The organism is Streptomyces jeddahensis (genome assembly GCF_001642995.1).
Lineage (GTDB): Bacteria > Actinomycetota > Actinomycetes > Streptomycetales > Streptomycetaceae > Streptomyces > Streptomyces jeddahensis.
Window position 1 is genome coordinate 1 of record NZ_LOHS01000101.1, and the last position, 57671, is coordinate 57671.

51 protein-coding genes (1 of these 51 running past the window's edge) are annotated in these 57671 nt (G+C 68.2%); 27 read left to right on the forward strand and 24 right to left on the reverse strand.

Annotated elements, in window-relative coordinates; all coding sequences use genetic code 11:
- Positions 1-342 precede the first annotated feature (342 nt).
- Together STSP_RS23510 and STSP_RS23515 are read left to right on the forward strand one after the other, a co-directional pair.
- The gene (locus tag STSP_RS23510) at positions 343-1425 is read left to right on the forward strand and encodes a metallophosphoesterase (RefSeq protein WP_067281667.1); all 1083 of its coding nucleotides are present in this window, start codon (positions 343-345) and stop codon (positions 1423-1425) included.
- A 181-nt stretch (positions 1426-1606) separates the two neighbouring features.
- Entirely contained in the window at positions 1607-2485 is an 879-nt protein-coding gene (locus STSP_RS23515) for a hypothetical protein (RefSeq protein ID WP_067281669.1), read from the forward strand.
- A gap of 123 nt (positions 2486-2608) precedes the next feature.
- Here the strand turns inward: STSP_RS23515 and thiC are convergent, their stop codons facing one another.
- The gene (thiC, locus tag STSP_RS23520; RefSeq protein WP_067281672.1) at positions 2609-4408 is read right to left on the reverse strand and encodes a phosphomethylpyrimidine synthase ThiC; all 1800 of its coding nucleotides are present in this window, start codon (positions 4406-4408) and stop codon (positions 2609-2611) included.
- 229 nt (positions 4409-4637) lie between these two features.
- On the opposite strand from thiC, the gene STSP_RS23525 reads away from it, so the two are divergent.
- A complete protein-coding gene (locus STSP_RS23525; protein WP_408646350.1) occupies positions 4638-6080 on the forward strand; it encodes a YibE/F family protein in 1443 nt (480 codons plus the stop codon).
- A 78-nt stretch (positions 6081-6158) separates the two neighbouring features.
- Here the strand turns inward: STSP_RS23525 and STSP_RS23530 are convergent, their stop codons facing one another.
- From STSP_RS23530 to STSP_RS23545, 4 genes are all read right to left on the reverse strand, one after another.
- Positions 6159-6596, reverse strand: a complete 438-nt coding sequence (locus STSP_RS23530) for an SsgA family sporulation/cell division regulator (RefSeq protein ID WP_067281677.1) — start codon at positions 6594-6596, stop codon at positions 6159-6161.
- A gap of 84 nt (positions 6597-6680) precedes the next feature.
- Positions 6681-7532: an IclR family transcriptional regulator gene (locus STSP_RS23535; RefSeq protein ID WP_408646349.1), complete on the reverse strand. Its 852-nt coding sequence runs from the start codon at positions 7530-7532 to the stop codon at positions 6681-6683.
- Between the two features lie 301 nt (positions 7533-7833).
- Complete coding sequence (locus tag STSP_RS23540; protein WP_067281679.1) at positions 7834-8049, reverse strand: DUF5326 family protein; 216 nt, start codon at positions 8047-8049, stop codon at positions 7834-7836.
- A 195-nt stretch (positions 8050-8244) separates the two neighbouring features.
- On the reverse strand, positions 8245-8562 hold the full coding sequence (locus STSP_RS23545) for a cupin domain-containing protein (protein WP_067281682.1): 318 nt from the start codon (positions 8560-8562) through the stop codon (positions 8245-8247).
- 59 nt (positions 8563-8621) lie between these two features.
- Between STSP_RS23545 and STSP_RS23550 the strand changes: the two genes are divergently transcribed.
- From STSP_RS23550 to STSP_RS23570, 5 genes are all read left to right on the forward strand, one after another.
- Positions 8622-8999, forward strand: coding sequence for a phage holin family protein (locus STSP_RS23550; protein WP_067281685.1), 378 nt, complete (start codon positions 8622-8624; stop codon positions 8997-8999).
- A 45-nt stretch (positions 9000-9044) separates the two neighbouring features.
- Positions 9045-9536: a low molecular weight protein-tyrosine-phosphatase gene (locus STSP_RS23555; RefSeq protein ID WP_067281847.1), complete on the forward strand. Its 492-nt coding sequence runs from the start codon at positions 9045-9047 to the stop codon at positions 9534-9536.
- Positions 9533-10738: a cystathionine gamma-lyase gene (locus tag STSP_RS23560; protein ID WP_078067439.1), complete on the forward strand. Its 1206-nt coding sequence runs from the start codon at positions 9533-9535 to the stop codon at positions 10736-10738. The genes STSP_RS23555 and STSP_RS23560 overlap by 4 nt, the downstream gene beginning before the upstream one ends.
- 260 nt (positions 10739-10998) lie before the next feature.
- A complete protein-coding gene (locus STSP_RS23565) occupies positions 10999-11904 on the forward strand; it encodes a LysR family transcriptional regulator (RefSeq protein WP_067281688.1) in 906 nt (301 codons plus the stop codon).
- Positions 11905-11996: 92 nt separating this feature from the next.
- Positions 11997-12479, forward strand: a complete 483-nt coding sequence (locus STSP_RS23570) for an NUDIX domain-containing protein (RefSeq protein ID WP_067281691.1) — start codon at positions 11997-11999, stop codon at positions 12477-12479.
- Positions 12480-12539: 60 nt separating this feature from the next.
- Here the strand turns inward: STSP_RS23570 and STSP_RS23575 are convergent, their stop codons facing one another.
- The gene (locus STSP_RS23575) at positions 12540-14144 is read right to left on the reverse strand and encodes a globin domain-containing protein (protein WP_107441379.1); all 1605 of its coding nucleotides are present in this window, start codon (positions 14142-14144) and stop codon (positions 12540-12542) included.
- A 646-nt stretch (positions 14145-14790) separates the two neighbouring features.
- Between STSP_RS23575 and STSP_RS23580 the strand changes: the two genes are divergently transcribed.
- Together STSP_RS23580 and STSP_RS23585 are read left to right on the forward strand one after the other, a co-directional pair.
- On the forward strand, positions 14791-15657 hold the full coding sequence (locus STSP_RS23580; protein WP_067281696.1) for a GNAT family N-acetyltransferase: 867 nt from the start codon (positions 14791-14793) through the stop codon (positions 15655-15657).
- A 48-nt stretch (positions 15658-15705) separates the two neighbouring features.
- On the forward strand, positions 15706-16158 hold the full coding sequence (locus tag STSP_RS23585; RefSeq protein WP_067281700.1) for a GNAT family N-acetyltransferase: 453 nt from the start codon (positions 15706-15708) through the stop codon (positions 16156-16158).
- Between the two features lie 142 nt (positions 16159-16300).
- Here the strand turns inward: STSP_RS23585 and STSP_RS23590 are convergent, their stop codons facing one another.
- The gene (locus STSP_RS23590; protein ID WP_067281701.1) at positions 16301-17689 is read right to left on the reverse strand and encodes a serine hydrolase domain-containing protein; all 1389 of its coding nucleotides are present in this window, start codon (positions 17687-17689) and stop codon (positions 16301-16303) included.
- Between the two features lie 152 nt (positions 17690-17841).
- The gene (gene dnaB, locus STSP_RS23595) at positions 17842-19320 is read right to left on the reverse strand and encodes a replicative DNA helicase (RefSeq protein WP_067281704.1); all 1479 of its coding nucleotides are present in this window, start codon (positions 19318-19320) and stop codon (positions 17842-17844) included.
- 459 nt (positions 19321-19779) lie between these two features.
- Here dnaB and STSP_RS23600 point away from each other — a divergent pair, with 459 nt between their 5' ends.
- Positions 19780-21117 (forward strand): MATE family efflux transporter, encoded by a 1338-nt coding sequence (locus STSP_RS23600; protein WP_067281707.1) that lies wholly within the window; start codon positions 19780-19782, stop codon positions 21115-21117.
- A gap of 182 nt (positions 21118-21299) precedes the next feature.
- Here STSP_RS23600 and rplI read toward each other — a convergent pair whose 3' ends face one another.
- The 4 genes from rplI to rpsF form a co-directional block, all read right to left on the reverse strand.
- A complete protein-coding gene (gene rplI / locus STSP_RS23605) occupies positions 21300-21746 on the reverse strand; it encodes a 50S ribosomal protein L9 (RefSeq protein ID WP_067281711.1) in 447 nt (148 codons plus the stop codon).
- 18 nt (positions 21747-21764) lie between these two features.
- Positions 21765-22001 carry a 30S ribosomal protein S18 gene (gene rpsR / locus STSP_RS23610; protein WP_003949403.1) on the reverse strand — a complete coding sequence of 79 codons (237 nt, stop codon included), beginning with the start codon at positions 21999-22001 and terminating at the stop codon, positions 21765-21767.
- A 57-nt stretch (positions 22002-22058) separates the two neighbouring features.
- Entirely contained in the window at positions 22059-22634 is a 576-nt protein-coding gene (locus STSP_RS23615) for a single-stranded DNA-binding protein (RefSeq protein WP_067281713.1), read from the reverse strand.
- Between the two features lie 77 nt (positions 22635-22711).
- Positions 22712-23002 (reverse strand): 30S ribosomal protein S6, encoded by a 291-nt coding sequence (gene rpsF / locus STSP_RS23620; RefSeq protein ID WP_009189556.1) that lies wholly within the window; start codon positions 23000-23002, stop codon positions 22712-22714.
- A gap of 316 nt (positions 23003-23318) precedes the next feature.
- Here rpsF and STSP_RS23625 point away from each other — a divergent pair, with 316 nt between their 5' ends.
- The 3 genes from STSP_RS23625 to STSP_RS23635 all read left to right on the forward strand — a co-directional run bounded on the left by STSP_RS23625 (position 23319) and on the right by STSP_RS23635 (position 26200).
- On the forward strand, positions 23319-23633 hold the full coding sequence (locus STSP_RS23625; RefSeq protein WP_067281717.1) for a hypothetical protein: 315 nt from the start codon (positions 23319-23321) through the stop codon (positions 23631-23633).
- A 325-nt stretch (positions 23634-23958) separates the two neighbouring features.
- The gene (gene femX / locus STSP_RS23630; protein WP_067281720.1) at positions 23959-25080 is read left to right on the forward strand and encodes a peptidoglycan bridge formation glycyltransferase FemX; all 1122 of its coding nucleotides are present in this window, start codon (positions 23959-23961) and stop codon (positions 25078-25080) included.
- 88 nt (positions 25081-25168) lie between these two features.
- Positions 25169-26200 (forward strand): alanine racemase, encoded by a 1032-nt coding sequence (locus tag STSP_RS23635; RefSeq protein WP_067281723.1) that lies wholly within the window; start codon positions 25169-25171, stop codon positions 26198-26200.
- Positions 26201-26336: 136 nt separating this feature from the next.
- Here STSP_RS23635 and STSP_RS23640 read toward each other — a convergent pair whose 3' ends face one another.
- Positions 26337-27857 carry a glycosyltransferase family 87 protein gene (locus STSP_RS23640; protein WP_067281852.1) on the reverse strand — a complete coding sequence of 507 codons (1521 nt, stop codon included), beginning with the start codon at positions 27855-27857 and terminating at the stop codon, positions 26337-26339.
- 99 nt (positions 27858-27956) lie between these two features.
- Complete coding sequence (locus STSP_RS23645; protein WP_067281726.1) at positions 27957-30638, reverse strand: transglycosylase domain-containing protein; 2682 nt, start codon at positions 30636-30638, stop codon at positions 27957-27959.
- 371 nt (positions 30639-31009) lie between these two features.
- On the opposite strand from STSP_RS23645, the gene STSP_RS23650 reads away from it, so the two are divergent.
- The 4 genes from STSP_RS23650 to STSP_RS23665 all read left to right on the forward strand — a co-directional run bounded on the left by STSP_RS23650 (position 31010) and on the right by STSP_RS23665 (position 34904).
- The gene (locus STSP_RS23650; RefSeq protein WP_067281729.1) at positions 31010-31705 is read left to right on the forward strand and encodes a PadR family transcriptional regulator; all 696 of its coding nucleotides are present in this window, start codon (positions 31010-31012) and stop codon (positions 31703-31705) included.
- Positions 31706-31761: 56 nt separating this feature from the next.
- Positions 31762-32844 carry an inositol-3-phosphate synthase gene (locus tag STSP_RS23655; RefSeq protein WP_067281731.1) on the forward strand — a complete coding sequence of 361 codons (1083 nt, stop codon included), beginning with the start codon at positions 31762-31764 and terminating at the stop codon, positions 32842-32844.
- A gap of 119 nt (positions 32845-32963) precedes the next feature.
- A complete protein-coding gene (locus STSP_RS23660) occupies positions 32964-34256 on the forward strand; it encodes an MFS transporter (protein WP_067281734.1) in 1293 nt (430 codons plus the stop codon).
- Positions 34257-34394: 138 nt separating this feature from the next.
- Positions 34395-34904 (forward strand): LppU/SCO3897 family protein, encoded by a 510-nt coding sequence (locus STSP_RS23665; RefSeq protein WP_067281736.1) that lies wholly within the window; start codon positions 34395-34397, stop codon positions 34902-34904.
- A 149-nt stretch (positions 34905-35053) separates the two neighbouring features.
- On the opposite strand, the gene STSP_RS23670 is transcribed toward STSP_RS23665, so the two are convergent.
- Positions 35054-36526 (reverse strand): CCA tRNA nucleotidyltransferase, encoded by a 1473-nt coding sequence (locus STSP_RS23670; RefSeq protein WP_067281739.1) that lies wholly within the window; start codon positions 36524-36526, stop codon positions 35054-35056.
- A 223-nt stretch (positions 36527-36749) separates the two neighbouring features.
- Between STSP_RS23670 and STSP_RS23675 the strand changes: the two genes are divergently transcribed.
- The 7 genes from STSP_RS23675 (at position 36750) to trxA (ending at position 46441) form a co-directional block, all read left to right on the forward strand.
- A complete protein-coding gene (locus STSP_RS23675; protein ID WP_067281742.1) occupies positions 36750-39104 on the forward strand; it encodes a DUF6049 family protein in 2355 nt (784 codons plus the stop codon).
- Between the two features lie 47 nt (positions 39105-39151).
- On the forward strand, positions 39152-41410 hold the full coding sequence (gene murJ, locus STSP_RS23680; RefSeq protein ID WP_067281745.1) for a murein biosynthesis integral membrane protein MurJ: 2259 nt from the start codon (positions 39152-39154) through the stop codon (positions 41408-41410).
- Between the two features lie 119 nt (positions 41411-41529).
- A complete protein-coding gene (locus tag STSP_RS23685) occupies positions 41530-43266 on the forward strand; it encodes a protein kinase family protein (protein WP_067281748.1) in 1737 nt (578 codons plus the stop codon).
- 30 nt (positions 43267-43296) lie between these two features.
- On the forward strand, positions 43297-44010 hold the full coding sequence (gene sigM, locus STSP_RS23690; protein WP_067281751.1) for an RNA polymerase sigma factor SigM: 714 nt from the start codon (positions 43297-43299) through the stop codon (positions 44008-44010).
- Complete coding sequence (locus STSP_RS23695; protein ID WP_067281754.1) at positions 44007-44936, forward strand: anti-sigma factor family protein; 930 nt, start codon at positions 44007-44009, stop codon at positions 44934-44936. Before sigM ends, STSP_RS23695 begins: the two co-directional genes overlap by 4 nt.
- Before the next feature lie 173 nt (positions 44937-45109).
- Positions 45110-46069: a thioredoxin-disulfide reductase gene (gene trxB / locus STSP_RS23700; RefSeq protein ID WP_067281757.1), complete on the forward strand. Its 960-nt coding sequence runs from the start codon at positions 45110-45112 to the stop codon at positions 46067-46069.
- 39 nt (positions 46070-46108) lie between these two features.
- Positions 46109-46441: a thioredoxin gene (trxA, locus tag STSP_RS23705; RefSeq protein ID WP_067281759.1), complete on the forward strand. Its 333-nt coding sequence runs from the start codon at positions 46109-46111 to the stop codon at positions 46439-46441.
- Between the two features lie 103 nt (positions 46442-46544).
- Here trxA and STSP_RS23710 read toward each other — a convergent pair whose 3' ends face one another.
- The 9 genes from STSP_RS23710 to rpmH all read right to left on the reverse strand — a co-directional run bounded on the left by STSP_RS23710 (position 46545) and on the right by rpmH (position 53455).
- Positions 46545-47162 carry a GNAT family N-acetyltransferase gene (locus STSP_RS23710; protein WP_067281762.1) on the reverse strand — a complete coding sequence of 206 codons (618 nt, stop codon included), beginning with the start codon at positions 47160-47162 and terminating at the stop codon, positions 46545-46547.
- A gap of 342 nt (positions 47163-47504) precedes the next feature.
- Positions 47505-48605 (reverse strand): ParB/RepB/Spo0J family partition protein, encoded by a 1101-nt coding sequence (locus STSP_RS23715; protein ID WP_067281765.1) that lies wholly within the window; start codon positions 48603-48605, stop codon positions 47505-47507.
- Positions 48602-49678 carry a ParA family protein gene (locus STSP_RS23720; protein ID WP_078067446.1) on the reverse strand — a complete coding sequence of 359 codons (1077 nt, stop codon included), beginning with the start codon at positions 49676-49678 and terminating at the stop codon, positions 48602-48604. Before STSP_RS23720 ends, STSP_RS23715 begins: the two co-directional genes overlap by 4 nt.
- Before the next feature lie 266 nt (positions 49679-49944).
- Positions 49945-50661, reverse strand: coding sequence for a 16S rRNA (guanine(527)-N(7))-methyltransferase RsmG (gene rsmG / locus STSP_RS23725; protein WP_067281770.1), 717 nt, complete (start codon positions 50659-50661; stop codon positions 49945-49947).
- 106 nt (positions 50662-50767) lie between these two features.
- The gene (locus tag STSP_RS23730) at positions 50768-51280 is read right to left on the reverse strand and encodes a Jag family protein (RefSeq protein ID WP_067281771.1); all 513 of its coding nucleotides are present in this window, start codon (positions 51278-51280) and stop codon (positions 50768-50770) included.
- 12 nt (positions 51281-51292) lie between these two features.
- Complete coding sequence (gene yidC / locus STSP_RS23735) at positions 51293-52567, reverse strand: membrane protein insertase YidC (RefSeq protein WP_067281773.1); 1275 nt, start codon at positions 52565-52567, stop codon at positions 51293-51295.
- A 3-nt stretch (positions 52568-52570) separates the two neighbouring features.
- Complete coding sequence (gene yidD / locus STSP_RS23740; RefSeq protein ID WP_067281776.1) at positions 52571-52930, reverse strand: membrane protein insertion efficiency factor YidD; 360 nt, start codon at positions 52928-52930, stop codon at positions 52571-52573.
- A complete protein-coding gene (gene rnpA, locus STSP_RS37390) occupies positions 52927-53298 on the reverse strand; it encodes a ribonuclease P protein component (RefSeq protein WP_078067441.1) in 372 nt (123 codons plus the stop codon). Before rnpA ends, yidD begins: the two co-directional genes overlap by 4 nt.
- A 19-nt stretch (positions 53299-53317) precedes the next feature.
- Positions 53318-53455: a 50S ribosomal protein L34 gene (gene rpmH, locus STSP_RS23745; protein WP_003956500.1), complete on the reverse strand. Its 138-nt coding sequence runs from the start codon at positions 53453-53455 to the stop codon at positions 53318-53320.
- A gap of 376 nt (positions 53456-53831) precedes the next feature.
- Here rpmH and dnaA point away from each other — a divergent pair, with 376 nt between their 5' ends.
- Both dnaA and dnaN read left to right on the forward strand, forming a co-directional pair.
- Positions 53832-55868, forward strand: a complete 2037-nt coding sequence (dnaA, locus tag STSP_RS23750; protein ID WP_078067442.1) for a chromosomal replication initiator protein DnaA — start codon at positions 53832-53834, stop codon at positions 55866-55868.
- 888 nt (positions 55869-56756) lie between these two features.
- Positions 56757-57671, forward strand: partial view of a DNA polymerase III subunit beta gene (gene dnaN / locus STSP_RS23755; protein ID WP_067281780.1) — the 5' portion only. Its footprint extends 216 nt past the window's final position; only the first 915 of its 1131 coding nucleotides appear in the window; it begins with the start codon at positions 56757-56759; its stop codon lies beyond the right edge, outside the window.

Sequence of the window (57671 nt, forward strand, 5' to 3'; positions counted from 1 at the left end):
CCTCCTCCCAGCGGCGGCAGCCGCGCCCCCTGGTCAGCCCGCCCCGCTCCCCCGGTCCGGGATAGATCACCGGTCCGGGACAGACCACCGGTCCGGGACGGAGCAGGCCGCGACGGCGCAGGCGGGGAGAGCGAAAGACGCCCAGCTGCCATGGCCTGCAGGGAATCCCCTGCCCAATTCGGGAGAAAACTTCGGTGAACCGGGGTACGAAGCCGATTCACCACCCCTGGGTCATCACACAGAACGAGCCGCATTCCTATGATGGGCGGACGACACCGCGGGCCGCTGCGACCAGGCAGTCCGATCCGGTGCAGATGCGGCGCAATGGTGGTGGAGGGGTCGATGACTCAGGGGGCCGGTCAGGGACCCGAGGTGCGGACGGCGACGCTGCGCGACTTCCGCGTTCCGGCATACGTCCACGAGACCGGTCCCTACGCGCACAGTGCCGTCTCCGTAGGGCAGAACACCGGCATGCCCGAGGACGCGGCGGAGCCCAAGGGCTACACACCGACCCAGCGCGACCTCCCGGTCGTCAACCGCGGAGACACCCTCCAGGTGCCGCTCTCGCCCGAGCTTGCGCCGGACCCCGGCACCCCCGAAGGCCTCGGCCCCCTCTACGTCGTGGGCGACGTCCACGGCTACCTCGACCAGCTGGTCGCGGCGCTCCAGGAGAAGGGCCTCATCGACGCCGAGGGCAACTGGTCCGCGGGCAACGCGCGGCTGTGGTTCCTCGGCGACTTCACCGACCGCGGGCCCGACGGTGTCGGCGTCATCGACCTCGTGATGCGGCTGTCCGCCGAGGCCGCGGCCGCCGGCGGCTACTGCAAGGCCCTTATGGGCAACCACGAACTGCTGCTGCTCGGCGCCAAGCGCTTCGGCGACACACCGGTCAACTCCGGTGCAGGAACGGCCACTTTCCAGGCCGCCTGGCTGCTCAACGGCGGCCAGAAGACCGACATGGAGCGCCTCGAGGACCACCATCTGCAGTGGATGGCACGCCTCGACGCGATGGTGGAAGCGGACGGCCATCTCCTGGTGCACTCCGACACCACCGCCTACCTCGAGTACGGCGACTCCATCGAAGCGGTCAACGACACGGTCCGCGAGACCCTCACCCGCAACGACGCCGACGAATGCTGGGACCTCTTCCGCAAGTTCACCAAGCGCTTCGCCTTCCGCGACGAGGAAGCAGGCTCCAGCGCCGTGCGTGAGCTCCTCACCACGTACGGCGGCACCCGCATCGTGCACGGCCACAGCCCCATCCCGTACCTCCTCGGCGAGGTCGGCTCCGAGGACGGCGAGAACGGCGCCGGACCCGTCGTCGAGGGCCCGCACATCTACGCCGGCGGTCTGGCCATCGCCATGGACGGCGGTGTGACCATGGCCGGAAAACTGCTGGTCTGCCAACTCCCCCTGAATAAGTGACCGTTCGCCGGGCAGGCGCCCGGCGACGTCGGCAGCTCTGGCCACGGGCCCAATTTCCGGAAACCCCCTGTCACCACCAGCCGTGGCCGCTCTACCATCGGTTTATCCGTAGCAGGCTCCCCTCCGTTTCTGCCACGGCTCGCAAGCCTGCGAGCTCCCAAGCCCTACGGAGCATCGGGGGATGCACATGAACAGCGCTCCGCACCTGCCGAATGAGGACCGCCAGGAGTACGAGCGGGTCCTCGATGAGGCGCTGCGCTCCGCACCACACCGCCCTGATCTGGCCGCGATAGGCCGACAGCTCAACGCCGAGCAGCTGCGTACCATGGCGCTCGATGCCACGGCAGTGATCACGGCAGCCGCCGCAACCGAGTACCAGCACTATGTGAAGGTCCGTGACGAGTTCCGCGAACCGGCACGGCCCGGCATGTCCGTACGCGACGGGGCAGGCCGCACGGAGTCCGGCTCGGGCGCCGTGGGGCTCGCCGCCACCACCACGAGTGAGGTCACCCAGCCCGTCGGCGCCGGCGTGATCGCCGTCGTCGCGGTGCTCACCCCCGTCCTCGCCGGCACCGCAGCAGCGATCTTCCTGCTCGTCGGCTACGTCCTGAAGGCGCTCGATCCCCGCGAGGCGTTCGCACACACCCTCCTGACGACCGGCTGGGTGTTCACGGCGATCACGGCCGCGGCCATCCTGGTCGCCGCCGTGGGTCTGCTGCTCACCGCCCTGCGCAACGGCTCCACGTCACTCCAGGCCGACGAGTACAACGAGCACAGCGAGGCGGTGGACCAGGCCAGGGAAGCCTGGCACCAGGCACTCCTGGAGCGCGGCATACTGCCCTTCCTCAGGGAGGCCCTGGCCGATCCCGACCCGGCACCACCGAGCCGCACCACGCCGACCGCCCCGACCGCGCCGACCAGCCGTATTCCTCAACTCGGGTACGACAGGCCGGGCTTCAGCAGTCCGGACGGCGGCTCAACCGCCGGCCCGCGCCCGAGCTTCTCCAGCCCGGACTTCACAAGCCCGGACTTCGGAGGGCCGGACCACAAGCCGGAGTGAGCCTGATCCGGGCTGGACCGGCCAGGGCAGGAAGCCGGGCCCACACGCCCGGCGGGGCCCGGCCCGCGGCGGCCGAGCCGCATGGGCCTCTCGATGCGCGGCTGAGACCCATGCGGCGACCGCTCAGTCGGCGATCGGCAGATACACCCGATTGCCCGCCGCCGCGAACTCCTTGGACTTCTGCTCCATGCCCGCCTCGATCTCGCTCTTCGTAGAGCCGTGTTCGCGACGGATGTCCTGCGAGATCTTCATCGAGCAGAACTTCGGGCCGCACATCGAGCAGAAGTGCGCGGTCTTCGCCGGCTCGGCCGGGAGTGTCTCGTCGTGGAACTCCCTTGCCGTGTCCGGGTCGAGGGCCAGGTTGAACTGGTCCTCCCAGCGGAACTCGAAGCGGGCGTCCGACAGTGCGTCGTCCCACTCCTGGGCGCCCGGGTGCCCCTTGGCGAGGTCGGCCGCGTGGGCGGCGATCTTGTAGGTGATGACGCCCGTCTTGACGTCGTCACGGTTGGGCAGGCCCAGGTGCTCCTTGGGCGTGACGTAGCAGAGCATCGCCGTGCCCCACCAGGCGATCATCGCGGCACCGATGCCGGAGGTGATGTGGTCGTACGCCGGCGCGACGTCCGTCGTCAGCGGACCGAGCGTATAGAAGGGGGCCTCCTCGCAGATCTCCTGCTGAAGGTCGATGTTCTCCTTGATCTTGTGCATCGGGACGTGTCCCGGGCCCTCGATCATGGTCTGGACGTCGAAACGCTTCGCGATCCGGTTGAGCTCCCCGAGCGTCTTGAGCTCGGCGAACTGGGCCTCGTCGTTGGCGTCGGCGATCGAGCCGGGCCGCAGGCCGTCGCCGAGGGAGTACGTCACGTCGTAGGCCGCGAGGATCTCGCAGAGCTCCTCGAAGTTCTCGTAGAGGAAGCTCTCCTTGTGGTGCGCCAGGCACCACGCGGCCATGATCGAGCCGCCGCGGGAGACGATGCCGGTCTTGCGGTTGGCCGTCAGTGGTACGAAGGGCAGGCGCACGCCTGCGTGGACGGTCATGTAGTCCACGCCCTGCTCGGCCTGTTCGATGACCGTGTCCTTGTAGATCTCCCAGGTCAGTTCCTCGGCCTTGCCGTCGACCTTCTCGAGGGCCTGGTAGAGGGGCACGGTGCCGATCGGGACGGGGGAGTTGCGGAGCACCCACTCGCGCGTGGTGTGGATGTTGCGGCCGGTGGAGAGGTCCATGACCGTGTCCGCGCCCCAGCGGGTCGCCCAGGTCATCTTCTCCACCTCCTCCTCGATGGAGGAGGTCACAGCGGAGTTGCCGATGTTGGCGTTGACCTTCACCAGGAAACGCTTGCCGATGATCATCGGCTCGATCTCCGGGTGGTTGACGTTGGCGGGCAGCACCGCGCGTCCGCCGGCGATCTCCTCGCGTACGACCTCGGGGTCGACGTTCTCGCGGATCGCCACGAACTCCATCTCGGGCGTGATCTCGCCCCGTCGTGCGTACGCGAGTTGTGTCACGGACTGCCCGGTGCGGCCCCTGCGGGGCTGGCGCGGCCGCCCGGGGAAGACGGCGTCCAGGTTGCGCAGTCCGCCGCGGGGAGAGGTGTGCTTGATTCCGTCGTCCTCGGGGCGGACGGGACGGCCCGCGTACTCCTCCGTGTCGCCGCGGGCGGTGATCCAGTTCTCGCGGAGGGGCGGGAGGCCCCTGCGGACGTCGGTGGTGGTGGACGGGTCGGTGTACGGCCCGGACGTGTCGTACAGCGTGACGGACTGGCCGTTGGTGAGGTGCACCTGACGGACCGGCACGCGCAGGTCGGGGCGTGAACCCTCGACGTACGCCTTGTGCCAGCCGATGGACTTCCCGGCCTCCCCATTGCCGGAGTTCTCCTTGCTGGAGTTCTCCGTGGAGGCAGGCGTGCGTGCGTCCTTGATGGTCATGAGACCTACTCCCTACGCCGGCATTACCCGGTAACAGGTTCAGCGGTCGACGCAGCGGTTTCCGTCTGCCGATGTTTCATGTGAAACATCGCGATGACGGAGGTCAGCGCCCTCTCAGCCCGGTGCTCCGAGCTCCCGCGATTACAAAAGTGCCTCCACGCTAGCGTCATGTCTGGCGAGCTGAACAGAGGACCCCCGTCGTTCTTGCGATGATCTGGCTGTGAGCCCCATGCATCAGCCCCCGCAGCCGCCCTCCGAACCGCCGCACGGCCAGGGCCCGGCCGGCCCCCCGTACGGGGGTGGCAACAACCATGGCCCTGGCCCCGGGCATGGCCACGCGCACGCCCATGCCCACGGTCCCGCCGCGCCCGTCTCGAAGCATCTGCGCAAGGTGATCGCCGCGGTGCTGATCCCCTTCGCGGCCGCCGTCGTCGTGGGTCTCGCCGTCCTCTGGCCCGGCGGCGCGCCGCCGCACGAGCGCACCGGAGTCGGCTTCGACCGGCAGACCGAGCAGGCCAGGGTCGTCAAGGTCGAGAAGGTGGACTGCAAGGACGTGAACGCATCGGGGGACACCCCGACGGGCGACACGTCGACCGCCGAGGGCCAGTCCGCCCAGCAGCAGGCGAACGGAATCTGCGGGAAGGCGACGGTCGAGGTCACGACCGGCGAGAACAAGGGCCGTCAGTTCACGGAGATCGTGCAGCCGGACGCGCCGCGGCAGCTGCGGCAGGGCCAGGACGTGGTGGTCGCGTACGCGCCCGACGCCCCCAGGGAGCTGCAGTACTCGGTCACCGACGTGAACCGCAGGTTCCCCATGGCGCTGCTCGCCGCGGTCTTCGCGCTCGCCGTGGTCGTGGTGGGGCGGATGCGCGGTCTCATGGCGCTGATCGCGCTGACGATCAGTTTCCTGGTGCTGACGCTGTTCATCCTGCCCGCGATTCTTCAGGGATCGAATCCGCTGGTCGTCGCGGTGGTCGGGGCGAGCGCCATCATGCTGATCGCGCTCTATCTCTGCCACGGACTCACGGCCCGTACGTCGGTCGCGGTGCTGGGCACACTCGTGTCGCTGCTGCTGATCGGCCTGCTGGGATCGCTGTTCATCGACTGGGCCTCGCTGACCGGCAACACGGACGACAACACCGGCCTGATCCACGGCCTGTACCCGGACATCGACATGAGCGGTCTACTGCTCGCGGGGGTGATCATCGGTTCGCTCGGTGTGCTCGACGACGTGACGGTGACGCAGACTTCGGCGGTCTGGGAGCTGCACGCGGCTGATCCGACCATGGGTTGGCGGAAGCTGTACCGAGCGGGCATCAGGATCGGCCGCGACCACATCGCATCGGTCGTGAACACTCTGGTCCTGGCGTACGCGGGCGCGGCCCTGCCGCTGCTGCTGCTCTTCTCGATCGCCCAGAGCAGTGTGGGCGCGGTGGCCAACAGTGAGCTGGTGGCGGAGGAGATTGTGCGGACCCTGGTGGGCTCGATCGGGCTCGTCGCGTCGGTGCCGGTGACGACCGCTCTCGCCGCGCTGGTGGTCGCCGCCGACAGGCCCGGCCAGGCTCCGCGCGGGCCGGCCCCGAGTGCGACGGGGGCGGCGGATGCCCGGTCGGCAACGGGCACCCGGCCGCCGACGCCACGCGGCGGACGAGGACGGCGCCGCAAGCGCTGATGCCGGAACGATGCGCTGGAGATGCCGCAACAGAGGAAGCGTTACGGCAACTGCAGGTGCATGTGCGGTTCCGTTCCGTCAGCCGGCGCTCTGTTCCTCGGCGAGGATCCGGTCCAGGGTCTCGTCGAGGCTGGCGTCAAAGTCGGCGAGGGCACGTTCCTGCCCCAGCGGCACCAGCTTGTCGGTGCGGTCCAGGAAGGCCACCAGGGGTGCGACCCCGGCCCTGAACATCGCCTGGTCCGTGCTCACCTGAAGGGTGATCAGCACTTCGTCGAACATCTTGTCCCCGGTGGGAGCGATACGCACATCGCCGTCGCCGCACGGCGCGACCACTCCATCGACCAGCAGCTCCCGCCCAAATGCCCAGGTCACGGGAGCATCGCCTGGTAGATGGAAGGTCAACCGCACGGCATAGGGATCCCGGGTCTCATAACTCAGCTCCACCGGAATGCGGAAGGAGAGCTCCTCGGAAACGAGGAAGCTCATCATGACCTCAGCCTGTACGGACTCGCGCATCGCCGCCCCGTCAAATTCGCCGTCGTCTGGCCAGGGATGGGCCCCTGGCACGCATGTGGAATCTTGCTCAACGTACACAACAGATCACAAGGAGTGATTTTTCAGATGCTGATAGAGACCGAGAGTCCCTGACAGCCTGCCTATCTCGCTCTGCAACCGCCGAGCCACGGGAAGCAGCCGTTCCTCCTGGTGGGCCGGGAGGGAGACGGCGATCGCGGCGGCCGTGGTACCGAAGGTGAGGGGGATCGCGGCGCACACGGTTCCGAGCGCGTACTCCTGACGCTCGGTGACCGGCTGCATGCGGCGCATCGTCTCCAGTCGACGCAGGAAGGTTCTTTCATCGCGGACGGAGTACGGGGTGAGCGACTGCACCGGATAGCGGTCCAGATGGTCCCGGCGTGCTTCGTCATCCAGTTGGGACAGCAGGCACTGGCCGATCGCATGGGTGTGCGCGGTCTCACGGAAGTCCGCCCATTCCGGCACGGCGGGGGTGGCCGGGCTGTCAGCCACGGCCAGGACGTCGATCTCGCCGTCCCGGTACACCGCGTAGTACACGGGTACGCCGAGGGAGTCGCGCCAGTGCGCCAGCGCGTCGCCCATACTGCTGCGACGTTTCTGCTGAACGCCCTTGCTGCTCAGCCGTTCGATGGCGTCGCCCAGGACGAACCGGCCGTCCTCCCGATGGAGATAACCCTCGTGCGCCAGCGTGCGCAGCAGGTGATACGCGGTGGGAAGCGCGAGCCCGGTCTCACGGGCCAGCTGCTTGGCAGGCGCGCCATGGTCGTGAGCGGCGACGGCCTCCAGCAGGCGTATGGCCCGCTGGACCGATCCGATGAGGGTGGGCGCCTGGGCCTGGGCACCGCTGGGGCGAGGACCGGGCTGGACCGGGAGACAGTGGGAAGGTTTGTCGGCGGGTGTGGTGTCAACCTTGGCCAAGGGTCGCTCCCGAAGCGCGTGGGTTCCGCCCGTGCCGGGGGACACGGGGAAGGGGCTCAGAGCCCGCCCGCGGGGGGCCACCCCGCGTCGGATTACCGGACTCTAGCCCTTGGCCGCCGGCTGCCGGCGGCCTCGCCGGGAAACTTCCCCCTGGCGAGGGAACCGCGCCGGAATCCGCGCACTGCCACGCTGATTTCGGGTCACCCTGGGACCTGTCGGTCGTTACTGCGCGATCTGTCGGCCACTGGTACTGGGCTGGCGGCCGGTGCCGCGCGATCGACCCGGCCCGCCGCTGCGCCACCTACCAGTCGCTGTGACGCGAGGACGAGGTCGACATGAACTTCCGTACGACGTAGATGAGTCCACCGACGAGCGCGACGAACAGCAGCACCTTGAAGAGCAGGCCGATCACGAAGCCGACCACGCTCGCGATCATCCCGCCGAACACCACCAGGGCGATGACGGGCACCGCGATCCACTTCACCCACCAGGGCATACCCGCGAAGATCTCTCGCACAGCCATCGTCCTTACCTCTTTCCACACGCCTGAGTCCGTGTCCTCGATGCTAGGGGCGCGCTGGGGGGCTGTGGGGCCGCCGGGCCCCCTGTCCTTCCCTGATCGTCCCCCTAGGGAACCCCGAGACGGCTCCCCGGCCGGAGCGGATCACTGAGGCGGTCCCGGGCCGCTCAGCACTCGGGCGAGGGAAACTGCTCAGCCCTCGGGCGGGGAGAAGACCACAAGAACCCGCAGGTCCTCCGAGATGTGGTGGAACTTGTGCGCGACTCCGGCCGGCACATAGACGACGCTGCCCCGGGCGACCTGTGTGGTCTCCATGCCGACCGTGATCGACGCGCGCCCACTGACGACGAAGTACACCTCGTCCTGGTTGTGCGGCTTCTGCGGGTCGTGCTCGCCCGCGTTGAGCGCATACAGGCCGACCGACATGTTCCGCTCGCGCAGAAACTGCAGATACGCACCGTCATGGGCGGCGCGCTCCGCCTCCAGTTCGTCCAGCCGGAATGCCTTCATCGCTTCTTCCGCCCCTTGGCCGTACTCGTGATCCGATCGGGTCTGCCACGATCAGACACATGATGAATTTCCTAGTCAAGACAATCGCCAACGCCGGAGCCCTGGCCGTGGCCGTATGGCTGCTCGACAAGATCACCCTGACCGGTGACAGCACCGGCAAGAAGATCGGCACCCTGCTCCTCGTCGCGCTGATCTTCGGCCTGGTGAACTTCGTCGTCAAGCCGATCGTGAAGCTCCTGAGCCTCCCCCTGCTCATCCTGACGCTCGGCCTGTTCACCCTGGTCGTCAACGCACTGATGCTGCTGCTGACCTCGTGGCTCGCCGACAAGCTCGACCTGAGCTTCCACGTCGAGGGGTTCTGGACCGCCGTGCTGGGCGGCCTGATCATTTCGATCGTGTCCTGGGCCCTGAACGTCGTCCTCCCGGACAAGGACTGAACGCATCAGATGTCTTCCCTCCCTTCCCGGTCGTCGGCGCCGTCCGTGCCGTATCGCGTGTGCTTCGTCTGCACCGGCAACATCTGCCGCTCGCCCATGGCCCAGTCCGTCTTCAGGGAGCGCGTCCGTGAGGCGGGTCTCGGCGATCTCATCGAGGTCGACAGCGCGGGCACGGGCGGATGGCACGAAGGGGACTGCGCCGACCCCCGCACCGTCTCCGTGCTCGAGGCGAACGGATACGCGAGCGAACACGTGGCCCGGGAGTTCCAGTCCTCCTGGTTCTCCCGGCTCGACCTGGTGATCGCGCTGGACTCCGGCCATGTGCGGGCTCTGCGACGGCTGGCGCCGACCCTGGAGGACGCGGACAAGGTCCGGCTGCTGCGTTCCTTCGACCCCTCCGCCTCCGGCGATCTCGACGTGCCCGATCCTTATTACGGGGGCCTGGACGGGTTCGAAGAGTGCCTGGACATGGTGGAGGCGGCGAGCGAAGGTCTGCTCGCCGCTGTGCGCAAGGCAGTGGAAGGACAGGCGGCATGACGGACACCCCGGAGAAGGCGGACACCCCCGAGGAGGCAGGGCACGCGGAAGAGGCGTGGGCTGGGCCGGGCACGCGCGCGTCGGAGGCCGGCGACGGCACGCGCGCGGTGCGGGCCGGTCTGCCGGAGCCCGTGAAGTACGAGCCGAGCCTGCCGGGTCCGGTGTTCGCGGCGCACTTCCACCTGCCCGGCGACCCCACGGGTCCGTACACCTACGCCCGTGACGAGAACCCGACCTGGACGCATCTGGAGCGGGCCATCGGCGAGCTTGAGGCGCCGGAGCAGGACGTGGAGACGCTCGTCTTCGCGTCCGGCATGGCCGCGATCTCGGCCGTGCTGTTCTCGCAGCTGCGGGCGGGCGACGCGGTGGTCCTGCCGAGCGACGGCTACCAGGTCCTGCCGCTGGTCCGCGAACAGCTGACCGCGTACGGCATCGAAGTACGCACCGCGCCGACGGGCGGTGATGCCCAGCTCGACGTCCTGGACGGGGCCCGTCTGCTGTGGATCGAGACGCCGTCGAACCCGGGTCTCGACGTGTGCGACGTACGGCGGCTCGTCGAGGCGGCACACGCGCGTGGCACTCTGGTCGCCGTCGACAACACCCTCGCCACCCCGCTCGGCCAGCGCCCGCTGGAACTCGGCGCCGACTTCGCCGTGGCCAGCGGCACCAAGCAGCTGACCGGCCACGGAGACATCCTGCTGGGGTACGTCGCCTGCCGCGACGCCGAGCTCGCGGCTTCCGTCCGGCGCTGGCGCAAGATCGTCGGGGCCATTCTGGGTCCGATGGAGGCCTGGCTCGCCCATCGCGCCATCGCCACGCTTCAGTTGCGGGCCGACCGGCAGAACGCCAACGCGCTGGCAGTCGCCGAGGCGCTGCGCGGCCGGGAAGAGGTGACCGGGCTGCGCTACCCGGGCCTGCCGGACGATCCCTCGCACAAGATCGCTTCCCAGCAGATGCGCCGTTTCGGGTGCGTGGTCTCGTTCACTCTGCCCACGCGCGCGCGTGCCGATCGTTTTCTGGAGGCGCTGCGGCTCGTGGACGATGCGACGAGCTTCGGCGGTGTCCGTTCGACGGCCGAGCGGCGTGGCCGGTGGGGCGGGGACGCGGTTCCCGAAGGGTTCATCCGCTTCTCGGCCGGGGCGGAGGACACCGATGATCTGGTGTCGGATGTGCTGCGGGCGCTCGACGCGTCGGCTGACTGACGACGTCCGGAACGCCAGGGCGCATGTCCGGCACAGCGCGGCCGCGGGCGCCAGGTGCCCGCGGCTCATACCGTTGCGTACGGCGGACGGTCCGAGCCTCCCCCCTCGTGGCTCGGACCGTCCCGGTTCTGCGCGCGAAGAACCGCAGGAACAAGGCTAGTTGACTCTCTGTCAGTGTCCAATCACAGTAGCGACAGAGACCTATCGACTTATTTATAGTTGGGCGCGGCTGGGGGGCTTGGGGAGGGGAGGCGCTACCGATGGATCTGGCCCTGCTGCGCACTTTTGTGACCGTGCACCGGGCCGGCTCCTTCACCAGGGCCGCCGCTCTGCTCGGTCTCTCGCAGCCTGCCGTGACCTCCCAGATCCGCACCCTGGAGCGGCAGCTGGGTCGCCCGCTCTTTCTCCGTCAGGCGCGAGGTGTGACTCCGACGACGATCGGCGACGAGCTGGCCCACAAGGCCGCTCCGCATCTCGACGCCCTGGTGGAGATCGCCGAGGCCGGGCTCGACGAGGACTCCTCCTTACGCACGCTGCATCTCGCGGGTCCCCCGGAGTTCACCGCCGAGCGCGCTCTGCCGGCCCTTGCCGGACTGACCCGCGAGGACGGCCAGGCCTTCGCCCTGCGTGCCTCGTTCGGCAATGCCGAGGAGACACTCGAAGGCCTGGCCGCCGGGCATCATGATCTGGCCATTACGACGGCCCGTCCGCGGGGTGCTCTGCTCACCGCGACTGCGCTCTGCGACGAAGAGCACGTCCTCGTCGCGGCTCCCCGCTGGGCCGCCCATATCGGCTCCGACAAACTGCACCGCAATGACCCGCCGGCCCTCGAGAACCTGCCGGTGGTGGAGGTGCATGAGTCACTGCCGCTCATGGCCCGCTACTGGGCCGCCGTCTTCGACTGCCGGCCGGCGATCTCCGGCACGGTCATCGTTCCCGATCTCCGCGCGGTGTTGGCCTGCGCCATCGCGGGGGCCGGGCTCGCTGTGCTGCCTCGCTATCTGTGCGCTCCGGCCCTGGAGCGCGGAGCCCTCGTCGCGCTCCTCGATCCGGCGGTGCCGCCGCTGCGGACGTACTTCCTGGCGGTGCGCACCGGCACACTCGCCATGCCGCACATCGCGCGTGCACACGAGTGGCTACTACGGGCTGCAGCCGACTGGGCGTGATCTGACCACCAGGAAGTCCGCCAGATGCACCCGGGACATACCGACGGCATTCGCGAGGTTTCACGTGGAACCGACCGGGCCACATTTCTCCCATGACCGTCCGACCCGTGGTCAAGCGCACCGCACGTGCCGTCCTGCTGGATGGCGATGACCTGATCCTGATCAAGCGGACCAAGCCTGGCGTCGACCCTTACTGGGTCACCCCCGGTGGCGGGGTCGAGCCCGAGGACGCGACCGTCGTCGACGCGCTCCATCGCGAAGTGCATGAGGAACTCGGCGCCAAGATCGTCGATGTGGTGCCCTGCTTTGTGGACACCGTGGAGCACATCGGCGAGGACGGCGGCGCGACCGGTGTGAAAGTGCAGCACTTCTTCGTCTGCCGGCTGGAATCCATGGACGAGGCCCATCGCCACGGCCCGGAGGTGGAGGAGCCGTCCGGAGAGTACGAGATCGTGCGCGTGCCCTTCACGCGTGTGGGCATCGCGTCCGTCCATCTCGTGCCGCTGTCGCTGCGGCACTACCTCGACGGCAATATCGAGGGCGTACGGGCGATGCACGCGCCTGACCTCGGCTGACGGGCACCGTTGACCTGGACCGACGGGCACGTTGACCTCGGCCGACGGAAACCGGTCACATCAGTCGCCGATCGTGACGAGCTCCTCGATGGCGTCGTGGCGAATCCGGTCCGAAGGAAGTCCGATGTCCCTCAGGGCGTCCACGCCACGGCGGATCATGCCCGGAGGCCCCGACAGATAGGCGTCGTACTCGTCCCAGGGGCCGTATGCGCGTATGGCGTCAGGGAGCTGGAGATGGGCCTGCTGATCGACGACCGGCCGCACCTCCAGCCAGGGGTGGGACTGCTGGAGACGCAGCATCGTGTCGATGTCGTACAGGTCGTGATCGGTACGCGCGCCGTAGAAGACCTCGACCGGGCGTCGCTCACCGTGTTCGGCGACATCCTCTATGAGCGCCTTGATGGGCGCGATGCCGGTGCCTCCGCCGAGGCAGAGAAGACCGGTGTCGGTGCCGTGGTCGACGGTCATCGACCCTGCCGGCGGGCCGAGCCGGATCACGTCCCCCGGGCGGGCGCGGTGCACCAGCGCGTTGGAGACCCAGCCGGCCGGCACCGCCTTGACATGGAAGGACAGCAGCCCGTCGGAGCGTGGCGCGGAAGCGAACGAGTAGTGCCGCCATACCCTCGGCCACCACGGCGTCTCCAGACTGGTGTACTGACCGGCCAGGAACGGATACGGCTGGTCCGGGCGGACCGTGATGACGGCGATGTCGGGTGTCCTGAGATCATGCGAGACGACCTCGGCGTACCACCATGCGGGGGCCCGTAGCTCGTCCTCCGCCGCGGCATCGATCATGACCTGGGAGATCGTCGTGTAGGTGCGGACCCAGGCAGCCTCGGTCTCGTCGTCCCAAGTGTTCGTGGCGTACCTGGTCAGCGCCGCGATGAGGCACTCACCGACGGCCGGATAGTGCTCGGGCCGGGTGCCGTACTTGCGGTGGCCGCGGCCGAGATTCTGCAGGTAGGCGACGAGGACGTCGGTGTTGTCGATGTGCTCGGCGGCGGTCAGCAGCGCCTTGAGGAGACGGTCGCGCTGAGTGTCCATGGCCGCGGGGAACAGGGACCGCAGCTCGGGGTGGCGGACGAAGAGCAGCGCATAGAAGTAGGACGTCACCTTGTCGGCGACAGGCCCGACCTCGGCCATGGTGCGCCTGACGAGCACGGCGTCCGGGGATGCGCCGTCCGCTGCGTGGTGGCGCGCGGGTTCGGGGTCGCGGGTGGGCACGTGTGGGGACGCGTGAGCGGGAGCATTCTCCGGCGCGAGAGCGGGAGCCTGGGCCGTCGCAGAAGCGGTGGCTTCGGGAGTGCGGGAGTCACGGTGCGTCGGGTGAGAGGCTGCTGGTCCAGCAGCGGGCTCCGGTCGAGTCAGAAGCGTTCCTGCGCGTGCGGGGGCCGTCCTTGCGTCCGGTCCCGGGCTCGGCTCCGACGGATCGGCCGTGTGGATAGTTGATGATTTCGGCGCGGATGATGGTTCCGATGGGGGCACAGGGCCTGATCCGGGCCTGCCGACAGGGTGTATGGGCGATATGCGACGGCCTTCAACCGCCTCCGGCTCCTCGCCGGCGGGCCTCGGTGGCTGCTTGCGCGGCGTGAACCAGCCGCCCCCGCCGCCGCTGTTGTCGCCGGAAGTGCCGTTGTCGGCCGACTGCGTGGTCGGAGCGTCCATGCTGTGCCTCGCCTCGAACATCTTTCGGTCGGTCTGCGCACTTCCCGTGTCGGAAGTTTGCTTGATTCCCCCGCTGCCACTTGCTCTCTTCGCTGTGCACCGCCCGGATGCAATGCCGTCCACATTGAACCTTGGGCTCCCGCCCTCCAAGGACAAGTGGGGCGGGATTGTGACATTGGCCGCAGCCTTGTGACGGCAGCATCCCATGCTGCGCCATGAACCCTGCCGCGTAACGGAAAGTACGGGTCTTCGATCTCTCCGTCCCATTAGGCTGCGATGACGTGCGCTCGGCCCCGCGGGTCACCTAGGTACACGGGGCCGAACCGGACTCGACCATACCGGCAGATGCCCCACACACAAGTCCTTCCTTCCTTCACAAGGAATTCAGCGCACTCCACCGGGAAATGCGGCCAATTAGCGGGCAGCCACATCAAATTGCCGGTCGGATGAGGTACTGCGAGGCTCGTACGCAACCTTGCCTCCCTGGCCAGACGCTGTGCGCGCCTGTCGTGCCCGCCTGTCGCCCGTACCGTGTTTCACGTGAAACCGAGGCTCCGCAGGCCAGGCCCTCCTATGTGGCCGAAGTGTGCACAGCAGCTCGCAAATCGTTGGACACCACGGCTCCGCATCAGCCAGCCTGACGTGCGTGTCGTCCCTCTGCCTCTCCACCCTGCCGATTCGTCAGCTCACTCCGCGAGATCTCACATCCTGCGCCGATCTGTCTCAGGACCGCGGTTGGCCACGCGAAGAACACAAGTGGCGCCTTCTCCTGACGGCCGGTACCGGCTATGGCATCGACGATCCCGAAGGCGGCTTGGTCGGCGCCTGTGTCGTCACCGAGTACGGTGCGCGGGACCGCGCTGATCTGGCGGCGGTCGGCATGGTGCTGGTCGCGGAGCGCCACTCCCGCCAGGTCGTGGGCCGCCGGCTGATGCAGCATGCCATCGCCCGAGCCGGCGCGACCCCGCTCACGCTGCACGCGACGTCTGCCGGCCGCCCTCTCTACGAGGAGCTGGGATTCAAGTCCGTGGGACAGGCGCAGATGGTCCTGGGCCGCTTCCGTCCGGGCGGTGCCCACCCCGCTGTCCCCACCCGCCCCGCCACCGCGGAGGATCTGCCCGCGATTCTCCGGCTGGACGCCGAGGTGTTCGGCGCCGACCGTACGCACATGGTCACGCGACTGCCCGCGTTTGCCGACCAGTTGAGGGTTGCGGAGCAGGACGGCGAGATCGTCGGCTACGCGGCCGCGTGGCCCAATATGGCGACCCATGTCGTCGGGCCGCTGATCGCCCGTGACACGGAGACAGCCAAGGCACTCGTCACCTCCCTCGCCGCCGGCACGGAACGCCTCCTGCGCACAGACATCGACGTACGCCACGAAGAGCTGCTCTGCTGGATCACGGAGCGAGGAGTGGAGCCTCAGGGGCTCAACTCCGTGATGACGTACGGCATCCCGGATCTGCCGGGCGACTGGACGCGGCGCTTCGCGCCTCTGACGGTCGCCGCTGGCTGATACGGCCAGTGAGGCCCGGTCACAGGGCTGCTTCTAGGCTGCCTGTTCATGGAAGATCTCGAGATACGGGCCGCCACCGCCGACGACCTCCCGGCCATCGTGGCCATGTTGGCCGACGACCCCCTGGGTGCCCAGCGGGAGTCGCCAGATGATCTCCAGCCGTATGCGGCCGCGTTTGCGCGGCTGGTCGACGACCCGCACCAGCACCTGGTCGTCGCCGAACGCGACGGGCGGGTGGTCGGGACGCTTCAGCTCACGATCATCCCGGGACTGTCCCGGAGAGGCTCCACCCGCTCGATCATCGAAGGCGTACGCGTACATGGCGACGAACGCGGAAACGGTCTCGGCGGCCGGCTCATCGAGTGGGCTGTGGAGGAATCCAGGCGCCAGGACTGCCAGTTGGTGCAGTTGACCTCCGACGCCACTCGCACGGACGCCCACCGCTTCTATGAGAGGCTCGGCTTCATCGCCTCACATGTGGGCTTCAAGCTTCAGCTCTGAACGCGCAAGCGTAGATCAAGCCCGGCTGAGACGCCGGTCAAGCGCAGTGAGGCGCAGCTTGGACGGAGAAAAGCCGCCTGTTTCACGTGAAACAGGCAGCTCTCCGCCTCCTCTCCGCGCGGATCCGCTCACCGCGCACCGGTTACTGAGGCAACGCGCGCCAGCGCTCCGGATCAACTCCGCCGGGCACCGAAGCGCCCTCGTCGTACGGCTCGCGCGTAAAGACGAACGACCCCAGGTCCAAGTGGCTCACCGATCCGTCCGGCCGCCGCACTGCCTGCAGGAGCTCCCCCGCGTAATAACCGTCCAGGCCCGTCCAGGTCCCGTCACCGTTCGCCCGGAACCGGGAACGTCGGCCCACTCCGGACAAGGGCCCGAGCTCGACATCCCCGCCGGTTGCCAGTCGTAGGACTGCGGCCTGTGTTCCCCAGTACCAGGGACCCGCCAACTCCAGGACCCCAGAGTCGACTTCGGACAGCGGGCGCCACGGATCTGGAATGCGCGGCTCGGCCTCGGCAACGATGCGTACGAGGTCGCCGGCCACCGTCGTCACGAGCGGGCCTGATGTGGAATTGGCGAGTACGACCGCCGCCAGATCGTCGTCCACGCTGATAGAGAGACCCGCGAGAAAGCCGGGCAGGGAGCCGGAGTGCCCCACCAGGATCCGTCCGTCCCTGTGCTGGATCTGCATGCCAAGGCCGTAGGCACGGCCCTCGGCCACTTCGGCGGACTCGGGTGGAGCCGCGGGCGTCCGCATTTCCAGAACGGAGTCCGCGCGCAGCACCCGCTCATCGCCCTTGGCCAGAAAAACCGCGAAACGCGCCAGGTCCCCGGTGGTCGACCACAGCTGCCCGGCCGGAGCCATGCGCCCCAGGTCCTCCGCAGGCTCGGGCATCATCACATCGGCCCATGGGTGCACCGCCCAGCCACCCGCGTGTGGAGCCGTCGGCTGACCGCTCGTCCGGTGCAGACCGAGCGGCTCGAGGACCTCCCGGCGCAACACGTCCTCCCATGGCGCTCCCCGCACCTCCTCGACCAGCGAACCGAGCAGCGCATAGCCGGGGTTGGAGTAGTGGTGGCGCTGGCCGGAGGGGTGCTTGAAGGGCTGTTCGCCGAGTACGTCCGAAAGCTCGGGCCTCAGGGAGCCCGGCGTGCGCTCCCACCAGGGACCGGGCGTCTCGGCGGCCAACCCGCCCGTATGTGCGAGTAGTTCGCGGACCGTCACGTGCCCTGCGCCCGTGCCGGGCAGATGTTTCTCCAGTGGGTCTCCGAGATCGAGTACACCCTCGTCACGCAACCGCATGACCAGCACAGCGGTGAACGTCTTGGTGATCGAACCGATGCGGTACTGGACGTTGTCGTCCGGGGCGTGCCCGTCCACGCAGGAGCGGGACCCGCTCCATACCATCCCGCCGCCCCGCACGACCGCTGCCACCAGCGAGGGCGTCCGTCCCTCGGCCTGAGCTGTGGCAATACGGTGCAGCAGCGCGCGACGCGTGGCCGGCAGGAGTTCTCCATGGGGTGGTGTCATGACACACAGTCCACCCGCACAGCCACGACACGTCGAGCGATTTCCGCAGGGCCCTGGGGACATGCCGCCGGGGACCGGAGCGGATCAGGCGTGTGGATGGACCAGGCCTGTGGACGGATCAGGTCTGTGAGCGGATCGGGTCTGTGAGCGGATCAGGTCTGGGCCATATCCACAAACCGCGAATAGTGGCCCTGGAAGGCGACCGTGATCGTCGCCGTCGGGCCGTTTCGGTGCTTCGCCACGATGAGATCGGCTTCGCCTGCGCGGGGCGACTCCTTCTCGTAGGCGTCCTCGCGGTGGAGCAGGATGACCATGTCGGCGTCCTGCTCGATGGAGCCGGACTCACGCAGGTCCGAGACCATCGGCTTCTTGTCGGTGCGCTGTTCGGGACCACGGTTCAACTGGGAGAGCGCGATGACCGGGATCTCGAGCTCCTTGGCCAGCAGCTTCAGGTTTCGGGACATGTCCGAGACCTCTTGCTGACGGCTCTCCGCTCGCTTCGAGCCACCGGACTGCATCAGCTGCAGATAGTCGATGACGACGAGCTTGAGATCATTGCGCTGCTTGAGACGGCGGCACTTGGCGCGAATCTCCATCATCGACAGGTTCGGCGAGTCGTCGATGTAGAGCGGCGCCGCCGATACATCCGGCATCCGGCGCGCCAGCCTCGTCCAGTCCTCGTCCGTCATCGTGCCCGACCGCATGTGGTGCAGCGCCACGCGCGCCTCCGCGGACAGCAGACGCATCGCGATCTCGTTCCGCCCCATTTCCAGGGAGAAGATCACGCTGGGCAGGTTGTGCTTGATGGAGGCGGCGCGCGCGAAGTCCAGGGCGAGCGTCGACTTTCCCATGGCGGGACGGGCGGCGATGACGATCATCTGGCCGGGGTGCAGGCCGTTCGTCAGGGAGTCGAAGTCCGTGAAGCCCGTCGGGACACCGGTCATCTCGCCGCTGCGCGAACCGATCGCCTCGATCTCGTCGAGCGCGCCCTCCATGATGTCGCTGAGCGGCAGGTAGTCCTCGCTGGTGCGCTGCTCGGTGACGGCGTAGATCTCTGCCTGGGCACTGTTGACGATCTCGTCGACGTCGCCGTCGGCCGCGTATCCCATCTGGGTGATGCGCGTGCCCGCCTCCACAAGGCGGCGCAGGACCGCGCGTTCGTGGACGATCTCCGCGTAGTACTCGGCGTTCGCGGCCGTGGGGACGGTCTGGACGAGGGAGTGGAGATACGGGGCGCCGCCGACCTTGGTGATCTCGCCGCGCTTGGTGAGCTCCGCGGCCACCGTGATGGGGTCCGCAGGCTCGCCCTTCGCATAGAGGTCGAGGATCGCCTGATAGATCGTCTCGTGTGCAGGCCGGTAGAAGTCGTGGCCCTTGAGCACCTCGATGACATCGGCGATGGCGTCCTTCGACAGCAGCATGCCGCCCAGGACCGACTGCTCGGCGTCGAGATCCTGCGGCGGTACGCGCTCGAAGGAGGAGCCGCCGCCGTCCCATGAGCCGCCCTCGCGGCCGCGGTCGTGCTGCTCGTCGCGGGTTCGGCCGGGCTCGCGGCGCGGGCGGGAGACAGGCAGACGGTCCCCTGGCCCGCTGTCGGCCCAGGGTTCGTCCAAGGGCTCGGAAATACTCACCGGGCCACCTCCTGCCGTGCTCCGCGCGGACATGCCGCGCCCCTCTTTCTACGGCACGGCACTGACAAAACGAGAGGCCCTCATCCGCTTCTGACGGGTCGGTGTCTGCGACGTTGACGAAGCCGCGGAACGGGTTGGGCGCCGGACCACGGTAGGCCCCTCGGCACCGTCAGCCAATCTGGTTATCCACAGGCTCTGTGGATGACAGCGCCGATGCTGTGGAGAACCTCGCCAAACCTGTGCACGACCCGGTGGACAGGGCTGTGAACAAGCCCTCAACCCCACCAGAAAACTGCCCTTGACCTGCAATTTTCCCGTCCACCGGCTGTGCAGAAGAAAAACTTCCCCCATCGGCCGAAGAACTCTGCGACCGGTACATGACCGAGCGTCAACCCGACCCCTAGGTAAGGGACACAACCGCATTGCATCACTTACCTGTGGACGATTACATTGGTGCCCATGACACAGGCTTCCGCGGCGGCCAGGGTCGCCCGACGCCGGCACGATCGAGAGATCATCGCGCTGGCTGTCCCGGCCTTCGGCGCACTCGTCGCCGAGCCTCTCTTCGTGCTGACCGACAGCGCGATCATCGGGCATCTCGGCACCGCCCAGCTGGCCGGTCTCGGCGTCGCCTCGGCCCTCCTGATGACGGCCGTGAGCGTGTTCGTCTTCCTCGCCTACGCCACCACGGCCGCCGTCGCCCGCAGGGTCGGTGCCGGAGATCTGCAGGCAGCCATCCGCCAGGGCATGGACGGCATCTGGCTGGCCCTGCTGCTCGGCGCCGCTGTCGTCACCGTCGTGCTGCCCACGGCCCCGGCCCTCGTAGAGGTCTTCGGGGCCTCCGACACCGCCGCTCCCCACGCGACCACCTATCTGCGGATCTCCGCGCTCGGTATCCCGGCCATGCTCGTCGTACTCGCCGCCACCGGCGTGCTGCGCGGCCTGCAGGACACGAGGACACCGCTCTACGTGGCGATCGCGGGCTTCGTCGCCAACGCCGGCCTCAACGCGGGACTCGTCTACGGCGCCGGCCTCGGCATCGCCGGTTCGGCGTGGGGCACGGTCATCGCCCAGTGCGGCATGGCCGCCGCGTATCTCCTCGTCGTCGTCCGTGGTGCCAGGCGGCACGGCGCGTCGCTGAAGCCCGACGCCGCCGGTATACGAGCCTGTGCACAGGCCGGAGCGCCGCTGCTGGTCCGCACACTCTCGCTGCGGGCCATTCTCATGATTGCCACCGCGGTGGCCGCCCGTCTCGGCGATGCCGACATGGCCGCCCACCAGATCATTCTGTCGTTGTGGAATCTGCTGGCCTTCGCGCTCGACGCGATCGCCATCGCGGGTCAGGCCATCATCGGTCGCTACCTCGGGGCCGGGGACGCCCAGGGAGCACGTGAAGCCTGCCGCCGGATGGTGCAGTGGGGCATCGCCGCCGGAATCGTGCTGGGCCTGCTGGTGATCGTCACACGGCCGCTGTTCATCCCGCTCTTCACCGGTGACTCGGTCGTCCAGAACACGGCACTGCCTGCCCTCGTCGTGGTGTCCGTGTCCCAACCGATCTCGGGCGTCGTCTTCATCCTCGACGGGGTGCTGATGGGCGCCGGGGACGGGCCGTATCTGGCATGGGCCATGCTGCTGACCCTCGCCGTCTTCACTCCCGTGGCACTCCTGGTCCCTGTCCTTGGCGGGGGACTCACCGCCCTGTGGGCTGCGATGACGCTGATGATGACGGTGCGGATGCTGACCTTGTGGCAGCGCTCCCGCTCGGGCCGCTGGATCGTCACAGGGGCCACGCGCTGATACGGCGCGCCGCGTGCCGCGTGCCGCGTGCCGCGTGCCGCGTGCCGCAACCAGGGGTCGACCGTTTCACGTGAAACACGCGAAAACCACTGCCAGCAGCACGACTTGCGGAGATATCTCGCAATCAGAAGGGCCGCACCCGAGGGGTGCGGCCCTTCTCTCAGCTCTGCCGAGCGGAGCGCTTACGCAGCGACGACCTCGATGTTGACCTTGGCGGCAACCTCGGGGTGCAGACGCACGGACGTCGCGTGGGCGCCCAGGGTCTTGATCGGCGCACCCAGCTCGATGCGGCGCTTGTCGACCTCGGGGCCACCGGCGGCCTTGATCGCCGAGGCGATGTCGGCCGGGGTGACGGAGCCGAAGAGACGACCGGCGTCGCCGGAGCGGACGGCCAGGCGGACCTTGACGCCCTCGAGCCGGGCCTTGATCTCGTTGGCCTGCTCGATGGTCGCGATCTCGTGGATCTTGCGAGCACGACGGATCTGCTCGACGTCCTTCTCGCCACCCTTGGTCCAGCGAATCGCGAAGTTCCGCGGGATCAGGTAGTTGCGAGCGTAACCGTCCTTGACGTCGACGACGTCGCCCGCGGTACCGAGGCCGGTGACCTCGTGGGTAAGGATGATCTTCATGTGTCGGTCACCCTTCCCTTATCGCGCGGTGGAGGTGTAGGGCAGCAGCGCCATCTCACGGCTGTTCTTGACGGCCGTGGCGACGTCACGCTGGTGCTGCGTGCAGTTGCCGGTCACGCGGCGGGCACGGATCTTGCCGCGGTCGGAAATGAACTTCCGCAGCATGTTCGTGTCCTTGTAGTCCACGTACGTGACCTTGTCCTTACAGAAAGCGCAGACCTTCTTCTTCGGCTTGCGCACAGGCGGCTTCGCCATGGTGTTTCTCCTGTGTGATCAAGAAGTTTGGGTACGGCCCGCCCCTGGCCCGAGGGCCTAGAAGGGGGGCTCGTCCGAGTAGCCGCCGCCGGAGCCGCCGCCCCAGCCACCGCCGCCCTGCTGACCGCCGCCGGCCGGCGCACCGGTCGCCCAGGGGTCGTCGGCGGGAGCGCCGCCGCCCTGCTGCTGACCGCCGCCGGGGCCACCGCCCCAGCCGCCGCCCTGCTGGCCGCCACCGCCGTAGCCACCCTGGCCCTGGCCACCGCGGCCGGAGGTCTTGGTGACCTTGGCCGTGGCGTTGCGCAGGCTCGCGCCGACCTCGTCGACGTCGAGTTCGTAGACCGTGCGCTTGACGCCCTCACGGTCCTCGTAGGACCGCTGCTTCAGTCGGCCCTGCACGATGACGCGCATGCCTCGCTGGAGCGACTCGGCGACGTTCTCCGCCGCCTGACGCCAGACCGAGCAGGTCAGGAAGAGGCTCTCGCCGTCCTTCCACTCGTTCGTCTGGCGGTCGAAGGTGCGGGGAGTGGACGCGACACGGAACTTCGCGACGGCCGCACCGGACGGGGTGAAGCGCAGCTCGGGGTCATCGACGAGATTGCCGATGACCGTGATGACGGTCTCGCCTGCCATGGGTGAACCTCTCGGCGGGTTTGCTGCTGGCTGCTTGTGCTGCTACTCGTTGCCCGAGATCAGCTGAGCTGGAGAGCTCAGTGGGTCTCGGGGCGGAGGACCTTGGTCCGGAGGACCGACTCGTTCAGGTTCATCTGGCGGTCGAGCTCCTTGACGACCGCAGGCTCGGCCTGCAGGTCGATGACCGAGTAGATGCCCTCGGGCTTCTTCTTGATCTCGTACGCGAGACGACGACGGCCCCAGGTGTCGACCTTCTCGACCTTTCCGCCACCGTCACGGACGACAGAAAGGAAGTTCTCGATCAGCGGGGAGACAGAGCGCTCCTCGAGATCGGGGTCGAGGATGACCATCACCTCGTAGTGACGCATGTGGAACCCACCTCCTTTGGACTCAGCGGCCACGGTCGTTCCGTGGCAGGAGGGTTGTGATGCGTGCGCAACGGTATCGGCTGCCACTGACAACGCCCCCCACGGCATCGCTGCCGCAGGGGCGCCGCTCGTGGAATTCCCGGCCGTGACCTGGACAGGGTCCTGATCTGGGCATGGCTGAGCAGACACCGGTGCAGAGGGTACAGACTACCCGCACACCGGCTTCCGGTTGAAATCCGGCGGCGAAGCCCGGCAATCTGTACACATCGGGTGTGTATGGCGCTACGATGCGCCGCCTTCCGCAGGAGGTGCCCCTATGGCACAGGCAGTACGACCCCACTCCGCGACCTCCCTCTTCGCCACGGACGGCAAGCCCCACCCTCGCCAGGACGCCCTGGCCGCCGTGACGCTGGTCCTGGGCGCCATCGCCTTCATCACGGCGATGTTCCACAGCCTGCATCTGATCAGCTCGTGGGCCGGGCTGGTGGGGATCATCACGGGCGCCTACGGCCAGTTCATCTCGGAGACGACGCGCGAGCGCTTCGGTCTCGTCCTGGGCCTGGGTGCCTCGGCGATCGGATTCTTCCTGGGCATGGCGCACGGCGGCCTGTTCGGCGGAGTTCTCGGCTGAGGCCGTTCGATACCCGGCTGAAGCCGGTCAGTACTCGGCTGCGGCCGGTCAATACGAGCCAATACTGAGCCCAATCGGCAGCCGATCGCGATCGGTGCCCGACTGAGACCGATCGGATTCTCTACCGATTCCGAACGGTCCCCGACTGAGCCCGATCGAGTTCTCGGCTGGGAGCCGATTGACGGTCTGAAACACCCCGGTCGGGTGCCGGCCGGGGCCAAGTTCCGTACGCCCAGACAGGGCGCTCGAACGGCGCAGTAGGCTTCGGCGCGAGAGCCGGAGCCCCTGTACCCATGGGGACACACCAGCCCGAGGAGCGCCCCGAATGAGCCTGACCCTGAGGACCATCAGCCGAGAGCAGCATCTGGCGTACATCCAGAGTCTGCCCGCGGCGAGCCACATGCAGGTCCCGGCGTGGGCCGATGTCAAGGCGGAGTGGCGGTCCGAGAACCTGGGCTGGTTCGACGAGCGTACGGGTGAGCTCGTGGGCGCCGGTCTCGTCCTGTACCGGCAGCTGCCCAAGATCAAGCGGTATTTGGCGTATATGCCCGAGGGTCCGGTCATCAACTGGTTCGCGCCGAATCTCGACGACTGGCTGCAGCCGATGCTGGCGCACCTCAAGCAGCAGGGGGCCTTCTCCGTGAAGATGGGCCCGCCGGTGATCATCCGGCGCTGGGAGGCCGCGTCCATCAAGAAGGGCATCCAGGACCCGGACGTGAAGCGCCTGCGCGACATCGAGGCGGACTTCATCGAGCCGCGCGCCTTCGAGGTCGCGGACCGCCTGCGCCGTATGGGCTGGCAGCAGGGCGAGGACGGCGGCGCGGGTTTCGGCGACGTACAGCCGCGCTATGTCTTCCAGGTGCCGCTGGCGGGCCGCTCCCTCGAGGACGTACACAAGGGCTTCAACCAGCTGTGGCGGCGCAACATCAAGAAGGCGGAGAAGGCCGGCGTCGAGGTGGTCCAGGGCGGCTACCAGGACCTCGCCGAGTGGCAGCGGCTGTACGAGATCACCGCCGTGCGCGACCACTTCCGGCCGCGTCCGCTGTCGTACTTCCAGCGCATGTGGACGGCCCTCAACACCGAGGACCCCAACCGCATGCGGCTGTACTTCGCCCGGCACAACGGCGTGAACCTGTCCGCGGCGACGATGCTGGTCGTCGGCGGCCACGTCTGGTACTCGTACGGCGCATCGGACAACATCGGCCGTGAGTTCCGGCCCTCGAACGCGATGCAGTGGCGGATGCTGCGCGATGCCTACGCCCTGGGCGCCACCGTCTACGACCTGCGCGGTATCAGCGACTCGCTGGACGAGTCCGACCACCTCTTCGGCCTCATCCAGTTCAAGGTGGGCACGGGCGGGCAGGCCGCCGAATACCTCGGCGAGTGGGACTTCCCGCTCAACAAGCTGCTCCACAAGGCACTCGACATCTACATGTCGCGCCGCTGACCTCTGACCGTTTCCCCTCGCTCTCCTGAGACACCGCAGCTCATACCCTGATACACCGCACATCACGAGAAAGGTTCGGGGACCGGCCATGGCGCTCACGCTCTACGTCGACACCGCGCGCTGGCGGGCACACCACAAGCACGTGCACGAGCAGTTCCCGGGGCTGGTCCCGGTCTGCAAGGGCAACGGCTACGGCTTCGGTCATGAGCGGCTGGCCGAGGAGGCCACGCGCTTCGGCTCCGACATGCTCGCCGTCGGCACCACCTACGAAGCCGCCCGGATCAAGGACTGGTTCAGCGGTGATCTGCTGGTGCTGACGCCGTTCCGCCGGGGCGAGGAGCCCGTTCCGCTGCCGGACCGTGTCGTCCGCTCCGTCTCCTCGGTCGACGGGGTGCACGGTCTGGTCGGCGCCCGCGTCGTCATAGAGGTCATGTCCTCGATGAAGCGGCACGGCGTGACCGAGCAGGAACTGCCCCTGCTGCATGCGGCCATCGAGGACGTACGCCTCGAGGGGTTCGCGATCCATCTGCCGCTGGACCGCACCGACGGCTCGGACGCCGTCGAGGAGGTCATAGGCTGGATGGACCGCCTGCGCGCGGCCCGGCTGCCGCTGCACACCATGTTCGTCAGCCACCTCAAGGCCGACGAACTCGCCCGCCTGCAGCAGCAGTTCCCGCAGACCCGCTTCCGTGCGCGGATCGGTACGCGGCTGTGGCTGGGCGACCACGAGGCGACCGAGTACCGCGGCGCGGTCCTCGACGTCACGCGCGTCGCCAAGGGCGACCGCTTCGGCTACCGGCAGCAGAAGGCCGCCTCCGACGGCTACTTGGTCGTGGTGGCGGGCGGTACGTCGCACGGTGTGGGCCTGGAGGCCCCGAAGGCGCTGCACGGCGTCATGCCGCGCGCCAAGGGCGTGGCCCGCGCGGGCCTCGCCACCGTCAACCGCAATCTGTCGCCCTTCGTCTGGGCGGGCAAGCAGCGCTGGTTCGCGGAGCCGCCGCACATGCAGGTGTCGATCCTGTTCGTGCCGTCGGATGCGCCGGAGCCCACGGTGGGCGATGAGCTGGTGGCTCATCTCCGGCATACGACCACGCAGTTCGACCGCCTCGTCGACCGGTAGCGACTGATAGCGACCGGACCGTACGAGCGTACGCAGGGCCTCACACAGCACTTCACTGAGCCGGAAGGGGCGGTCCCTTCCGGCTCAGTCGTGTGCTCTTCCCGTGTGCTCTTCCGAGGCTCTTACGAGGCGGGGCTCACTCCCGGGCGGCGGTCGGCGGCATCCCGTCCGCATCCCTGCCCCACTGGACGTGGTGGCCTTCGACGTGCGCGGCATGCCGTGGCGGATGAGCCGCGTAGCCGAGTACGAAGACGTCCTCGGCCCTGTCCAGGACACCGCCTGAGGGATCGTCGTCGCCGGACCGCCGCACCACGTCGCGCTCGGGCATGAGGACGTCGCGGACGACGACGGCACACAGGTACAGCGTCCCCAGGAGGTGGGCTGCGATGGCCAGGTGATAGCCGTCCTGCGGCAGTCCCTTGTGGGCGTCGCCGCTGGTCGTGTAGGCGAGGTACATCCAGATGCCCAGGTAGTACGCGACCTCGCAGGCCTGCCAGATCAGGAAGTCACGCCAGCGCGGACGGGCCAGGGCGGCGAGCGGGATCAGCCACAGCACGTACTGCGGTGAGTAGACCTTGTTGGTGAGGATGAAGGCGGCCACCACCAGGAAGGCGAGCTGGGCGAAGCGCGGGCGGCGTGGCGCGGTCAGGGTCAGGGCGCCGATGCCCGCGCAGGCGACGATCATGAGCGCCGTGGCGAGTGTGTTGACCGTGTCGGTGCTCAGCGGGCTGTCCGACCGCTGGGAAAGGATCAGCCAGAAGGAGCCGAAGTCGACGCCTCGTTCCTGGCTGAACGTGTAGAACTTCGACCAGCCTTCCGTGGCGAGGATCATCACGGGGAGGTTCACGACGAGCCAGGCGCCCGCCGCACCGAGCACGGCAGTCCCGTACGCACGCCACTTTCCGGCGCGCCAGCACAGGACGAGCAGCGGGCCCAGCAGCAGGACGGGGTAGAGCTTGGCGGCCGTGGCCAGGCCGAGCAGCACGCCGAAGGCCAGGGCCCGGCCCCGCGACCACATGAGCATCGCGGCGGCGGTGAGCGCCACAGCGAGCAGATCCCAGTTGATGGTGGCCGTCAGGGCGAGGGCGGGTGCCAGAGCGACGAGGAGGCCGTCCCAAGGGCGGCGCCGGTGGGTACGAGTCACGCATACGGCGATGACCGCGGCGCACACCATCAGCATCCCGGCGTTGACCATCCAGTAGATCTGCTCCTGGCGCTGGATAGTTCCGCTGCCGGGGGTCAGCCAGGCCGCGACCTCCATGAACACTCCGGTCAGCACGGGGTACTCGAGGTACTCCATATCGCCCGAGAGCTTGTCGAAGTACGGTACGAGGCCGTCGGCGAAGCCGCGTCCCTGGTAGAGGTGCGGAATGTCGGAGTAGCAGGCGTGCGTGTACTGCGAGCTGGCGCCGTAGAACCAGGCGCCGTCGTAGCAGGGCAGTTTCTGCACCATGCCGAGCGCGAACATGCCGATCATGACGAGCGTGATGACGCGCACGGGAGTCCACCAGCTGGTCCCGGTCATCGCCCGTCGTCCGAGGGGGCCGCCGATCAGCTCACTGCCGGCCGCGGCGACCTTGTCCTCCCTGGTCGGCCGCACCGGTTCCGGCTCGTGCACGCTCGAGCGCGCCGTCTCTGCACTGGGCATGCCGCACATACTGCCGTACACGCCTGAGAATGCGGCGAGGGCCGCCACACCGGTCGGGTGCGGCGGCCCTCGTTTCACGTGAAACACGCACGCTCAGGGCGCGAGGGGTTACCCCGCCGGGCCTCCGAAGAAGCCTCCGTTGCCGTTTCCATTGCCGTTGCCATTGCCGCCGGTATCGGAGCTGGTCGATGGCGTCGGCGTTGTACCGCCGGTACTTCCGTCGGTCGTGCCGCCGTCCGATGTGCCGCCGTCCGTGGTGCCGCCGGTGTCATTGCACGTCGGATCCCAGATGCTGCAGTTATTGCCGTTGCCATTCGTCCTCGACGGGCTTGGGCTGGGGGCGGACACCGAGGGTGTCGGCGCCGTGCTCGCGCTGGGGTCCGTGGTGGGAGAGGCGCTGGCGGTCGGGGACGGGCTTGCGCCGATGATCTCGCCGATCTTCTCGGCCTCCGGGAAGGGCTTGGGGGTGACGCCCTTCATCGCCTCGGCCATGTAGTCCTTCCAGACCTGGGCCGGGATGTCGCCACCGTGGATGGACTCCACACCGCCGGTGCCGTTCATGGACAGCAGCTTGCCCTTGTCCGGGTCGGTCCTGAACAGGGTGACGGCCGTGGACAGCTCCCTGGTGTATCCGACGAACCACGCCGACTTGTTCTTGTCGGTCGTACCGGTCTTGCCGGCCACCGGGAACCCGATGTCCGCGATCTTCTTACCGGTGCCGTTCTGGACCACGTTCTCCAGGACGTCCGTCACGTTGTTGGCGACGTTCTCGTCCATCGCCTTCTTCCGCTTCGGGGGATCGAACCCTGGGACCGGCTTGCCGTCCTTTTCCACCTTGGTGACCGAGAACGGCTCGTAGTGCGTGCCCGACGCCGCGAAGGTGGCGTACGCGTCAGCCATGCGGATGGCACTGGGCGTCGACGTGCCGAGCGAGAAGGAGACGTTGCGCAGGTTCCCCTTGTCGAAGGACTCCGGCAGGATGCCCATCGCCTCCGCGGTCTTCCGGGTGTTGGCGAGGCCCACGTCGACGCCCAGCTGGGCGAACGGCGTGTTGATCGACTGCTCCATGGCCTTCCTGAGAGTCACCATGCCCCACCGCGTGGTGCCCTCGTTCTTCTGCCGGAACGGCTTGCCGTTGGACCCCATGATCGGGTCACCGTTCTGGTCCTTGATCACCAGGAGGTCGTTGCCGTTGTACCGGGACATCGGGGAAAGAGGCTCCCCGTCGGTCTTGTAGGTCCCGTACTCCATCGCGGAGGCCAGCACGATCGGCTTCCAGGTCGAGCCGACCGGCACACCGGTCGTGTTGGCGTTGTTGGAGTAGTGGCCCTTGTCCATGCCCTCCCCGCCGTAGAGCGCGACGATCGCACCGTTCTCCGGATCGACCGACGCTGCGCCGAACTGGACGTACTTGTCCTTGGCGCGTTCCTTGGGCTTCAGGAAGCTCTTCTGCGTCTTCTTGACGGCTGCCTCGAGCTCCTCGACCTTCTTCTTGTCGAAGGTGGTGTAGATCCGGTAGCCGCCCCGGTCCAATTCCTCGGGCGTCAGTTCAAGCTTCTTCGCGACGTACTCCTTGGCGATGTCGACGAGGTAGCCGGTCTGTCCGGACAGTGACGAGGTCCGCTTCTTGAGCTTGGGGAAGCTGCCGACCGCCTCCCGCTCAGCCTTGGTCATGTTCCCGACCTCGACCTCGCGGTCCAGGATCCAGTTCCAGCGTTGTTTGGCCCGCTCGGTGTTGGCCGCGGGCGTGGCGTTCGCCCCCACACCCCCGTCGGGGTTGTACAGGTTCGGCCCCTTGAGGACGGCTGCGAGAAAGACGCACTGCTCAGTGGTGAGGTCCTTGGAGTCCTTGCCGAAGTAGGCCTGGGCCGCCGCCTGGATCCCGTAGGAGTCGCGGCCGTAGTAGGCGGTGTTCAGGTAGCCGGCGAGGATCTCGTCCTTGCTCAGCTTGGAGTTCACCTTGATCGAGATGAAGAGCTCCTTGAACTTCCGCGTGAGTGTCTGATCCTGGCTCAGATACGTGTTCTTCACGAACTGCTGCGTGATAGTCGAACCACCCTGCGTGTCGCCGCCCCGAGCCATGTTGAACAGGGCACGGGCGATACCCATCGGATCGACACCCTTGTCCTTGTAGAAGGTGGCGTTCTCAGCGGAGATCACCGCTTCCTGCATGGCCTTGGGGATGTCCTTGAACTCCACGTTCTGCCGGTTCGTGTCACCGGTCGCGGCCATCTGGGTCTTGTTGTCGGACCAGTAGAAGACGTTGTTCTCGGCCGTGGCCGCCGCGTTCTTCGCGCTCGGGACCCCCACCATGGCGTACCCGATCCCCGCCGCGATCAGCAGACCGCCGAAGAAGGCGACGAGCGTCCCGGTCACCTGCCGCCACGACGGCACCCAGCGCGCCGCCCCGTACTTGCCCGCGCGCGGGTAGTCGATGAACCGCTTCTTCGCCGGTGCGGGGCGCCTGCCGCGCCCGGGGGGCCCGCCCGGGCCGCCGGGAGCGCCTCGCCGGCCTCCGCCGGCGCCGCGGCCACCGCGGCCGGCTCCGTCGGGGGCGGCCCTGCGGCGGCCGCCGCCACCGGCCCGCTGTGCCGCACGGCGGGCTTCGGCGCGGCCGCCGTACGGCCTTTCCTCTCCGCCGGCACCTCCGGGGCCGTATCCATCGGAGGGAGATCCGGTGGCGCCTCGCGGTGCTGCGCGGCGGCCGGATGACGAGCCGGACAGGCCGCGTCGGGCCGCGGCACGTCCGCCGCCCTGTGGCTGCGGCGGTTTGCGACGGTGCTCGCTCATCGAACGACTACTCCTCGGGCAGGCGCTCTCGCGCCTGGAAACGGCGGCTGGTTTCCGGTTCCCCCCGACATACGGATGAGCCCATGGCGGCACTCACCCGCACTACACCAAGGACTGAGGACGTTCTCGGACGTCACTTGGTTCCCGGTGGACTGCATGGCGCACAGACTACGCACCGCCAAAACCCACGTAGGCAGAACTTCATCCCAAATCAGGCAACTTGCTTCCTGCGAATCGGTGATGTGACGCCGTTCACCATGACCCCCCTTGTCGCATCCGGAGGGCCGTTCTATCGTCGTGATGTATCGAGTCGATACATCAGCACGGCATAAAGACCCGTATCCGCGCACCGATGCAGTCAGGAGGCGACGATGAGCCGGCGTTCCGGCATCCTCGAGTTCGCCGTACTCGGCCTGCTTCGCGAGTCGCCCATGCACGGCTACGAGCTGCGCAAACGGCTCAACACGTCGCTGGGCGTCTTCCGCGCCTTCAGCTACGGGTCGCTCTACCCCTGCCTTAAGACCCTGGTTGCCAACGGCTGGTTGATCGAGGAGCCGGGCAGCACACCCGAGGACGTCCTCGCCGCTCCTCTGGCAGGGCGCCGCGCCAAGATCGTCTACCGGTTGACGGCGGCAGGTAAGGAGCACTTCGAGGAGCTGCTCTCGCAGACGGGCCCCGATGCGTACGAGGACGAGCACTTCGCTGCCCGCTTCGCGTTCTTCGGCCAGACGTCGCGGGACGTGCGCATGCGCGTACTCGAAGGGCGCCGCAGCCGGCTGGAAGAGCGTCTGGAGAAGATGCGCGCCTCCCTGGCCCGCACCAGGGAGCGCCTGGACGACTACACGCTTGAGCTCCAGCGCCACGGGATGGAGTCCGTGGAGCGCGAAGTGCGCTGGCTGAACGAGCTCATCGAGAGCGAGCGAGCGGGGCGGGACCAGCGGCGGTCCACCGACGCCTCCTCCCCCTCGGGGGACGCGGCTCGACACGACACATCGGGGGCGTCGGGCGGCCTGCCCCGGCACCGGGACTCCACCGGGCCGGATCCGTCCGACGGCACCGCCACATGAGGCCGGCATCTCCGCAGGCCTCATCCGGAACACCGAGAACACAGGGAGCAACCGGAATGGGTTCGGTTCGCGTAGCGGTCGTCGGCGTGGGCAACTGCGCCGCGTCGCTGGTACAGGGCGTCGAGTACTACAAGGACGCCGACCCGGACAGCAAGGTCCCGGGTCTCATGCACGTCCAGTTCGGCGACTACCACGTGCGGGACATCGAGTTCGTCGCCGCCTTCGACGTGGACGCCAAGAAGGTGGGCCTGGACCTCGCCGACGCCATCGGCGCCAGCGAGAACAACACCATCAAGATCTGCGACGTGCCGACCACCGGCGTGACCGTCCAGCGCGGCCACACCCTGGACGGTCTCGGCAAGTACTACCGCGAGACGATCGAGGAGTCCTCCGAGGCCCCAGTCGACGTCGTCCAGGTGCTCAAGGACAAGCAGGTCGACGTTCTGGTCTGCTACCTCCCGGTGGGTTCCGAGGACGCGGCGAAGTTCTACGCCCAGTGCGCCATCGACGCCAAGGTCGCCTTCGTCAACGCCCTCCCGGTCTTCATCGCCGGTACGAAGGAGTGGGCGGACAAGTTCACCGAGGCCGGTGTGCCGATCGTCGGTGACGACATCAAGTCGCAGGTCGGCGCCACCATCACGCACCGCGTCATGGCGAAGCTGTTCGAGGACCGGGGCGTCATCCTGGACCGCACGATGCAGCTGAACGTCGGCGGCAACATGGACTTCAAGAACATGCTCGAGCGCGACCGCCTCGAGTCGAAGAAGATCTCCAAGACGCAGGCCGTCACCTCCCAGATCCCCGACCGGGACCTCGGCGAGAAGAACGTCCACATCGGCCCGTCGGACTACGTGGCCTGGCTCGACGACCGCAAGTGGGCGTACGTCCGCCTCGAGGGCCGTGCCTTCGGCGACGTCCCGCTGAACCTCGAGTACAAGCTCGAGGTGTGGGACTCCCCGAACTCGGCGGGTGTCATCATCGACGCCCTGCGCGCCGCGAAGATCGCCAAGGACCGCGGCATCGGCGGCCCCATCCTCTCCGCGTCCTCGTACTTCATGAAGTCCCCGCCGGTCCAGTACTTCGACGACCAGGCCCGCGAGAACGTCGAGAAGTTCATCAAGGGCGAGGTCGAGCGCTAAGCACGACCCCGCACCGGCGAGACGGGCTCCACGCGCCGGCGTGGCTCGTCCGTCGTGCGACCGTCGAGGGTCCCCGGGCAATCGGCCCGGGGACCCTCCTCGTATGTGAGGCTGTGCCCATGGCTGTGGTGCGTGACCTGCGCGTCCTCCTGCGCTTCGGGAACTTTCGGCGCCTGCTCGCCGTGCGGCTGCTGTCGCAGGGTGCCGACGGCGTGTACCAGGTCGCGCTCGCCACCTACGTCGTCTTCTCGCCGGAGAAGCCGGCGTCCCCGGCGGCGATCGCCTCTGCGATGGCGGTGCTGCTCCTGCCGTACTCGCTCGTCGGGCCCTTCGCGGGCGTGCTGCTGGACCGCTGGCGGCGTCGCCAGGTTCTCCTGTACGGGAGTCTGCTGCGGGCGTTTCTGGCCACTGTGACGGCCGTGCTGATGGTGAGCAGCGTTCCGGAGTGGCTCTTCTACGCTTCCGCCCTGTGTGTCACCGCCGTCAACCGCTTTGTCCTGGCGGGGCTTTCGGCCGCGCTGCCGCGTGTCGTCGACGCCGACCGCCTGGTGATGGCCAACTCCCTCTCGCCCACGGCCGGGACCCTCGCCGCAACCGCGGGCGGTGGTCTCGCCTTCCTTGTGCGTCTGGTGGTCTCGGACTCCGACACGGCGGTCGTCCTGACCGGAGCGGGGCTCTACCTGTGCGCGGGGCTGGCCTCGCTGCGGCTGGCGCGCGAACTGCTCGGCCCCGATCCGGCATTGGTACAGCCGCGGCTGTGGGCCGCAGTGGCAGGCACGGCGCGCGGGCTGGCTGCGGGGATACGGCATCTGGTCGCACGGCCGGTGGCGGTACGCGCCCTGGCCGCGATGACGCTGATGCGGTTCTGCTACGGCGCGCTGACGGTGATGGTGCTGATGCTGTGCCGTTATGCGTGGTCCTCGGAAACCAGTGGGTCTGATGGGGCTGGTGACTCTGTAGGGGCGCAAGGTGGGCTGGCCCTGCTGGGTCTCGCCGTGCTGATGTCGGGAGCCGGGTTCTTTGCGGCGGCCGTGGTGACGCCTTATGCGGCCGGGCGGTTGGGCCCGGGCGGCTGGATCGCCGCGTGCGCGGGTGCGGCTGCGGTGCTGGAGCCTGCGCTGGGGCTGCCGTTCGCTCCCGCGCCCATGATGGCCGCGGCGTTTGTGCTGGGTCTGACGACCCAGGGCGCGAAGATCGCCACGGACACGCTCGTACAGTCCTCGATCGATGACGGCTTCAGAGGGCGGATCTTCTCGGTGTACGACGTGCTGTTCAATGTCGCGTTCGTCGGAGCCGCAGGAGTAGCCGCCCTGATGCTGCCTCCTGACGGGCGGTCGGTTCCGCTGGTGATCACGGTGGCCGTCATCTACGCGGTGATTGCTGCTGCTATGGCCCGCTTTGAGCGCCAGTAAGTGTCACATCAATGCCACAGTGCATCTCTGAGCTTCAGAGTTGTCAGTGGGGCCCAGTAGCTTACGGGCGTCTTATGTACGCCCTTACGGGGCGTCTTATTCGCGCCTGTGTGCGCCTAGTTCGAGGGGGACCCCCAAGTGACCACTCCGCCGCCCCAGGGCCAGAACCCGTTCGCTCAGGGTCAGCAGCCCTATGGCCAGCCACAGGGCGGGAACCCCTACGCCCAGCAGGCCGCGCCGCAGCCGGGCCAGCCCGGCGTTCCGCCGCAGCCCAGCCCGCACTTCGAGGCACCTGCCCCGGCCCCCCAGCAGCCGCGCCGGGGCATCCGGCAGTACCTCCGCATCGGCGGGTTCATCGTCGCCGCCATCGTGGTCGCCGGCGGCTGGTGGGCCAGCCAGGACGACGCGCAGACGGCCGCCGTGGGCAGCTGCATGCACCGCGGCAGCTCCGACGACAACAACCCGGACCTCGAGGTCGTCGAGTGCAGCGACGCCAAGGCCCAGTACAAGGTGCTGGCCAAGATCGAGGGCTCTTTCAGCAGCCTGACGGCCGACAAGAAGTGCTCGGAAGAGGCCTCGGACTTCCAGTACGCCTACACGGAGACCGGCGGTGACAAGAGCTTCCTGCTCTGCCTGAAGGACAAGTAGAGCCTCGACAAGAAGAGGGCTCTGCCGAGCGTAGATCCGCGTGAGGGGCAGTGTTTCACGTGAAACACCGCCCCTCACGCGTACTCGGACTCGACCTTCGGCGTCATGTTTCACGTGAAACATGACGCCGGGCGTATCCGCGCTTCGGCTCAGCCCTGCGGCTGCGTCGCCCACCACTCCTTGAGCGCCGACACCGCCGCGTCGTACTCCATCGGCCCGTTCTCCAGACGTAGCTCCAGCAGAAACTTGTACGCCTGACCGACGACCGGGCCGGGGCCGACGCCCAGGATCTCCATGATCTGGTTACCGTCGAGGTCCGGCCTGATCGCGTCCAGCTCCTCCTGCTCCTGCAGGCGGGCGATGCGCTCCTCCAAGCCGTCGTAGGCGCGCGACAGCGCGCTCGCCTTCCGCTTGTTGCGTGTAGTGCAGTCCGAGCGGGTCAGCTTGTGCAGCCGGTCCAGCATGGGCCCCGCGTCGCGTACGTAACGCCGCACCGCGGAGTCCGTCCATTCGCCGGTGCCGTATCCGTGGAAGCGCAGGTGCAGTTCGACCAGACGTGAGACGTCCTTCACGAGCTCATTGGAGTACTTGAGCGCCGCCATCCGCTTCTTGGTCATCTTGGCTCCCACCACCTCGTGGTGGTGGAAGGAGACCCGGCCGTCCTTCTCGAAGCGGCGGGTCCTCGGCTTTCCGATGTCGTGCAGCAGGGCGGCGAGCCTGAGCGTCAGGTCGGGACCGCTCTCCTCCAGCTCCATGGCCTGCTCCAGCACGATGAGCGTGTGCTCGTACACGTCCTTGTGCCGGTGGTGCTCGTCGCGCTCCAGTCGCAGCGCAGGGAGTTCGGGCAGCACGTGATCGGCCAGACCCGTGCCCACAAGGAGCGCGAGCCCCTTGCGGGGATACGGGGAGAGGATCAGCTTGTTGAGCTCGTCCCGTACCCGCTCCGCCGAGACGATCTCGATGCGCTCGGCCATCGCCTTCATCGCGGCGACCACCTCGGGCGCGACCTCGAAGTCGAGCTGCGCGGCAAACCGTGCCGCGCGCATCATCCGCAGCGGGTCGTCGGAGAAGGACTCCTCCGGAGTGCTCGGAGTGCGCAGCACACGCTCGGCGAGGTCCTGCAGGCCGCCGTACGGATCGATGAACTCCTTCTGCGGCAGGGCCACAGCCATCGCGTTGACGGTGAAGTCCCGCCGGACGAGATCGTCCTCGATGGAGTCGCCGTAGGAGACCTCGGGCTTGCGCGAGGTCCGGTCGTACGACTCCGAGCGGTAGGTGGTCACCTCGATCTGGAAGTTCTGCTCGGAATCTCCCACGCGGGCGCTCTTCTGGCAGCCCACCGTGCCGAAGGCGATCCCGACCTCCCACACGGCGTCGGCCCACGGCCGCACGATCTTCAGCACGTCCTCGGGGCGGGCGTCCGTCGTGAAGTCCAGGTCATTGCCGAGTCGGCCCAGCAGTGCATCCCTGACCGAGCCTCCGACCAGGGCGAGAGTGAACCCGGCCTCCTGGAATCGACGGGCAAGATCGTCTGCGACAGGTGACACCCGCAACAGTTCGCTGACCGCGCGGTGCTGCACCTGACTCAGGGCACTGGAGTTGTCTGCGTTGGCGTTCGGCACAACAGAAAAGGGTACGTGGCCCGGACGCCCGCGGGCGCACTCCTTTCGCCGCCACTGACACGAGGTACCCGCCCTGCGGCTCTCGGTGAGCACCGGTAGTCTGCGCGGTCCCGGTCGTTCGATCTTGCGGAGCGCTCCGAGGCACTTCACAGGAGCGCACATCGTTACCATGCGTGGACGCACATACCGACGACCACTGACGATGACGAGGACGGACGAGCGCGTGGCCGAGGCGGCAGATTTCCCAGGGACCCGTCCCTCACCTGCCCGCCGCTGGCTGCGGCGGGCGGGGGCCATGCTCGTCGCGGTGCCGCTGCTGGCCGGTCTCGTCCAGCTGCCCCAGACGCCCGCCTCGCACGCCGCCACGCACACCTCCACGAAGACCTCCACGACCGAGGCGACCGGCTCGCGCACCGTCGACGTCTCCGTGAACTCGCTCACTCCCACCGCCCCGGGTGAAGACGACACGCTCACCGTCTCCGGCACGGTCACCAACAGCAGTAAGGAAACGGTCACCGGCGCCGAGGTCGCCCTGCGCGTGGGGCCCCTCCTCAACAGCCGTAGCGCCATCGACAACGCCGCGCAGCGCACCGGCTACGTCCCGGGAGCGGACGGCAACCAGATCGGCGGCAAGTACGCCAAGGAATTCGCCAAGCTGGCGCCCGGCGTCTCGCAGAGCTTCAGCATCTCGGTTCCCGTCAAGGACCTGGACCTCGGTGCCGACGGCGTCTATCAGCTCGCCGTCGCGCTCACGGGTCAGACCGCGGCTCAGCCCTGGCAGCAGGTACTCGGCCTGCAGCGGACCTTCCTGCCGTGGCAGCCCGGCGCGACGAACACCAAGACCAAGACGACGTATCTGTGGCCGCTGATCTCTTCCACGCACGTCACCGCGGAGACCGGCTCGGACGAGCAGCAGACGCCCGTCTTCGAAGACGACAGCCTGGCCGAGGAGATCTCCCCGGGCGGCCGGCTGGAGCGCATGGTCGCCCTCGGCGCCGACCTGGACGTGACCTGGGTCATCGACCCGGATCTGCTGGCCTCCGTCGACGCCATGACCAGGAGCTACCGCATCCGGGCAGCCGACGGCACCGGCACCACCGCCGGCAAGAACCAGGCGGTCGCCAAACAGTGGCTCGACGACCTCGAGAAGGCGGTGGCGGACAAGCAGGTCGTCGCGCTGCCCTTCGCAGACCCCGACCTGGCCTCGCTCGCACACAACGGCAAGAACGTCTCAGGCTCCCTGAGCCATCTCAAGGACGCCACGGACGCGGCGGCCATCACCGTGGAGACCGTGCTCCACGTGGAACCGAGCACTGACTTCGCCTGGCCCGTGGAGGGAGCGGTCGACCCGTCGATCGTCGAGGTGGCCACCTCTGCGGGCGCCGACATGGTGATCGCCCGCAGCGACAGCCTGCAGGAGACCGGCGGCCTGACGTACACGCCCAGTGCGGCACGGCCGATCGGCGGCGGCACCACGGCCGTGGTCGCAGACGCCCGCCTGTCGACCGCCTTCGAGGGCGACATGACGAACGCGGAGAAGTCCACGCTCGCCGTCCAGGACTTCCTCGCCCAAAGCCTGATGATCACGCTGCAGAACCCGAACAGGCAGCGCAGCATCGTCGTCGCCCCGCAGCGCATGCCGTCCGCGAGCCAGGCACAGACCATGGCCACGGCACTGACCGCCCTCGACGAGAGCCGCTGGTCCGAGTCCCAGGATCTGTCGGCGGCCGCGAAGGCGAAGCCCGACCCGAACGCCACGACCCGGGTGCCCTCCGCCCAGCAGTACCCGTCGGCTCTGCGTAAGCAGCAACTCCCGCAGTCCGCCTTCGAAGCCATCCGGAAGACGCAGAACGCGCTCGACAGCTTCACCGTGATCCTCACCGACTCCTCCCGCGTCGTCACGCCCTTCGGCCGCGCCATCGACCGGCAGATGTCGACGTCCTGGAGAGGCCGCGCGGCAGAGGCGCAGCAGTTCCGTGAGGGCGTGCAGTCGTATCTCGAGAGCCTCACCCAGCGGGTGAAGCTGGTCGACAAGTCCCCGGCGAAGCTCTCGGGCCGCAGTGCGACGATCCCGGTGACCGTGCAGAACAATCTCGTGCAGGGCGTCGACCATCTCGTGCTGCGCCTCACCTCGACGAAGCCCAGGCGCCTCACGATCGGTGGCGGCGCCTATGAGGAGCATGCGGTCAAGGTGGCCGGCGGGCACATCCAGTCGGTGAAGTTCACCACAACGACCAACGCCAACGGCCCCGTCCCGGTGATCGCCCAGCTGTATACGGAGGACGGCCGGCCGTACGGCGACGAGGTGCGCTTCGACCTGGAGGTCACCGAGGTCCCGCCCTCCGTGATGCTGGTCATCGCGGGTGGTCTGCTGCTGCTCGTGCTCGCGGGCTTCCGGATGTACACGCAGCGCAAGCGTGCGGCCGCCCGGCAGGCAGACGCTCCGGAGCGCGGCTCGGAGCAAGAGTCCGGCGCGGAGAGCGGGGCCGGGGCTCCCGGGCAGCCGAGTGACCCGACACCGGACACCGCACCGGAAAGCACCGACCCGTCCGGCACGGGTGAGAGAGTGGACCGTTGAGCGATGTCGTGGCCGGTGGGCCCGGGGACGATGAGGTGGGGTAGACCATGAACGCGCCGTACGACGGTGACCGTGGCCAGGGCGCGGGCGGTTCCGCATCGTCCGAGGGCATGCCACCCGGCGCTCCCGAGGGGGGCCAGGTGCCGCCGGGGCCTGCCGCCGACATGTACCTCCAGGACGCCTACGCCCAGGATCCGTACCGCGATCAGGACCTCACCGCCCAGGACCCGGTGACGGAGGCGCTCTACGACCGCTCCGCGCACCCTCCGCCGCCTCCCGGCACCTACCAGGAGACACAGCAGCTCTACGCACAGCCGCCCGCCCCGCAGTACGCCCCCGACCCGCGCGTCTGGGCGCAGACGCCGCCGCCCGAGCCCGACGGCCCGAGCCGGCAGCTGCCGTACGGCGACGATGCGCGCACGACCCAGTTCGTCGGCGTCGACGATCTCGTCACCGGGGCCGCCGAGGAGCGCCACGAGCCGGACGCCTTCGCGCATCTCTTCCGGGACCAGAGCGGCCCCGGGGGCCGCTCCCCTGGCGGACCCTCGGCCGTCCCGGCAGCGTCCGCCGGGCTCGCGTCGGAGCCCACCACCGCCGGGCATGTGTCTGAGCCCACCGCGCCCACCGTGCCCGCGCCCGCCCCGGCTCCTGCCCCTGTCTCCGCGCCGAAGAAGACCGGCCGGGCGGCCGGCCTGCTGAAGTCGAGCGCGGTGATGGCGGCGGGCACGATGGTGTCCCGGCTCACCGGCTTCATCCGCTCCGCGCTCATCGTCTCGGCCCTGGGCCTCAGCACTCTCGGCGACTCGTTCCAGGTCGCGTACCAGCTCCCGACGATGATCTACATCCTGACCGTCGGCGGCGGCCTCAACTCCGTCTTCGTGCCGCAGCTCGTACGCGCCATGAAGGACGACGAGGACGGCGGCGAGGCATACGCCAACCGTCTGCTGACCCTCGTCATGGTGGCCCTGGCCGCACTCACCGCACTCGCGATGTTCGCCGCGCCGCTCCTGGTCCGCATGCTGTCGGTGTCCGTCGCCGGCAACGCTGCGGCGAACGAGGTCGCCGTCACCTTCACCCGCTACTTCCTGCCCTCGATCTTCTTCATGGGCATCCACGTGGTGATGGGGCAGATCCTCAACGCCCGCGGCAGGTTCGGCGCGATGATGTGGACCCCGGTCCTGAACAACATCGTCATCATCGTGACGCTCGGCATGTTCCTCTGGGTCTACGGCACCTCCGCGAACTCCCACATGACTGTCGAGACGATCCCGCCGGAGGGCCAGCGGCTCCTCGGCGTCGGCATCCTGCTCGGCCTCGTCATCCAGGCCCTCGCGATGATCCCGTACCTGCGGGAGACCGGATTCAGGCTGCGGCTGCGCTTCGACTGGAAGGGCCACGGCCTCGGCAAGGCCGCGATGCTGGCCAAGTGGACGGTGCTCTTCGTCCTCGCCAACCAGGCGGGCGCCATGATCGTCACTCAGCTGTCCACGGCCGCGGGTATCGACTCCGGGGACAAGGGCACGGGCTTCGCCGCGTACGCCAACGCCCAGCTGATCTGGGGTCTCCCGCAGGCGATCATCACGGTCTCGCTGATGGCCGCGTTGCTGCCGCGGCTCTCGCGCTCGGCCCACGACGGCGACACCGGAGCGGTCCGCGACGACATCTCGCAGGGCCTGCGCACCACGGCCGTCGCGATCGTTCCGATCGCCTTCGGCTTCGTGGCCCTCGGCATCCCGATGTGCACCCTGATGTTCGGCACCTCAGGGGAGGAAGCCGCCACCAACATGGGCTACATGCTGATGGCCTTCGGCCTCGGCCTGATCCCGTTCTCCGTCCAGTACGTCGTGCTGCGCGCCTTCTACGCGTACGAGGACACCCGGACGCCCTTCTACAACACGCTCATCGTGGCCGCCGTCAACGCCGTCGCCTCCTGGTTCTGCTACCTCCTGCTTCCCGCCCGCTGGGCCGTCGTCGGCATGGCCGCCTCGTACGGCCTCGCGTACGCGATCGGCGTGGGCGTCGCCTGGCGGCGGCTGCGGAAGCGCCTGGGCGGCGACCTGGACGGCTCCCACGTCATCCGTACGTATGCCCGGCTCGGTATCGCTTCGCTGCCCGCCGCGGTGCTGGCCGGTGCGGTCTGCTACGGCATCACGCAGGGGCTGGGACAGGGTGTCGCCGGTTCACTGGCCGCCCTTCTCGGCGGCGGAATCGCGCTCCTCGGGGTCTTCTACATCGCCGCACGGCGGATGCGGATCGCGGAGCTCAACTCGATGGTCGGTATGGTGCGCGGACGCCTGGGTCGCTGAACCCCGGGTATGCGCACAACCATCGCCGACCACCGTGTGTCGTGCATAGCGGCGGACTGTGGGCACAATTGGCTTTGGCGTCTGAACAGAGCGCAATGGATGGGGAGGCAGGAACGACGGTGGCGGAACGGAGCACGGCTGCCGTCGACGTGGCAGACAACAGCGGTGACGAGCCGCTGGCCGCCAAGGCGGACGAGGCCACGGCCGACGGGGTGGCCCAGACTGGGGAGCGGGAAACAGCAGGCGATGAGACGGACGAGGCGCGCGGGGACAGCACCCCGGAGGCTGCGCCGGTCCAGGTCTCGCCACCGGAACTGCACAGCGGCCACAAGCTCGCCAGACGCTACCGCCTCGAGGAATGCGTCACCCGTCTGGACGGGTTCAGCAGCTGGCGTGCAGTGGATGAGAAACTGCGCCGTGCCGTAGGCGTGCATCTGCTGCCTGCCGATCATCCGCGGGCCCGGTCCGTGCTGGCCGCGGCCCGTTCGTCCGCCCTGCTGGGCGATCCGCGCTTCGTCCAGGTCCTGGACGCGGTCGAGGAGAACGACCTCGTCTATGTCGTGCACGAGTGGCTGCCGGACGCCACGGAGCTGACGACGCTCCTGGCCGCCGGCCCTCTCGAGGTGCACGACGCGTACCAGCTCGTCCATCAGGTCTCCCAGGCCATGGCCGCAGCGCATCGCGAGGGCCTGGCCCATCTGCGTCTGACGCCGAGCGCGGTGCTGCGCACCTCGTCCGGCCAGTGGCGCATCCGCGGCCTCGCCGTGAACGCCGCCCTGCGCGGCATCAGCTCCGACACCCCCCAGCGCACCGACACCGAGGCCATCGGCGCCCTGCTGTACGCGGCCCTGACCCAGCGCTGGCCGTACGAGCAGGACGCGTTCGGGCTCTCCGGGCTGCCCAAGGCCGTCGGGCTCATCGCCCCGGACCAGGTGCGGGCCGGCGTGCACCGAGGGCTGTCGGAGCTTGCGATGCGCGCTCTGGTCAACGACGGCGCGACGGCGTCACGCCAGGAGCCTCCGTGCACCACGCCGGAGGAGCTGGTGAAGGCGATCGGCGAGATGCCCCGCATCCGGCCGCCGGAGCCGGCGTTCACCGCCCCGCCCGAGTACCAGCGCACGACGTACCAGCAAGGCACGTACGCCCGCGCCCAGGCCGTTCCCGGCGCCACCCGGCCGGTTCCGACACCGCCGCCTCCGCTGCAGAGCCGTACCGGCAAGGCCCTCAAGTGGGCCGTGTCGGCCTTGCTCATCGCGGCGCTCGGCCTCGGCAGCTGGCAGCTCGCGGACGCTCTGATGGACCAGGGCAAGTCCAAGAACCCCGCGCCGTCCCAGACCGGCGGCAGCGACGGCGACGGCGACAAGGGCACGCAGAAGCAGACCGCCGCGCCCCTCACCATCAAGGGGGCGCAGGAATACATCGCCAAGGGCGACGCGCAGAATCCCGAGGATGTCGACAAGACCTATGACGGCGACAGCTCGACGTACTGGCGTACCAAGAGCTTCATAGACGGTCCGGATATGAACCCCGCCTACAAGCCCGGCGTCGGTATCGTCTACGACCTCGGCTCCGAGCAAGCGGTGTCAGCAGCCTCGATAGGACTCAGGTACGCCGGTGACCACACGACGGTCACCCTGTACGCCACCGACTCGATGAGTTCGTCGACATCACTCAGCTCGATGAAGAAGATCGGGACCGTGACGACGAACGGCACCACCGCCAAGGTGACGGTGAACAAGCCGGTGAAGAGCCAGTACGTACTGGTCTGGTTCACCGCACTGCCGAAGGCACCCGGTGATCAGTACAGCGACCCGGGCTACAAGCAGGCCGTCACGGACGTGAAGTTCACGGGCTGAGCACTGCAGTCACCGAGGGGAGGGGGCCCGGTGGTGGACGACGCCGGATACGGCGCAGCAAGCGACCAGGACCTCCTGGCTCGCCACGTCGCGGGGGACAAGGACGCGTTCGGCGAGCTCGTACGGCGCCACCGCGACCGCCTGTGGGCGGTGGCGCTGCGCACGCTCGGGGACCGGGAGGAGGCCGCCGACGCGGTCCAGGACGCGCTGGTCTCCGCCTACCGGTCCGCTCACACCTTCCGCGGACAGTCCGCTGTCACGACGTGGCTGCACCGGATCACGGTGAACGCCTGCCTGGACCGGGCACGCAAGGCCGCCTCCCGTAAGACCTCTCCGGTCAACGAAACGGAACGGCTGGAGCAGCTCCTCGAGCCGCACGAATCAGCGGCCGCGCCCGCCGAGCGCAACGACCTCCATCGCCAGCTTCTCGAGGCGCTGCACACCCTGCCCGCGGATCAGCGGGCAGCGCTGGTCCTCGTGGATATGCAGGGCTATCCGGTCGCCGAGGCCGCCCGGATTCTCGATGTCCCCACCGGAACGGTGAAGAGCCGCTGTGCACGCGGCAGAGCCAGACTGCTCCCGCTGCTCACGCATCTGCGGGCAGGAGCCGAGAGCAGCGGCGGCAGCGGGAGTCAGAGCAAGAAGCCGGGGACGGGAAGGAACCGGACGCAGGAGACATCCGTCCCACCAGCAGCAGAGCCGAAAGACCCCGATGCAGTGAAGGGCGGAGGTGGGCACGCGTGAGTTCCACGACCGGTACGGCCGGGCATCCGGACGTCACCGAGATCTCCGACCTGGCCGAGGGTCTTCTCCCTCCGGCCCGCACTGGTGAGGTGCGGCGGCACCTGGAGGGCTGCACGCTCTGCGCCGATGTGTACGACTCCCTCGAGGACATCCGGGGCCTGCTCGGCACCCTGCCAGGCCCGCCGCAGATGCCCGCCGATGTCGCCGGACGTATCGACGCTGCGCTGGCCGCAGAAGCCCTGCTCGATGCCACGGCACGCGCGACGACAGAGACCGTCGTCCATGTTTCACGTGAAACATCGCGCACCCGCGAAACATCGCGCGCTGCCGAATCTGACACTCCAGTGGACCGGCCGGCAGGACGTCCCCATGGGTCCTCCGGACCTGGGCGTCAGAGCCAGGGGCGCCCGCGCCGCCGCAGGACTCTGGTGCTCGGTGCCGTCTTCACGGCGGCCGCAATAGGACTGGGCACCCTGCTGCTGCAGTCGCTCAACGGCACCCCGCCGGATGGGCCCCCGCAGGCGACGGAGGAACGCGCCGCCAGCGAGCACACCTTCTCTGCAGGGACGCTGGAGGAACAGGTAGCGGATCTCCTCGGCAAAGGCTCACCCCCAGAACCAAGCGCTGGCAACTCACCGCCCTCCTTCAACGCCGAAACCAGCCCAGGCGGCCCGCGGTCGAACGAGCCCATGCTGAAGAACTCGGTCCCGGTACCCCCCTGCATCCGTGCAGGGATCGGACGCAGCGACGAGGCCCTCGGCGCCGAAGAGGGCATGTACGAGGGCAAGGACTCCTACCTCGTCGTGCTGCCGCATGAGTCCGATCCCGCGAAGGTCTCGGCCTATGTGGTCGATGCTTCCTGCGAGGAGAAGGCGCCGGACTCCGAGGGCAAGGTGCTGCTCACCCGCTCGTACGCCCGCCCCTGACCGCCTCCCGCGGAACGCCGGGCCCGTCGTGCCCCCTGGGCACCTCCGTGTGCCCGGACACGTGGGGAATGCGCGCCCCGTAGGATCCGTTGGGTGGGGTGAGAGCCCGGAAACGGGCTCCACCGGCAGTACCGGCAGTAGTGAAGCAGTCCCCAGAGACGAGGAATCAAGCCGTGAGCGACGTCCGTAACGTGATCATCATCGGCTCCGGGCCCGCCGGCTACACGGCGGCGCTCTACACCGCGCGCGCGTCGCTGAAGCCGCTGGTGTTCGAGGGTGCCGTCACCGCGGGTGGCGCACTGATGAACACCACCGAGGTGGAGAACTTCCCCGGCTTCCAGGACGGCATCATGGGCCCCGAGCTCATGGACAACATGCGCGCCCAGGCCGAGCGCTTCGGTGCCGAGCTCGTTCCGGACGATGTCGTCGCGGTGGACCTCAGCGGTGACATCAAGACCGTCACGGACACGTCGGGCACCGTGCACCAGGCCAAGGCCGTCATCGTCGCCACCGGCTCCCAGCACCGCAAGCTCGGCCTGCCGAACGAGGATGCCCTCTCGGGACGTGGCGTCTCCTGGTGCGCCACCTGTGACGGCTTCTTCTTCAAGGATCAGGACATCGCCGTGATCGGCGGCGGCGACACCGCGATGGAGGAGGCCACCTTCCTCTCCCGCTTCGCCAAGTCGGTGACGATCGTCCACCGCCGCGACAGCCTCCGGGCCTCGAAGGCGATGCAGGAGCGTGCCTTCGCCGACCCGAAGATCAAGTTCGTCTGGGACAGCGAGGTGGCCGAGATCCACGGCGACCAGAAGCTCTCGGGGCTGACGCTGCGCAACGTCAAGACCGGCGAGACCTCCGAGCTGCCTGTGACGGGTCTGTTCATCGCGATCGGCCACGACCCGCGCACCGAGCTCTTCAAGGGTCAGCTCGACCTCGACGACGAGGGCTACCTGAAGGTCGACGCGCCCTCGACCCGGACGAACATCACCGGTGTCTTCGCCAGCGGCGACGTCGTCGACCACACCTACCGACAGGCGATCACCGCCGCCGGTACTGGATGCTCCGCGGCCCTCGATGCCGAGCGCTACCTCGCTGCTCTCTCGGACAGCGAGACCGCTGCTGCCACCGTCTGACCATCACCCGCCCCACGCACAACGATTAAGGAGCCCGCCGTGGCCGGCACTCTGAAGAATGTGACCGACGATTCCTTCGAGCAGGACGTCCTCAAGAGCGACAAGCCCGTTCTGGTGGACTTCTGGGCCGCCTGGTGCGGTCCCTGCCGCCAGATCGCGCCGTCCCTCGAGGCGATCGCGGCTGAGTACGGCGACAAGATCGAGGTCGTGAAGCTCAACATCGACGAGAACCCCAACACCGCCGCGAAGTACGGTGTGATGTCCATCCCGACCCTGAACGTCTACCAGGGCGGCGAGGTGGCGAAGACCATCGTCGGTGCGAAGCCGAAGGCCGCGATCGTGCGCGACCTCGAGGACTTCATCGCCGAGTAAACGGCGGCGCTGTTTCACGTGAAACACGAATGGGCCAGCCCGGTGGGGCTGGCCCATTCGTATTCGTGGTCTGAGACCGCACAGCCGCTTCTCTCTGGTGGCCTCACAGCGGCCGCAGCGCCGGCTCCTTCTGCACGGCTCCGAGCAGCCGGTCCAGAGCCATCTCGACGTCTTCCTTCCACGACAGCGTCGTACGCAGCTCAAGCCTCAGTCGTGGATACGTGGGATGCGGCCGCACCGTCTTGAAACCGACCGCGAGCAGATGGTCCGCCGGCAGCACACAGGCGGGTTCCTTCCACTGTGCGTGGCCGAATGCCTCGATCGCCTTGAACCCGCGGCGGAGCAGATCCTTGGCCACCGTCTGAACCATCACGCGGCCGAGACCCTGGTCCTGATATCCGGGGATGATGAAGGCGGTCATCAACTGGACGGCGTCCGGTGAGACGGGGCTTGTGGGGAACGCCATGGATCGGGGCACATAGGCAGGCGGCGCGTACAGGACGAAGCCCACAGGAACGTCATCGACGTAGACGACTCGTCCGCAGGAGCCCCACTCCAGGAGGACGGCGGAGATCCAGGCTTCCTTCTCCAGCTCTTGCGTACCTGCCTTCAGCGCGGCTTGACCACTGACCGGATCCAGCTCCCAGAAGACGCACGAGCGGCAGCGCTTGGGGAGATCCGGAAGGTTGTCCAGCGTGAGCGGTACGAGCCGACGCCCCATGAAGGCAGTTCCTCACTTCCTCCGCCCGCCGCATCACGGGCGGCTGTCAGAGCGCTCCGTTCCCTGAGCAGACTGCCGACGAACCCGCCGACCGCCCCCAGCCCGAGGCCTGTCGTCACCAGCCCGGTGCGGCTCACCGATCGCATGGCCCCCGCCTCCCCATAAGGTGCCGCCAGATGGATACGCCAAACCCGTTCGCATCGTATCCGTGCAGCGATTGCATCGATACCGACTGAAAGCAAAGAGCAGGCCGTGTTCCGGTACAGACCGGACATGGCCCGCTCTTTCTCTGCGGCAGGTCGTTTACGCCTCTCGACAGCGCTCAGTCTTCGCCGGGAGCGCTCAGCCTTCCGTCTCCTCGGTAGCGTCCTCCGTGGCGCCGTTCTGCAGAACCGGTCCCTCGCCCGGGGCGAGTGTTCCAAGAATGCGCTCCAGGTCTTCCATAGAGGCGAACTCGACGACGATCTTGCCTTTCTTCTGACCCAGATCCACCTTCACCCGCGTCTCGAAGCGGTCCGAGAGACGAGTGGCGAGGTCGGTCAGTGCAGGGGAGACACGGCTCCCGGCCCGTGGCCCCTTGGACCTCGTGGCGCTCTTGGGCCGCGAACCCATCAGGGTCACGATCTCCTCGACTGCCCGCACCGACAGTCCTTCGGCCACGATCCGGTGCGCCAGCCTGTCCTGCTCCTCCGAGTCCTCGACGGACAGCAGTGCACGCGCGTGTCCCGCGGAGAGCACGCCGGCGGCGACCCTGCGCTGCACGGCCGGCGAGAGCTTCAGCAGACGGAGAGTGTTGGAAACCTGCGGACGGGACCGGCCGATCCTGTCTGCCAGCTGATCATGCGTGCAGTTGAAGTCCTTGAGCAGCTGGTCGTAGGCAGCCGCCTCCTCCAACGGATTCAGCTGAGCGCGGTGTAGGTTCTCCAGGAGCGCGTCGAGGAGAAGCTTCTCGTCCTCCGTAGCCCGCACAATCGCCGGGATGGCGTCCAGACCGGCCTCACGGCAAGCACGCCAGCGGCGCTCGCCCATGATGAGTTCGTAGCGGGAGGGCGCCAGCTGCCTTACGACGACAGGCTGGAGAAGCCCGACCTCCTTGATCGAGGTGACGAGCTCAGCCAGGGCGTCCTCGTCAAAGACCTCGCGCGGCTGCCGGGGGTTGGGCGTGATGGCGTCGAGGGGCAGTTCGGCGAAGTGAGCTCCGGCCGGGCTCTGCGGAGATTCCACCGCAGCATGCGACGGCTCCGCCGTTTCATGTGAAACAGAGCCCTGAGACAGCGTGGCCACCTTCGCGGCCGCCACTCCCCGTTCCGCGGTCAGGACAGGCACGCTGGGGGATGCGGCCGGTGCTCCATTTGCTGCCGGGGGCATCGGCTTCTCGCCTGTCGGGGCCGCTGGGATCAGGGCGCCGAGGCCACGCCCCAGACCCCTTCGTCGCTCACTCACTGGATCCCCTCCGCCATATTCTGCTGATCATTCTGAGCGCCCAGGTGGGCGTGCTGTGCGTCGTAGTGGATGCCCACCCCGCGCAGCGCGATCTCCCGCGCCGCCTCCAGGTACGAGAGAGCACCGCTCGACCCTGGATCGTATGTCAGCACTGTCTGCCCGTAGCTCGGTGCCTCGGAGATACGCACGGAGCGCGGGATGCTCGTGCGGAGAACCTCGTCCCCGAAGTGGTTGCGGACCTCTTCCGCCACCTGAGACGCCAGCCGCGTCCGGCCGTCGTACATGGTGAGGAGGATCGTCGAAACATGCAGGGCAGGGTTGAGGTGTCCGCGCACCAGGTCAACGTTGCGCAGAAGCTGCCCCAGCCCCTCCAGCGCGTAGTACTCGCACTGGATCGGGATCAGCACCTCGGCACCGGCCACGAGCGCATTGACCGTCAGCAGCCCCAGTGAGGGCGGGCAGTCGATGAGGATGTAATCCAGCGGCTGCTCATACGCCTGGATGGCTCTCTGCAGACGGCTCTCCCGCGCCACCAGTGACACAAGCTCGATCTCCGCACCGGCGAGATCGATCGTGGCGGGTGCGCAGAAGAGGCCCTCGACGTCGGGCACCGGCTGGACGACTTCGGAGAGCGGCTTGCTCTCGACCAACACGTCGTAGATGGAAGGGACTTCGGCGTGATGATCGATACCGAGAGCTGTCGATGCGTTGCCCTGGGGGTCGAGATCGATGACCAGGACGCGTCCGCCATGCAGAGCGAGCGAGGCGGCAAGGTTGACTGTCGTCGTGGTCTTGCCCACCCCACCCTTCTGGTTGGCGACCACCATGACTCGGGTGTCCTCGGGCCGCGGCAGGCCCTCACCGGCGCGACCCAGAGCCTCCACCGCTAGTTGGGCAGCACGACCGATCGGGGTGTCGTCCATCGGGGGCGGTGTTTCACGTGAAACATCGTGCCCCGTGGGGTCGGTACGGGGACCGGGGACCGGATCGGTCATCGGCCCTGCGATGTTGGCGTCGGACCGCAACGATTCACTCTCCTCGACTACAGGCTCGCAATGAACAGAGCCTCCCATGCTTTCGGGGTCGTGAACCAGCGAGGCCCGGTCTTCTGTGGAGGATTCCACCTCTGTGGAAAACTCCGTGCCACCTCCGAGGGACCCGAGAGGCCGGCGGTCGCGCGGTTCGGCAGCAGCGCGGCCGCGACTGATGATGCCATGCAGCAGTGAGCGACGTTTCACGTGAAACACGATGCCTAGCGGCCCGGGTCGGGCTCGCACGACACTCCGACTTGCATCGGTTTGGCAGCTTGTGTGGAGTACCGGCCACTCGTCAGGACGGATCAGCGACGGCGTCGAGAGCGACCGGTACGGGCAGCCTTGGCCCGCTTGGCGGCGAACCGTACGCCACCCGGACTCTCCCCGACCTCCACGCGCACCACCGTGGAGGGTGGGTCCACCACCCCGTCCCCTACGTGCAGGACCGAGACATCGACCGCACCGAGTTTGCTCAGGGCCGCCCCTGCACTCTTGATCTCTTCCTCGGCGGTGTCGCCTTTGAGGGCCAGCATCTCTCCGTACGGACGGAGCAGCGGAACGCCCCAAGCCGCCAGCCGGTCCAGCGGGGCCACGGCCCGTGCCGTGACCACATGGACGGGGGGCAGCTTGCCGAGGACCTCCTCGGCGCGGCCGCGGACGACCGTCACATGGTCGAGGCCGAGCAGCTCGACGACTTCGGTGAGGAAGTTCGTACGCCGCAGCAGCGGCTCGAGAAGCGTGATCTTCAGATCCGGCCGCACCAGGGCCAGCGGGATACCAGGGAGCCCTGCGCCGGAACCCACGTCGCAGACCGTCACGCCCTCGGGTACGACCTCGGACAGAACGGCGCAGTTCAACAGGTGGCGCTCCCACAGCCGCGGGACTTCGCGAGGACCGATGAGACCGCGCTGCACTCCGGCATCGGCCAGCAACTCCGCGTACCGCACCGCGTCCGCGAAGCGATCACCGAATACCGCCCGGGCCTGCTCCGGCGCCGGGGGGAGCTCCGCTGCCTCCGTCACGGGGACCGTCCTTCCGTACCGCACTACCGCAATGGGTGCTGACTATCAGGCTGACAAAGACCGGCCCCGCCTGCGAACAGACGGGGCCGGGACAACAAGGTGCCGATCAGGCAGGGAGCACGACGACGTAGCGCTGAGGCTCCTCGCCCTCCGACTCGCTGCGCAGGCCGGCGGCCTTCACCGCGTCGTGGACGACTTTGCGCTCGAAGGGCGTCATCGGCTTGAGCTTCACCGCTTCGCCGGTGTTCTTCACCTCGGCAGCGGCCTTGGCGCCCAGCTCGGAGAGCTCCTCGCGCTTCCTGGCCCGGTAGCCGGCGATGTCCAGCATCAGCCGGCTGCGGTCGCCGGTCTCGCGGTGCACCGCGAGGCGGGTCAGCTCCTGCAGAGCCTCGAGCACCTCGCCGTCGCGGCCGACCAGCTTCTGCAGGTCACGGCTGCCCGTATCGCTGATGATCGAGACAGCGGCCCGGTCGGCTTCGACGTCCATGTCGATGTCACCGTCGAGGTCGGCGATGTCCAGCAGACCCTCGAGGTAGTCCGCCGCGATCTCACCCTCCTGCTCAAGGCGGGTCAGGGTGTCGCCACCCTCAGGAGCGGCGGAGGTGGTGCCTTCCGTCACGGGATGGACTCCTTACTTCTTCGACGGGTGCTTGGGCCGCTGCTGGCCCCTGCGCTGTCCGGACTTGGCTTGGCGTGCGGTACCGGCGCCGGACTGGCTGCCCGCCGGCTTGTCCTGGGGATCGGCGTCCTGAGGCTCGTCCTTCTTCTCCAGCGACGCCTTGGGGGCGGCCGCAGCCGCCGTCTTGGGGGCCGCCTGGGACGCGGCGGCCTGACGCTGCGCCTTGGACTGGCGCTTGGGCTGCTGACGCTTTGGGGTGGCATCGGCAGAATCCTGCGCCTCTTCGGCGACCGTGGTCACGCTCGCCACCACGGTGCCGTCGGCCTGAGCTGCAAGGCCCGCCTTGGTCAGGCCGTTGATGAACTTCCGCTCATGCTCGTTGCGGTCGCGGCCCTTGGCGACGATCGCCTTCAGCGCGGCGCGGTCACGACGCTTACCGACCTTGCCGGCGTGCGTGACGTGCTTCAGCAGACGCTCCAGGTAGGCGGCCTGGGCCTTGCTGCCCGGGGTCGGGTTCTGGTGGATCACGTACATCTGCTGGCCCATGGTCCAGACGTTCGTGGTCAGCCAGTAGACGAGGACACCGACCGGGAAGTTGATGCCGAAGACGGCGAACATGATGGGGAAGACGTACATCAGCATCTTCTGCTGCTGCATGAACGGCGTCTTCACCGTGGTGTCGACGTTCTTCGTCATCAGCTGGCGCTGCGTGTAGAACTGCGACAGCGACATCAGGACGATCATGAGCGCGGTGACGACGCGCACGTCCGTCAGCGAAGCCTGAAGCGCCGAGACCTTCTCCTCGCTGTCCATGAACTTCGCGGCCAGCGGGGCGCCGAAGATGTGCGCCTTCTGCGCGCTCTCCAGCAGGCGCTCGTTGATCACGCCGATGGTGTCATTCGACGCGATGCTGTTGAGCACGTGGTACAGGGCGAAGAAGAACGGCGACTGCGCCAGGATGGGAAGGCACGAGGAGAGCGGGTTGGTGCCCGTCTCCTTGTACAGCTTCATCATCTCTTCGGACTGACGCTGTTTGTCGTTCTTGTAGCGCTCCTGGATCTTCTTCATCTCGGGCTGGAGCGTCTGCATGGCCCGGGTCGCCTTGATCTGCTTCACGAAGAGCGGGATCAGGCAGATGCGGATCAGGATCACGAGGGACACGATGGACAGGCCCCAGGCCCAGCCCGTGTCAGGGCCGAAGAGGGCCCCGTACAGCGAGTGGAACTGGACGATGATCCACGAGACGGGTGTCGTGATAAAGCTGAAAAGACTGGCAATCGTGTCCACTAATCAGGCTCCTTGAGCATGGGACGGGGTCTCGGCGGCCGAGCTCGAGGGGTCAGGACGGCTTTCCCGTGGCAGCACGCCCTCGGCGGAGGTCCCGCCCTTGCGTTCGCGCCATGCGGTGCGCAGCATTTCGTGCCACCGCGGACGCTTGCGCGGAGGAACATGGTCGACACCGCCGAGCGACCAGGGATTGCATCGCAGGATGCGCCAGGCGGTGAGTGCCGTTCCCTTGATCGCACCGTGCAGGTCGATGGCCTGGTAGCCGTAGTGAGAGCACGACGGGTAGTACTTGCACACCGGCCCCAGCAGCGGACTGATCGTCCACTGGTAGAGCTTGATGAGTGCCAGCAGCGGGTACTTCATCGCGCGCCCCCTCCCAGCAGTCGTTGAAGGGCGGCATCCAGGTCTCGGGCCAGCTGTGCATGGTCGGCGTCACCCGCGCCGGGCAGCGCTCGTACGACTACCAGGCTACCGGGGGGCAGCTGGGCCAACCGATCACGCATCAGATGGCGAAGTCTGCGCTTCACCGTGTTGCGGACGACCGCGCCACCCACTGCCTTGCTCACGACGAAACCCGCACGCGACGGGGGAGCACTCTCCCCAGGCGCGTGCGGGTCCGTTGTACCGCTGCGTAGATGGACGACGAGAAGCGGGCGTCCGGCCCGGCGTCCTCGGCGTACCGCGGTCGCGAAGTCCTCGCGCCGCCTCAGCCGATGCTCGGTAGGCAGCACGACGTCATGACCTGTGCGATCAGGCGGACAGGCGGGCGCGACCCTTGCTGCGGCGGGACGCGAGAATCGCGCGGCCGGCACGGGTGCGCATACGCAGCCGGAAGCCGTGGGTCTTCGCGCGACGACGGTTGTTCGGCTGGAAGGTGCGCTTGCTCACTCGGGGGCTCCAGAAGAAATCGGGTGGTTGGCGGGGTGTCGCCTGGCTGTCACCGTGCGCCCACGAGTAGCTCGCAATACGCCCGAGTGCACCGCTTCCCGATCACTGAGCGTGATCTGTGCCCATCGGAGGCAGGCGGCAGCAGCCATCGACAACTCGACCTGGTTACGGTACGCGGGGCTACGCCATCCGGTCAAACCAGCGACGCGTGGGGGACACTGTCCACAGGCTGGGGACAACAACTTGAACCGTACCGGCCGCCCTGACTACCGTGGCTGGACTCCGATTCGTTCCCCCTGTTCCCGCCCTTCCCGATTCAGACCCCCGACCGTCCCGAGAACCACACGTTCGTGGGACCCGTGAGAGAGCGTGCCCTGTGGCTGACGTACCTGCCGATCTTGCCGCAGTGTGGCCACGAGTACTGGAACAGCTCCTCGGAGAGGGTCGCGGTCAGGGCGTCGAAGCGAAGGACGAGCACTGGATCAGGCGGTGTCAGCCGCTGGCCCTCGTCGCCGACACCGCGCTGCTCGCCGTGCCCAACGAGTTCGCCAAGGGCGTGCTCGAAGGCCGGCTCGCGCCCGTCGTCAGCGAGACACTGAGCCGCGAGTGCGGCCGCCCGATCCGCATCGCGATCACGGTCGACGACTCCGCGGGCGAACCGCCGGCCCCGCCGTCGGCGCCTTCCTCCACCCGTCAGGCGGGGGGTCCCGCACCGCAGCGCTACGAAGAGCCCGAACTCCCCTCCGCTTCCGGCCAGGGCCGCGACGCGTACGAGGGGTACGGCCGGACGTCCGCCGACGATCACCTTGGGGGCCACCGCGATCAGCTGCCGGGCACCCGCCCGGACCCGCTCCCGACCGTCCGCCCCGCCTACCCGGGGGACTACCAGCGGCCCGAGCCCGGTGCATGGCCGCGCCCGGCCCAGGACGAGTACGGCTGGCAGCAGCAGCGTCTCGGTTTCCCGGACCGCGACCCGTACGCGACGCCGTCGTCGGCGCCTCAGCACGACTACCGCTCGTCGTCGGGGGACCGCTCTGCGTACGAGCCGGGTTCCCCGTACGAATCCGACCGCTCACCGTATGAACCGGACCGGCAGCGCTACGACACGGAGCGCGCGCCGTACGACTCGGAGCGCCCTCAGTACGACCAGCAGCGGTCCGAGTACGAACAGCAGCGGTCCGAGTACGAGCAGCGCGGCCGCCATGATCTTCCGGACAGGTCGTCAGGACCGGGCGGGCACGGTGGCCGCACCGGGCCTGGAGGGCACGGCGGCCCCGGCATGCACAGCGGCGGGCCGGTCGGCTCCGGGCTGCCGGCGCCGACCGGCGCGCCCGGCCCGCTGGCCGCGCAACCGGCCCCCGCGACGGGTCCCGGTGAGCCCACGGCGCGCCTGAATCCGAAGTACCTGTTCGACACGTTCGTGATCGGTGCCTCGAACCGCTTCGCGCACGCAGCGGCAGTCGCCGTCGCCGAGGCACCCGCGAAGGCGTACAACCCTCTCTTCATCTACGGGGATTCGGGGCTCGGCAAAACGCATCTGCTGCATGCGATCGGGCACTACGCGCGCAGCCTCTACCCGGGCACGCGCGTGCGCTACGTGAGCTCCGAGGAGTTCACCAACGAGTTCATCAACTCCATCCGCGACGGCAAGGGCGACAGCTTCCGCAAGCGCTACCGCGAGATGGACATCCTGCTCGTCGACGACATCCAGTTCCTCGCGGAGAAGGAGTCGACTCAGGAGGAGTTCTTCCACACCTTCAATACGCTCCACAACGCCAACAAGCAGATCGTGCTGTCTTCGGACCGGCCTCCCAAGCAGCTGGTGACGCTGGAGGACCGGCTGCGCAACCGCTTCGAGTGGGGTCTGATCACCGACGTCCAGCCGCCCGAGCTGGAGACGCGTATCGCGATCCTCCGCAAGAAGGCGGTACAGGAGCAGCTCAACGCCCCGCCGGAGGTGCTCGAGTTCATCGCATCGCGGATCTCGCGCAACATCCGCGAGCTGGAGGGCGCGCTGATCCGGGTGACGGCGTTCGCGTCCCTCAACCGCCAGCCTGTGGACCTCGGTCTGACGGAGATCGTCCTCAAGGACCTGATCCCCGGAGGCGAGGACTCGGCGCCGGAGATCACGGCGACCGCCATCATGGCGGCCACCGCCGACTACTTCGGGCTGACGGTGGAGGACCTCTGCGGATCCTCGCGGAGCCGCGTGCTGGTGACGGCACGCCAGATCGCGATGTACCTCTGCCGCGAGCTCACCGATCTGTCGCTGCCGAAGATCGGCGCGCAGTTCGGCGGCCGGGACCATACGACGGTGATGCACGCGGACCGCAAGATCCGGGCGCTCATGGCCGAGCGCCGCTCCATCTACAACCAGGTCACCGAGCTCACGAACCGCATCAAGAACGGCTGACGGCAGCGCGCACGCGCGCGTGAAGGGCGTCCAGGGACGAGTTCCCGGGCGCCCTTCGTCGTTCCCCGGCCGTGACACGGCTCCCGGACGGACGCCACGGGTTAGCCCGTGTTCGATTAATGGGTCCGCCTCGCCCCTTCTCCACAGAAACGCGGGGTTTCTTTCCTCCACACCCTGGGGACTGCCGAGTTGTCCAGACGGTGTCCACAGCCGAGGCCGATGAGAGACCATCGACCCAGGCCAACAGCCTGTGGATCCGTGGACAAGCGGTCTCCACAGACTGTGGACAGCGAATTGATCCACAGGAGGGCCGAGATGTTGTCCACCGACGGCCCACAGGAAGAGGGGCGTTGTCCCCAGCCTTCCCCAGCTTCTCCACATGCCTGTCCACTGTTCGGCAACGCAACGCACGCTCTCACCTGCGCGAGTGAAAGGCGTCACATCAAGGTGCTGGATTGGGCTGTGGGGAACGTGGGTAAAGCTGGGGACGGCGCTGGGGAGAAGTGACCCCGTCCTGTGCATCGGGTGTGCAGAACTTTTCCCCGTCCACAGCCGCCCCCGGTTGTCCACCGCTCGCGCCCACAGGCCCGGTGGATAGAAAACAGCTTCTGACCTGCGCATTCGCGGTTATCCACGGTTTCCACAGGCCCTACTACTACCGCTGACTAGAGAGACCGGGGAAATTGCCTCGAAGGGGGGCCTGTGCACAACTCGCGGTCCGGTGGTCCGGTGCCGCCCGGTACGACTTGACCCCGAGAGGCACCAGCTGTCAGTGCGGTGCGTCAGACTGGTCTCCCGGTGTCCTTCCCTCCCGAGGGCCAAGAGACACCGAGCCAGACGACGAAGCGAGCAGGCGAGAGCGCCGGCAACAGCAGGAGGCGGCTAACGGTGAAGATCCGGGTGGAACGCGACGTACTCGCGGAGGCGGTGGCCTGGGCGGCGCGCAGCCTTCCGGCCCGTCCGCCTGCGCCCGTCCTCGCGGGCCTTCTGCTGAAGGCCGAGGACGGCGCGCTGAGCCTGTCCAGCTTCGACTACGAGGTGTCGGCGCGGGTCTCCGTCGAGGCGGAGGTCGAGGAGGAGGGCACCGTGCTGGTCTCCGGCCGCCTCCTCGCCGACATCTCCCGTGCCCTCCCCAACCGCCCGGTGGAGATTTCCACAGACGGTGTACGGGCGACCGTGGTCTGCGGCTCGTCCCGGTTCACACTCCACACACTGCCTGTGGAGGAGTACCCGGCGCTGCCGCAGATGCCGAACGCCACAGGCACGGTCCCCGGCGAGGTCTTCGCTGCGGCCGCCGCCCAGGTCGCCATCGCCGCGGGCCGCGACGACACGCTCCCCGTCCTCACCGGTGTGCGCATCGAGATCGAGGGCGACACGGTCACGCTGGCCTCCACCGACCGCTACCGCTTCGCGGTCCGCGAGTTCCTGTGGAAGCCGGAGTCGCCAGACGCGTCCGCGGTGGCCCTGGTCCCCGCCAAGACGCTGCTCGACACGGCCAAGGCGCTGACCAGCGGCGACAGCGTGACTCTGGCGCTGTCCGGCTCGGGTGCCGGCGAGGGTCTGATCGGTTTCGAGGGCGCCGGGCGGCGCACGACCACGCGTCTGCTCGAGGGCGACCTGCCGAAGTACCGCACGCTGTTCCCGACGGAGTTCAACTCGGTCGCGGTCATCGAGACCGGCCCGTTCGTCGAGGCCGTCAAGCGCGTGGCTCTCGTGGCCGAGCGGAACACTCCGGTGCGGCTCAGCTTCGAGCAGGGTGTGCTCACCCTGGAGGCCGGGTCCAGCGACGATGCACAGGCTGTG

Bases quoted from the DNA above. Each gene is read 5' to 3' on its own strand.
- STSP_RS23510 (WP_067281667.1), top strand. From the start codon at position 343: ATGACTCAGGGGGCCGGTCAGGGACCCGAGGTGCGGACGGCGACGCTG.
- STSP_RS23515 (WP_067281669.1), top strand. From the start codon at position 1,607: ATGCACATGAACAGCGCTCCGCACCTGCCGAATGAGGACCGCCAGGAG.
- thiC (WP_067281672.1), bottom strand. From the start codon at position 4,408: ATGACCATCAAGGACGCACGCACGCCTGCCTCCACGGAGAACTCCAGC.
- STSP_RS23525 (WP_408646350.1), top strand. From the start codon at position 4,638: ATGCATCAGCCCCCGCAGCCGCCCTCCGAACCGCCGCACGGCCAGGGC.
- STSP_RS23530 (WP_067281677.1), bottom strand. From the start codon at position 6,596: ATGCGCGAGTCCGTACAGGCTGAGGTCATGATGAGCTTCCTCGTTTCC.
- STSP_RS23545 (WP_067281682.1), bottom strand. From the start codon at position 8,562: ATGAAGGCATTCCGGCTGGACGAACTGGAGGCGGAGCGCGCCGCCCAT.
- STSP_RS23550 (WP_067281685.1), top strand. From the start codon at position 8,622: ATGATGAATTTCCTAGTCAAGACAATCGCCAACGCCGGAGCCCTGGCC.
- STSP_RS23560 (WP_078067439.1), top strand. From the start codon at position 9,533: ATGACGGACACCCCGGAGAAGGCGGACACCCCCGAGGAGGCAGGGCAC.
- STSP_RS23565 (WP_067281688.1), top strand. From the start codon at position 10,999: ATGGATCTGGCCCTGCTGCGCACTTTTGTGACCGTGCACCGGGCCGGC.
- STSP_RS23570 (WP_067281691.1), top strand. From the start codon at position 11,997: ATGACCGTCCGACCCGTGGTCAAGCGCACCGCACGTGCCGTCCTGCTG.
- STSP_RS23575 (WP_107441379.1), bottom strand. From the start codon at position 14,144: ATGGACGCTCCGACCACGCAGTCGGCCGACAACGGCACTTCCGGCGAC.
- STSP_RS23585 (WP_067281700.1), top strand. From the start codon at position 15,706: ATGGAAGATCTCGAGATACGGGCCGCCACCGCCGACGACCTCCCGGCC.
- STSP_RS23590 (WP_067281701.1), bottom strand. From the start codon at position 17,689: ATGACACCACCCCATGGAGAACTCCTGCCGGCCACGCGTCGCGCGCTG.
- STSP_RS23600 (WP_067281707.1), top strand. From the start codon at position 19,780: ATGACACAGGCTTCCGCGGCGGCCAGGGTCGCCCGACGCCGGCACGAT.
- rplI (WP_067281711.1), bottom strand. From the start codon at position 21,746: ATGAAGATCATCCTTACCCACGAGGTCACCGGCCTCGGTACCGCGGGC.
- rpsR (WP_003949403.1), bottom strand. From the start codon at position 22,001: ATGGCGAAGCCGCCTGTGCGCAAGCCGAAGAAGAAGGTCTGCGCTTTC.
- STSP_RS23615 (WP_067281713.1), bottom strand. From the start codon at position 22,634: ATGGCAGGCGAGACCGTCATCACGGTCATCGGCAATCTCGTCGATGAC.
- rpsF (WP_009189556.1), bottom strand. From the start codon at position 23,002: ATGCGTCACTACGAGGTGATGGTCATCCTCGACCCCGATCTCGAGGAG.
- STSP_RS23625 (WP_067281717.1), top strand. From the start codon at position 23,319: ATGGCACAGGCAGTACGACCCCACTCCGCGACCTCCCTCTTCGCCACG.
- femX (WP_067281720.1), top strand. From the start codon at position 23,959: ATGAGCCTGACCCTGAGGACCATCAGCCGAGAGCAGCATCTGGCGTAC.
- STSP_RS23635 (WP_067281723.1), top strand. From the start codon at position 25,169: ATGGCGCTCACGCTCTACGTCGACACCGCGCGCTGGCGGGCACACCAC.
- STSP_RS23640 (WP_067281852.1), bottom strand. From the start codon at position 27,857: ATGTGCGGCATGCCCAGTGCAGAGACGGCGCGCTCGAGCGTGCACGAG.
- STSP_RS23645 (WP_067281726.1), bottom strand. From the start codon at position 30,638: ATGAGCGAGCACCGTCGCAAACCGCCGCAGCCACAGGGCGGCGGACGT.
- STSP_RS23650 (WP_067281729.1), top strand. From the start codon at position 31,010: ATGAGCCGGCGTTCCGGCATCCTCGAGTTCGCCGTACTCGGCCTGCTT.
- STSP_RS23655 (WP_067281731.1), top strand. From the start codon at position 31,762: ATGGGTTCGGTTCGCGTAGCGGTCGTCGGCGTGGGCAACTGCGCCGCG.
- STSP_RS23660 (WP_067281734.1), top strand. From the start codon at position 32,964: ATGGCTGTGGTGCGTGACCTGCGCGTCCTCCTGCGCTTCGGGAACTTT.
- murJ (WP_067281745.1), top strand. From the start codon at position 39,152: ATGAACGCGCCGTACGACGGTGACCGTGGCCAGGGCGCGGGCGGTTCC.
- STSP_RS23710 (WP_067281762.1), bottom strand. From the start codon at position 47,162: ATGGGGCGTCGGCTCGTACCGCTCACGCTGGACAACCTTCCGGATCTC.
- STSP_RS23720 (WP_078067446.1), bottom strand. From the start codon at position 49,678: ATGGGAGGCTCTGTTCATTGCGAGCCTGTAGTCGAGGAGAGTGAATCG.
- yidD (WP_067281776.1), bottom strand. From the start codon at position 52,930: ATGAAGTACCCGCTGCTGGCACTCATCAAGCTCTACCAGTGGACGATC.